47 protein-coding genes (1 of these 47 running past the window's edge) are annotated in these 57,671 nt (G+C 66.2%); 5 read left to right on the top strand and 42 right to left on the bottom strand.

The genetic code is table 11. The features are described 5' to 3' along the window. Together AC3WL8_RS31295 and AC3WL8_RS31290 are read left to right on the top strand one after the other, a co-directional pair. Positions 1-417, top strand: the final stretch of a protein-coding gene (locus AC3WL8_RS31295; protein ID WP_492379569.1) for an alpha/beta hydrolase. 468 nt of this gene lie to the left of the window's left edge; the window shows 417 of its 885 coding nt (coding positions 469-885); the start codon falls outside the window, past its left edge; its stop codon occupies positions 415-417. Positions 418-530: 113 nt separating this feature from the next. Continuing rightward, entirely contained in the window at positions 531-1,034 is a 504-nt protein-coding gene (locus AC3WL8_RS31290) for a YMGG-like glycine zipper-containing protein (RefSeq protein ID WP_013958373.1), read from the top strand. Between the two features lie 24 nt (positions 1,035-1,058). Here AC3WL8_RS31290 and AC3WL8_RS31285 read toward each other — a convergent pair whose 3' ends face one another. The 24 genes from AC3WL8_RS31285 to AC3WL8_RS31170 form a co-directional block, all read right to left on the bottom strand. Continuing rightward, a complete protein-coding gene (locus AC3WL8_RS31285; RefSeq protein ID WP_013958374.1) occupies positions 1,059-2,174 on the bottom strand; it encodes a YbdK family carboxylate-amine ligase in 1,116 nt (371 codons plus the stop codon). Beyond that, positions 2,174-3,400 carry a cation:proton antiporter gene (locus AC3WL8_RS31280; RefSeq protein ID WP_013958375.1) on the bottom strand — a complete coding sequence of 409 codons (1,227 nt, stop codon included), beginning with the start codon at positions 3,398-3,400 and terminating at the stop codon, positions 2,174-2,176. Before AC3WL8_RS31280 ends, AC3WL8_RS31285 begins: the two co-directional genes overlap by 1 nt. Before the next feature lie 166 nt (positions 3,401-3,566). Then, entirely contained in the window at positions 3,567-5,531 is a 1,965-nt protein-coding gene (locus tag AC3WL8_RS31275; protein ID WP_013958376.1) for a tetratricopeptide repeat protein, read from the bottom strand. Positions 5,532-5,696: 165 nt separating this feature from the next. Then, positions 5,697-6,848, bottom strand: a complete 1,152-nt coding sequence (locus tag AC3WL8_RS31270; protein ID WP_013958377.1) for a branched-chain amino acid ABC transporter substrate-binding protein — start codon at positions 6,846-6,848, stop codon at positions 5,697-5,699. A gap of 156 nt (positions 6,849-7,004) precedes the next feature. Continuing rightward, positions 7,005-10,967, bottom strand: a complete 3,963-nt coding sequence (putA, locus tag AC3WL8_RS31265; protein ID WP_153954233.1) for a trifunctional transcriptional regulator/proline dehydrogenase/L-glutamate gamma-semialdehyde dehydrogenase — start codon at positions 10,965-10,967, stop codon at positions 7,005-7,007. A 194-nt stretch (positions 10,968-11,161) separates the two neighbouring features. After that, positions 11,162-13,483, bottom strand: a complete 2,322-nt coding sequence (locus AC3WL8_RS31260; protein ID WP_492379568.1) for a primosomal protein N' — start codon at positions 13,481-13,483, stop codon at positions 11,162-11,164. 524 nt (positions 13,484-14,007) lie between these two features. Beyond that, the gene (gene hemE, locus AC3WL8_RS31255) at positions 14,008-15,099 is read right to left on the bottom strand and encodes a uroporphyrinogen decarboxylase (protein ID WP_492379567.1); all 1,092 of its coding nucleotides are present in this window, start codon (positions 15,097-15,099) and stop codon (positions 14,008-14,010) included. A gap of 52 nt (positions 15,100-15,151) precedes the next feature. Continuing rightward, positions 15,152-16,102 (bottom strand): alpha/beta hydrolase, encoded by a 951-nt coding sequence (locus AC3WL8_RS31250; RefSeq protein ID WP_211980423.1) that lies wholly within the window; start codon positions 16,100-16,102, stop codon positions 15,152-15,154. 50 nt (positions 16,103-16,152) lie between these two features. After that, a complete protein-coding gene (locus AC3WL8_RS31245) occupies positions 16,153-16,593 on the bottom strand; it encodes a CoA-binding protein (protein ID WP_013958382.1) in 441 nt (146 codons plus the stop codon). A 693-nt stretch (positions 16,594-17,286) separates the two neighbouring features. Beyond that, positions 17,287-17,703 (bottom strand): F0F1 ATP synthase subunit epsilon, encoded by a 417-nt coding sequence (locus AC3WL8_RS31240; RefSeq protein ID WP_013958383.1) that lies wholly within the window; start codon positions 17,701-17,703, stop codon positions 17,287-17,289. A gap of 142 nt (positions 17,704-17,845) precedes the next feature. Continuing rightward, positions 17,846-19,249, bottom strand: a complete 1,404-nt coding sequence (atpD, locus tag AC3WL8_RS31235; protein ID WP_211980424.1) for a F0F1 ATP synthase subunit beta — start codon at positions 19,247-19,249, stop codon at positions 17,846-17,848. A 33-nt stretch (positions 19,250-19,282) separates the two neighbouring features. Further along, the gene (gene atpG, locus AC3WL8_RS31230) at positions 19,283-20,158 is read right to left on the bottom strand and encodes a F0F1 ATP synthase subunit gamma (protein WP_211980425.1); all 876 of its coding nucleotides are present in this window, start codon (positions 20,156-20,158) and stop codon (positions 19,283-19,285) included. Positions 20,159-20,232: 74 nt separating this feature from the next. Beyond that, positions 20,233-21,774 (bottom strand): F0F1 ATP synthase subunit alpha, encoded by a 1,542-nt coding sequence (atpA, locus tag AC3WL8_RS31225; RefSeq protein ID WP_013958386.1) that lies wholly within the window; start codon positions 21,772-21,774, stop codon positions 20,233-20,235. A 39-nt stretch (positions 21,775-21,813) separates the two neighbouring features. Further along, the gene (locus tag AC3WL8_RS31220; protein WP_035825604.1) at positions 21,814-22,356 is read right to left on the bottom strand and encodes a F0F1 ATP synthase subunit delta; all 543 of its coding nucleotides are present in this window, start codon (positions 22,354-22,356) and stop codon (positions 21,814-21,816) included. Positions 22,357-22,358: 2 nt separating this feature from the next. Then, positions 22,359-22,829 carry a F0F1 ATP synthase subunit B gene (locus AC3WL8_RS31215; RefSeq protein ID WP_013958388.1) on the bottom strand — a complete coding sequence of 157 codons (471 nt, stop codon included), beginning with the start codon at positions 22,827-22,829 and terminating at the stop codon, positions 22,359-22,361. A 98-nt stretch (positions 22,830-22,927) separates the two neighbouring features. Beyond that, positions 22,928-23,194, bottom strand: a complete 267-nt coding sequence (gene atpE / locus AC3WL8_RS31210; RefSeq protein ID WP_013958389.1) for a F0F1 ATP synthase subunit C — start codon at positions 23,192-23,194, stop codon at positions 22,928-22,930. A 61-nt stretch (positions 23,195-23,255) separates the two neighbouring features. Further along, complete coding sequence (atpB, locus tag AC3WL8_RS31205; protein WP_026201048.1) at positions 23,256-24,122, bottom strand: F0F1 ATP synthase subunit A; 867 nt, start codon at positions 24,120-24,122, stop codon at positions 23,256-23,258. Positions 24,123-24,366: 244 nt separating this feature from the next. Continuing rightward, complete coding sequence (locus tag AC3WL8_RS31200; RefSeq protein WP_492379566.1) at positions 24,367-24,870, bottom strand: ATP synthase subunit I; 504 nt, start codon at positions 24,868-24,870, stop codon at positions 24,367-24,369. A 357-nt stretch (positions 24,871-25,227) separates the two neighbouring features. After that, positions 25,228-26,130 carry a ParB/RepB/Spo0J family partition protein gene (locus tag AC3WL8_RS31195; protein ID WP_492379565.1) on the bottom strand — a complete coding sequence of 301 codons (903 nt, stop codon included), beginning with the start codon at positions 26,128-26,130 and terminating at the stop codon, positions 25,228-25,230. Positions 26,131-26,144: 14 nt separating this feature from the next. Further along, positions 26,145-26,918 (bottom strand): ParA family protein, encoded by a 774-nt coding sequence (locus AC3WL8_RS31190; protein WP_013958393.1) that lies wholly within the window; start codon positions 26,916-26,918, stop codon positions 26,145-26,147. An 84-nt stretch (positions 26,919-27,002) separates the two neighbouring features. Further along, positions 27,003-27,704: a 16S rRNA (guanine(527)-N(7))-methyltransferase RsmG gene (gene rsmG / locus AC3WL8_RS31185; protein ID WP_492379564.1), complete on the bottom strand. Its 702-nt coding sequence runs from the start codon at positions 27,702-27,704 to the stop codon at positions 27,003-27,005. Positions 27,705-27,725: 21 nt separating this feature from the next. After that, positions 27,726-29,684 (bottom strand): tRNA uridine-5-carboxymethylaminomethyl(34) synthesis enzyme MnmG, encoded by a 1,959-nt coding sequence (gene mnmG, locus AC3WL8_RS31180; protein WP_492379563.1) that lies wholly within the window; start codon positions 29,682-29,684, stop codon positions 27,726-27,728. A gap of 211 nt (positions 29,685-29,895) precedes the next feature. Continuing rightward, positions 29,896-30,768 (bottom strand): N-formylglutamate amidohydrolase, encoded by an 873-nt coding sequence (locus AC3WL8_RS31175; protein WP_492379562.1) that lies wholly within the window; start codon positions 30,766-30,768, stop codon positions 29,896-29,898. 3 nt (positions 30,769-30,771) lie between these two features. Next, positions 30,772-31,767 carry a tripartite tricarboxylate transporter substrate binding protein BugE gene (locus tag AC3WL8_RS31170; RefSeq protein ID WP_035825589.1) on the bottom strand — a complete coding sequence of 332 codons (996 nt, stop codon included), beginning with the start codon at positions 31,765-31,767 and terminating at the stop codon, positions 30,772-30,774. A gap of 156 nt (positions 31,768-31,923) precedes the next feature. Here AC3WL8_RS31170 and AC3WL8_RS31165 point away from each other — a divergent pair, with 156 nt between their 5' ends. Next, on the top strand, positions 31,924-32,859 hold the full coding sequence (locus tag AC3WL8_RS31165; RefSeq protein WP_492379561.1) for a LysR substrate-binding domain-containing protein: 936 nt from the start codon (positions 31,924-31,926) through the stop codon (positions 32,857-32,859). A 259-nt stretch (positions 32,860-33,118) separates the two neighbouring features. Here AC3WL8_RS31165 and AC3WL8_RS31160 read toward each other — a convergent pair whose 3' ends face one another. From AC3WL8_RS31160 to AC3WL8_RS31100, 13 genes are all read right to left on the bottom strand, one after another. Beyond that, entirely contained in the window at positions 33,119-33,862 is a 744-nt protein-coding gene (locus AC3WL8_RS31160) for an ABC transporter ATP-binding protein (protein ID WP_211980430.1), read from the bottom strand. A gap of 9 nt (positions 33,863-33,871) precedes the next feature. Continuing rightward, the gene (locus AC3WL8_RS31155) at positions 33,872-35,713 is read right to left on the bottom strand and encodes a branched-chain amino acid ABC transporter ATP-binding protein/permease (protein ID WP_492379560.1); all 1,842 of its coding nucleotides are present in this window, start codon (positions 35,711-35,713) and stop codon (positions 33,872-33,874) included. Between the two features lie 3 nt (positions 35,714-35,716). Next, entirely contained in the window at positions 35,717-36,769 is a 1,053-nt protein-coding gene (locus AC3WL8_RS31150) for a branched-chain amino acid ABC transporter permease (RefSeq protein ID WP_013958401.1), read from the bottom strand. A gap of 547 nt (positions 36,770-37,316) precedes the next feature. Then, positions 37,317-38,468 (bottom strand): ABC transporter substrate-binding protein, encoded by a 1,152-nt coding sequence (locus AC3WL8_RS31145; RefSeq protein ID WP_013958402.1) that lies wholly within the window; start codon positions 38,466-38,468, stop codon positions 37,317-37,319. Positions 38,469-38,754: 286 nt separating this feature from the next. Further along, entirely contained in the window at positions 38,755-39,516 is a 762-nt protein-coding gene (locus AC3WL8_RS31140; protein WP_153954223.1) for a sulfite exporter TauE/SafE family protein, read from the bottom strand. Between the two features lie 70 nt (positions 39,517-39,586). Beyond that, positions 39,587-40,123: a hypothetical protein gene (locus tag AC3WL8_RS31135; RefSeq protein WP_249221213.1), complete on the bottom strand. Its 537-nt coding sequence runs from the start codon at positions 40,121-40,123 to the stop codon at positions 39,587-39,589. A 329-nt stretch (positions 40,124-40,452) separates the two neighbouring features. Beyond that, a complete protein-coding gene (locus AC3WL8_RS31130; RefSeq protein ID WP_013958405.1) occupies positions 40,453-41,508 on the bottom strand; it encodes a branched-chain amino acid ABC transporter permease in 1,056 nt (351 codons plus the stop codon). Continuing rightward, a complete protein-coding gene (locus tag AC3WL8_RS31125; RefSeq protein ID WP_013958406.1) occupies positions 41,508-42,392 on the bottom strand; it encodes a branched-chain amino acid ABC transporter permease in 885 nt (294 codons plus the stop codon). Before AC3WL8_RS31125 ends, AC3WL8_RS31130 begins: the two co-directional genes overlap by 1 nt. A gap of 164 nt (positions 42,393-42,556) precedes the next feature. Next, the gene (locus AC3WL8_RS31120; RefSeq protein ID WP_211980433.1) at positions 42,557-43,765 is read right to left on the bottom strand and encodes an ABC transporter substrate-binding protein; all 1,209 of its coding nucleotides are present in this window, start codon (positions 43,763-43,765) and stop codon (positions 42,557-42,559) included. Positions 43,766-43,839: 74 nt separating this feature from the next. Next, a complete protein-coding gene (locus AC3WL8_RS31115; RefSeq protein ID WP_211980434.1) occupies positions 43,840-44,565 on the bottom strand; it encodes an ABC transporter ATP-binding protein in 726 nt (241 codons plus the stop codon). 20 nt (positions 44,566-44,585) lie between these two features. Further along, complete coding sequence (locus AC3WL8_RS31110; protein WP_013958408.1) at positions 44,586-45,362, bottom strand: ABC transporter ATP-binding protein; 777 nt, start codon at positions 45,360-45,362, stop codon at positions 44,586-44,588. 353 nt (positions 45,363-45,715) lie between these two features. Continuing rightward, positions 45,716-47,383 (bottom strand): GMC family oxidoreductase, encoded by a 1,668-nt coding sequence (locus AC3WL8_RS31105; RefSeq protein WP_211980435.1) that lies wholly within the window; start codon positions 47,381-47,383, stop codon positions 45,716-45,718. Positions 47,384-47,410: 27 nt separating this feature from the next. Beyond that, positions 47,411-48,970 carry a CoA-acylating methylmalonate-semialdehyde dehydrogenase gene (locus AC3WL8_RS31100; protein ID WP_249221214.1) on the bottom strand — a complete coding sequence of 520 codons (1,560 nt, stop codon included), beginning with the start codon at positions 48,968-48,970 and terminating at the stop codon, positions 47,411-47,413. A gap of 230 nt (positions 48,971-49,200) precedes the next feature. Between AC3WL8_RS31100 and AC3WL8_RS31095 the strand changes: the two genes are divergently transcribed. Next, entirely contained in the window at positions 49,201-50,088 is an 888-nt protein-coding gene (locus AC3WL8_RS31095; RefSeq protein ID WP_211980437.1) for a LysR family transcriptional regulator, read from the top strand. On the opposite strand, the gene AC3WL8_RS31090 is transcribed toward AC3WL8_RS31095, so the two are convergent. The 3 genes from AC3WL8_RS31090 to AC3WL8_RS31080 form a co-directional block, all read right to left on the bottom strand. After that, positions 50,085-51,017, bottom strand: coding sequence for an alpha/beta hydrolase (locus tag AC3WL8_RS31090; RefSeq protein ID WP_153956029.1), 933 nt, complete (start codon positions 51,015-51,017; stop codon positions 50,085-50,087). The two genes, AC3WL8_RS31095 and AC3WL8_RS31090, sit on opposite strands and share 4 nt — an antisense overlap. Before the next feature lie 110 nt (positions 51,018-51,127). Beyond that, complete coding sequence (gene cueR, locus AC3WL8_RS31085; protein WP_013958412.1) at positions 51,128-51,547, bottom strand: Cu(I)-responsive transcriptional regulator; 420 nt, start codon at positions 51,545-51,547, stop codon at positions 51,128-51,130. Continuing rightward, positions 51,547-54,021: a heavy metal translocating P-type ATPase gene (locus tag AC3WL8_RS31080; protein WP_305852185.1), complete on the bottom strand. Its 2,475-nt coding sequence runs from the start codon at positions 54,019-54,021 to the stop codon at positions 51,547-51,549. The genes cueR and AC3WL8_RS31080 overlap by 1 nt, the downstream gene beginning before the upstream one ends. A 198-nt stretch (positions 54,022-54,219) precedes the next feature. Here AC3WL8_RS31080 and AC3WL8_RS31075 point away from each other — a divergent pair, with 198 nt between their 5' ends. Further along, positions 54,220-54,420 (top strand): heavy-metal-associated domain-containing protein, encoded by a 201-nt coding sequence (locus AC3WL8_RS31075; RefSeq protein WP_211980438.1) that lies wholly within the window; start codon positions 54,220-54,222, stop codon positions 54,418-54,420. A gap of 71 nt (positions 54,421-54,491) precedes the next feature. On the opposite strand, the gene AC3WL8_RS31070 is transcribed toward AC3WL8_RS31075, so the two are convergent. Both AC3WL8_RS31070 and AC3WL8_RS31065 read right to left on the bottom strand, forming a co-directional pair. Further along, positions 54,492-55,214: an OmpW/AlkL family protein gene (locus tag AC3WL8_RS31070; protein ID WP_013958415.1), complete on the bottom strand. Its 723-nt coding sequence runs from the start codon at positions 55,212-55,214 to the stop codon at positions 54,492-54,494. Positions 55,215-55,484: 270 nt separating this feature from the next. Then, positions 55,485-57,476 (bottom strand): alkyl/aryl-sulfatase, encoded by a 1,992-nt coding sequence (locus tag AC3WL8_RS31065; RefSeq protein ID WP_211980439.1) that lies wholly within the window; start codon positions 57,474-57,476, stop codon positions 55,485-55,487. Positions 57,477-57,671 lie beyond the last annotated feature (195 nt).

Below are 57,671 nucleotides of genomic sequence, written 5' to 3'. Positions count from 1 at the left end.
GGCGAGTCGCTGGGCGCGGGCGTGGCCGCAGCGGCCGCGGCGCGCCAGCGCGAGAGCGTCGCCGGCGTGCTGCTGATCACGCCGTGGGACAAGCTTGCGCATATAGCCTCGCATCACTATCCCTGGCTACCGGCCGGCTGGGTGCTGCGCGACCGCTACGACAGCGCGGCCAGCCTGGAAGGCTTCGGCCGCCCGGTGATGGTCGCGGTCGCGGAACGCGACACCATCGTACCGGCACGCTTCGGCCAGGCGCTCTATGCGTCGCTGGGCGAACCCCGGCGGCTGGCGGTGATCGGCGGCGCCGGGCATAACGACTGGACCGGGCATGTCGACACGGCCTGGTGGCAGGAAGCGGTCGCGTTCCTGCTGTCCCCGCCACCACCACAAACAAATAACATCAGGCCGTCAAAACGCTGATTTGACATACCCCTGCGGGCCGCAAATACTGGCCTTCACAGAACGGCTCGCCACTTGCGCACCGGTCGGTGCATCCAGCGCCGCGTAGCCGACACCCGTGGGGGAAGATCATCATGAAGCAATGCCCGCATCGCAAGCTGTACCGTGGCCTCGGCGTACTGGCGGCGGCCATCGCGCTGACCCCGACGCTGATCCCGGCCCAGGCCATGGCGCAGAACAAGCCTATGGCCTATCCGGCCAAGGGCCAGAGCCAGCAACAGCAGGCCAGCGACGACGGCGCCTGCTACAGCTGGGCCAAGCAGCAGACCGGCGTGGATCCGGCACAGGCCGCCAACGCCCCACCGCCGGCCCAGGCACAGAGCGGCCAGCGGGTACGGGGTGCCGCGGGCGGCGCCGCGGCGGGTGCTGTGGTGGGCGCGATGGCAGGCGATGCCGGCAAGGGTGCGGCGGTCGGCGCTGCAGCGGGTACGGTGGGGGGCGGCGTGGCGCACCGGCAGTCGCGCCGCCAGGCGAACGCGGCCAACCAACAGGCGGCGGCCAATACCAGCCAGGCGATGGGCTCGTACTACCAGGCTTGGGGCGCCTGCATGCAGGGGCGCGGCTACAGCGTCAAATAAGACAGGGGGCAGCCCGGCGCAGGCTCAGGCAGCCCACCGGTCACACGCCTTGCGCACCGTTTCACGCTGGCTGCGCGCATCGGCATCGACCTGGCGCAGCCACTCGGCATCGCCGTCGCGGCGCTCGGCCAGCGCGCGGATATTGGCGAGCGCCTCCAGCGAGCCGAGTGCCTCGGCGTGCGGCACCAGCGCGTCGCAGATCGACAGGATATGGTCGGCGATCGGCATTCGCGTCAGTTCGTTGGGATGCACGTACTCCCCCTCCAGCCCGAAACGGCAGGCCTGGAAGCGGTTGAAGGTGTACACCAGGTAATCGTCTTCCTGCGGCATGAAGGGACGCGACAGCAGCAGGTAGCGCGCCAGCATCTGGATATAGGCGGCGATATCGCAGGCGCGCTGCACCGTCAGCGGCGTGTCCATCACGCGGACTTCGATGGTGCCGAACTCCGGCTTGGGCCGGATATCCCAGTAGAAGTCCTTCATGCTCTCGATCACGCCGGTATTGCGCATTTTCTCGAAATACGCGGTGAAGGCGTCCCACGTCAGCAGGAACGGCGCACGCCCGCTCATCGGGAAGGCCGCGACCGAATTCAGCCGCGCCGAGGCAAAGCCGGTATCCACGCCCTGCACATAGGGCGAGGATGCCGCCAGCGCCACAAAGTGCGGCACATAGCGGCCGATGGCGTGCAGCAGGAACAGCGATTCGTCGGCGCTGGGGCAGCCGATATGCACATGCTGGCCGAACACGGTGAACTGCTTGGCCAGGTAGCCGTACAGCTCGGAGATGTACTGGTAGCGCGGCGAATCCGAGATGGTACGGTCGGCCCACTGCTGGAACGGGTGGGTGCCGCCGCCGGCAATGCCCAGGTTCAGCGAGCGCGAGGCCGCCACCATCAGGTCGCGCATCACGGTCAGTTCTTCCAGCGCCTGCTGGTAGCTGTGGCAGATCCCCGTGCTGATCTCGATCATGGACGGGCTGATCTCCGGCTTGATGTCGCCGGCATGCTCGGCGCCCTTGAGCGCGCGCAGCAGGTCGGGCGCGAATGGCGCCAGGTCATAGTCATGCCGGTTGACGAGCTGCAGTTCCAGCTCCACGCCGAAAGTCAGCGCTTCTGAGTGCTTGAACGGTTCGAGCGACATCAGCGCCCTCCTCCATTGGCCCGGATGTCGACGCGGACTTCGCCTGCGTAGCGCAGCGCCCAGGCCGCGATCACCGGACCGAAAAGTTGTTCGATGGCCAGCGCGCATAGGATGATGGCCGCCAGTGGCTGGCCGGTACCGGGGTAGAGGCGCGCCACGTCATGCATCAGCAGGAATGCCAGGCCCGACATCGGCGCCAGCGCCAGCCCCAGGGCCATGCACTGGCGCAGGCTCAGGCCCGAGAACGAGCCCAGCGACACCACTCCCGCCAGCTTGGCCACATGGCGCAGCACCACCAGCGCGATGGCGTAGACGCCGCCCACGGCCCAGTCCTGTGCCGTCAGCGGCAAGCCCAGCGACACCACCATGACGATGATCAGCAGGCTGCCCGCGCTGCCGAAATGCGGCGGCCATACATGCGGCTGGTTGTCCTGGTGCTTGAACACGACACCGGCCAGCATCAGCGTCAGCGGCATCGACAATTTTAGTACCCGGGTCAGCGCCAGCGTGAACAGAACCAGGCCCACCAGCACCAGGAAGCTGTAGTGATCGTCGGCCGACATGCGGTCATAGATGGCATGGCCCAGCTTGCCCACCACCCATGCCAGCAGGCACGAGCCCACCAGCAGGTACAGCGGATGCAGCAGCGCCGCGCCCAGGTTGCCGTATTCCGAATGCAGCCAGCCGGTGGCGACCTGCACGATGGCGGCGGCGTAGATGCTGTTGAGCGCAGCCATCGCCATCAGGCGCTCAGTGACCTGGCCGTCGGCGCGCAACTCATTCTTGAGCTGCAGCACGATGGTGGGCGAGGTGCTGACCGCGATGCCGCCGGCCAGGATCGCCACGCCGGGCGAGGCGCCAATCCATTGCAGCACCGCCGCCACCAGGCCCCAGGTCAGCAGGCTTTCAAAGGCACTGGTCAGCAGCAGCCAGCGGTTGGCGCGCAGCCAGGTCAGCGAGAGGCGATGCCCGAGTTCGAACAAGGCCAGCGCCAGCGCCATATCGATCAGGATACGGGTCTGGTTGATCATGTTCTCGTCGACGATGCTGCGCCCCAGCATGCCGGCGCAAAGCCCCGCCGCGGCATACCCGACGATGCGCGGGCAGCGCAGCCAGCGCCGGCTCAGCTCACCGGCCAGGCCGGCGCCGACCAGCGCCAGCCCGACCCAGAACAGGCCGCCGGGCGCGAGCGGGAGGCTTGGAAAAAGTTGGCTCAGTCCATTCATGGCGACATGGTAATGTAAGCACTTCATAATCCATGTCAGTGATTGTCCGACACCGCACAAAACACGCGCACAACTTCTGTCATCTGCGCGTAAAAAACGCCATCTACAGATGGCGTTTTTTACATCCTTTACATGGTCAGACCGTTCGCGGGTCCGGAGCGACGTTTCAGACGCCCCAGACTTTCCACATCGGCCGGGTTGCCTTCAGCGCGGCTTCCACCTGTGCATATAAAGTGCGCGTCGAGCCCTGCGCGGCACTGCGGGCACGGGCCTTCTCGAAATACCCCAGCGCGGTTTCACGCTGGTCCAGGCCAAGCGCCGACTGCACGGCACGCAGGTACACCTCGGCATCCCAGTCGTCACGCACGGCGAAGGCGGCGACAAAGTCGGCCAGCGCGGCATCGTGGCGCCGCGCTGCGTTGTGGACCAGTCCGCGCTGCACGCGCGGGCCGGCCTGGTCCAGCGGATCGCCCTCGGTCAGCGCCACGGCCTGCTCGAACAGCGGCAGCGCGCGCTCGGGCTCGCCCACGTCGCGCCAGACCTGGCCGAAGCGGTTGTACAGCCAGGCATCCTCCACCAGCAGCGCGCGGCGCTGCTGGGCCTCGATCTCGGCCAGGGCATCGGTGCGGTCGTGCTCGTCCATGCCGGCCACCTGCGCCTGCAGCAGCGCGGCAAAGTGCGCGCGCGCATGCGCCATCGGGTGCGCGGCCTCGCTGCGGGCTTCCACCGGCAGCGCATCCAGTCGGGCATCCATATGCATCATCGCGGCGCGCGCGGCCTCGGTCGGCTCGGCGCCGCCCATGGCTTTCCAGGCCGCGATCATGCGGCTGAAGGCCCAGGTCACGTCGGCCGGATTGCGCTCCAGCGGGTAGCGGTTGAGCACCTCGCCGGCCAGCTCGGCCACCTTCTGGTGCTGGCCCGCGTCGGCGTGGCAGTCGAGCAGGTCGATCCAGTGGTCGATGAACTCGCTGGCGGCCATGCCCTGCTGGTGCAGCGCGATGCGCTCGTCCACGTGCGCGGCGTCGGCCGGCAGGCTGCGCGACAACAGCCGGCACAGCAGCGAATAGACATGCGGGTCGGCATTGCCGCCGTGCCCCGCGGCATCGCCCTGGCCGGTGGCGAAGTACTGGTCGAAGCGCGCCACGCCGGCACGGCCGGCCTGCACCAGCACCGGCCGCAGCGCGGCCTCGGCGGCCGGCACCTCGTCGATGAACTCGCCCAGCGCCATGGCGGCGCGGTAGTAGCCGGCACCGTCGTCGGACTGGTCAGTCAGCGTGAAGCGCAGCCACGGCTCGCGATCGGCCGGCTGGGTGCTGTCGGCGCGCTGCGCCAGCTGGTGGCGCCAGGCCAGTTCGCGTACCTGGCTCTGCGGGTCGGGTACCTGGCGCAGGTAGACCGCCAGGTCGTCCAGTGCCCCCTGGACGTCGCCCACGCCGTGGCGCAGCGGTGCACGCAGGCGGCGCGCCTCGGGGTGGTCAGGGTGCTCGGCCAGCACACGGGCGGCCTGGTCGGCGGCCACGGTGTCACCGGCGGCGGGATCGAGCTCCAGCAGATGCGGGTTGTCCAGCGCCACGCGGCCCAGGCAGACGCGCATCAGCGGCTCCACCGGCACGCCGGCGGCCTCGGCCCGGGCGATGTAGTCCGTCACCAGCGGTGCGATGTCGTCGGCGCCCAGGTCGGGATTGCGGACCATCAGGTCATGCCAGTAACGCGCCGCGGCGGCCATGTCGCCCATGCGCAGGGCAGCCAGGCCGGCGTGGAAATGCGCGGCCCATTCGCCCGTCAGCAGGCCGCTGCGTTGCGCGGCCTCATGCAGCCACGGGAGCGCCTCGGCATCGCGGCCCAGGCTCATCAGCATGGCGCCGTAGCGGTGCGCGATCACCCCGCGCGAGGCCCAGCGGTGCGGCGGCTGCAGCGGCTGCGTGTCAAGCCGCGCCAGCGCCTCGTCCAGCACCGCCAGCGCGGCGTTGGCGTCACCGTTGTCAAAGTGCAGCCGCGCCCGCAGCGTGACGAAATCAACCACCTCGGGGCGGGCCTGCGACAGCTGGTCGGCAATCTGCAGGGCTTCGGTGAAGCGCCCCTGGTTGGCTAGCCCGATGGCGTGGTCGTAGCTGGCTTCCTGCTCGGACACGTACTGCTCCTATGGATTGAAAAAATGTGCGAGTGCGGGATTATGCGCCAACGGGGGAGATACGGAATTGTTTGGGGGCTTGGCGCCGTGGCGCCATCCCCCCCAAAAGGAAAAACGCCACCCAAAAGGCGGCGTCTCCCATAACCAGCAACAACAGCCAGCAGCTTACTTCCCGCCAACCGTCTCCAGCACCGTCCACTTGCCACCCACCACCTTATAGACAGTGATACCACCATCCTTCAGGTCGCCACGCGCGTCATACGCCAGCATCTTGGTGGTCACGCCCTGCATATTGGTAGCGGCCAGCACCGGCAGGTAACGCACCGGATCGGTCGACCCGGCCTTGACCATGGCGGACATCATCGCGGTGGCGCCGTCATAGGCGTACGGCGAGTAGGTCTGCACCTTCGAGCCGAAGCGCTTCTCGTACTTCTTCTCATACGTGGAGCCGCCAGGCATCTGGTCCAGCGGCAGGCCGGCCAGCGACACCACGGTGCCTTCTGCAGCCGGGCCGGCGAGCTTCAGGAAGTTGTCGGTCTTGGACATTTCGCCCGACACCAGCGGGGCCTTCATGCCCAGTTCCTTGACCTGCTTGGCCATCGGCGCGGACTGGGTCTCGGCGCCACCGTAGAAGATGATGTCCGGGTTGCTGCGCTTGATGTTGGTCAGCACGGCCTTGAAGTCCACCGCCTTGTCGTTGGTGAACTCGCGGCGCACGATCTTGCCGCCGGCGGCCTTGGCGGCCTTCTCGAACTCGTCGGCCAGGCCCTGGCCGTAGGCGGTGCGGTCATCGACGATAGCGATGTTCTTCGCGCCCAGCTTCTTCACCACGAAGGCGCCGATCACCGAACCCTGCTGGGTGTCGGAGGTCATCATGCGGAAGGTGGTCTTGAAGCCCTGCTTGGTGTATTCCGGCGCGGTCGCCATGGCGATCTGCGGGATGCCGGCGCGGTTATAGACCATCGACGCCGGGATGGTGGTGCCCGAGTTGAAGTGGCCGAGCATGCCCTGGATGCCGTTATCCACCAGCTTCTGCGCCACCACCGAACCGGTCTTCGGATCGGCCTGGTCGTCTTCGGAGACCAGCACGAACTTGACTTCCTTGCCGCCGATCTTGGGCTTGGTGGCGTTCATGTCCTCGATCGCGAGGACGATGCCGTTCTGCATGTCCTTGCCGTACTGCGCCTGGCCGCCAGTCATCGGGCCGGCAAAGCCCAGCTTGATTTCCTGGGCCTGCGCGAACGCGGCCGAGGCGGCGGTCAGGCCAGCCAGGGTCAGGGCAACGGTCATTGCCGTCTTGTGGAATGTCGAGTTCATCAGATCTCCTTGGGTCCCAAATGGTGCCGATGTGGTGCCGTTGCCGGCAGTTATATTGGCGCGGCCTGGCAGTGCCGCGTCTTGCTTCCTGTGCGCAACGGGGCGGGATCGCCGCCGCCGCTGCGCGCTTCGACATGACGACGTCCGAGGGTTGCCTCAGCCGATCGTCATCAAACTGGCATTGCCGCCCGCGGCCGCGGTGTTGACCGAGAGCGAGCGCTCGATCAGCAAACGGTCGAGCGCGATATTCGGTTCACCTTGCGCCAGGCCCTGCACGCCGATGATCGGACCGGGGCGCACTGCCACCTGTTCGCACACCGTGCGCAGCTGGTCGGAGTCGCCGTGGTGCAGCACCGCATCGATAGCGATGTCCGCCGCGGTCCAGTCGGCCACCATGCGGACGCGCGATTGTACGCCCTTAGGCAGGCGCGCAAACAGCCCCCGGCTGACAGGGTTTTCCGGCCATACGGCGTCGGCGCCGACGGTCAGCACGGCACCCAGCTGCAGGGCCAGGTCGGCCTCTTGCGTGGCCAGGCACAGCACGCGCTCGCGCGGCAGCAGGGTGTAGGTGTTGCGCTCGCCGGTGGGGCCGGGCAGCGTCACGGTCAGGCCCGAGGGCGATGCCGCGGCCAGGCGCTCGCATGCGGCGGCTACCGCCGGCAGCTCGGCCGCGGCCCAGGCCTGGAAGGCCGCTGCGGCCTCGTCGCGCAGCGTGGCCGCCTCGCCGCCGCCTGCTTCCGACGCGCGCACGCTGCGTACCACCGCATCCTGCGGGCAGACCGACAGCAGGCGGTGCAGGTACAGCGGGCCGCCCGCCTTGGGGCCGGTGCCCGACAGGCCTTCGCCGCCAAAGGGCTGCACGCCCACCACGGCACCGACGATATTGCGGTTGACATACAGGTTGCCCACATGGGCACGGCTGACGATGTGCGAGATGGTCTCGTCGATGCGGGTATGGATGCCCAGCGTCAGGCCGTAGCCGGTGGCATTGATCTGGCTGACCATGGTGTCCAGCGCCGCGCGCGGGAAGCGCACCACGTGCAGCACCGGGCCGAACACCTCGCGCTTGAGTTCCTCGATGCTGTCCAGTTCAATCAGCGTCGGCGGCACGAAGGTGCCGTTGCGGCAGCTGGCGCCCTGCGCGGCGTTGGGGTCGGCCTGGTGGACACGGCGGCCCTTGGCGCGCATGGCGTCGACATGGCGCACGATATTGCCGCGCGCTTCTTCGTCGATCACCGGGCCGACGTCGGTCGACAGCCGGTCCGGGTTGGCCATGTTCAGTTCCTGCATGGCGCCCTTGAGCATTTCCAGCACGCGGTCGGCCACGTCTTCCTGCAGGCACAGCACGCGCAGTGCCGAGCAGCGCTGGCCGGCCGAATCGAAAGCGGAGCTGAGGACATCGCCCACCACCTGTTCAGCCAGCGCCGACGAGTCGACGATCATCGCGTTCTGCCCGCCGGTCTCCGCGATCAGCGGGATCGGGCGGCCGGCGGCGTCCAGGCGGCCGGCGACGTTGCGTTGCAGGATGCGCGCGACTTCGGTCGAGCCGGTGAACATCACACCCTTGACGCGGGCATCGCCCACCAGCGCGGCGCCCACGGTCTCGCCGCGGCCCGGCAGCAGCTGCACCGCGCCGGCCGGCACGCCGGCTTCGCGCAGCAGGCGCACCGCGGCGGCGGCGATCAGCGGGGTCTGCTCAGCGGGCTTGGCCAGCACCGGGTTGCCGGCGGCCAGCGCCGCGGCCACCTGGCCGGTAAAGATCGCCAGCGGGAAATTCCACGGGCTGATGCAGACCACCGGGCCCAACGGGCGGTGGGTCTCATTGTCGAAGCTGCGGCGCACCTCGGCAGCGTAGTAGCGCAGGAAGTCCACGGCTTCGCGCACTTCGGCGATGGCATTGGAGAAGGTCTTGCCGGCCTCACGCATGATGATGCCCATCAGCGACTGCATCTGGGCTTCCATCAGATCGGCGGCGCGTTCCAGCGCGGCCGCGCGCACGTCCGGCGGCGTCGCCTGCCAGATCGGCGCGGCATTGACGGCGGCCTGCAGCGCGGCGTCGACGTCGGCCTGGCTGGCCTCGGTGACATGGCCGACCACGTCGCGGTGGTCCGCCGGGTTCAGCACCGGCGCGGTGATGGCGTCGGCAGCGCGCGGCACCTCGGCGCCCAGCAGCGGCTCGGCCACGGCGCGTTCGCTGGTGCCGGCGAGCAGCGCCGACGACAGCGAGGCCAGCCGGTGCTCATTCGCGAGATCGATGCCGGCCGAGTTGGGACGGCTCTTGCCGTACAGCGTGCGCGGCGACGGGATGCGCGGGTGCGGCAGGCCCAGCACGCCTTCGTCGCGGTGCATCGCCTCGACCACGGCGACCGGGTCGGCCACCAGCTCGTCCAGCGAGATGGTGTCGTCGGCGATGCGGTTCACGAACGAGGTATTGGCGCCGTTCTCCAGCAGGCGGCGCACCAGGTACGCCAGCAGCGTCTCATGCGTGCCGACCGGCGCGTAGATGCGGCACGGGCGGTTGAACTTGCCGTCCGCGGTGGCGCCAACCACCTGGTCGTACAGCGGCTCGCCCATGCCGTGCAGGCACTGGAACTCATACTGGCCGGGGTAGTAGCTATGGCCGGCGATCTGGTAGATGGCCGACAGCGTATGCGCATTGTGCGTGGCGAACTGCGGGTAGATCGCGTCCGGCACCGACAGCAGCTTGCGCGCGCAGGCGATGTACGACACGTCGGTGTAGACCTTGCGCGTGTAGACCGGGTATCCCTCCAGGCCGTCGACCTGGCCGCGCTTGATCTCGCTGTCCCAGTACGCGCCCTTGACCAGGCGGATCATCAGGCGGTGGCGGCTGCGGCGGGCCAGGTCGATCAGGTAGTCGATCACGAACGGGCAGCGCTTCTGGTAGCCCTGCACCACGAAGCCGATGCCGTTCCAGCCGGCCAGCTCGGGCTCGAAGCACAGGCGTTCCAGCAGGTCCAGCGAGATCTCGAGGCGGTCTGCTTCCTCGGCGTCGATATTAATGCCGATGTCGTACTGGCGCGCCAGCAGCGTCAGCGACTTCAGGCGCTCGTACAGCTCGCCCACCACGCGCTCATGCTGCGCGCGGCTGTAGCGCGGGTGCAGCGCCGACAGCTTGATCGAGATGCCCGGGCCTTCATAGATGCCGCGCCCGCGCGAGGCCTGGCCGATGGCGTGGATGGCCTGCTCGTAAGAGGCCAGGTAGCGCTGCGCGTCGGCCTCGGTCATGGCGGCCTCGCCCAGCATGTCGTAGGAGTAGCGGAAGCCTTCGGCCTCGTACTTGCGCGCGTTGGCCAGCGCCTCGGAGATGGTCTCGCCGGTGACGAACTGCTCGCCCATCAGGCGCATGGCCATGTCCACGCCCTTACGGATCAGCGGCTCGCCGCCCTTGCCGATGATGCGCGTGAGCGCCTTGGTCAGGCCCGATTCGGTATGGGTGGCGACCAGCTTGCCGGTCAGCAGCAGGCCCCAGGTGGCGGCGTTGACGAACAGCGACGGGCTCTGGCCCAGGTGCGACTGCCAGTTGGCGCCGCTGATCTTGTCGCGGATCAGCGCGTCGCGGGTGGCCTTGTCGGGAATGCGCAGCAGGGCCTCGGCCAGGCACATCAGCGCCACGCCTTCCTGCGACGACAGCGAGAATTCCTGGATCAGGCCCTGCACCAGGCCCTCGCGACCGGTGCCGACCTTCTGCTCGCGCAGCCGCGTGGCCAGGGTCTTGGCCATCTTGATGGCGGCCTCGGCTTGCTGCAGCGGCAGGCGGGCCTGCTCCAGCAGCACCGGCACGCAATCGGTTTCCGGACGACGATAGGCAGAGGTAATGGCGGCACGCAGCACCGATTGCGGCTGGATGCTTTGGGCGAACTCCAGGAACGGCTGCGGCGCATCGCCATGGACCAGCTCGGCTCCGTCGGCGCCATCCGCGTCGGCGCTACCGGCGGCGCCGGTCTCGTGCGGCAGGTGGCCGCGCTCGATCTGCTCGAGGTAGGTGAAGATGGCCTGCTTGATCAGCCAGTGCGGCGTGCGGTCGATGGATTGGGCAACGCGCTTGAGGCGGTCGCGCGAGGCGTCGTCGAGCTTGACGCCGAGAGTGGTGGTGGCCATGCGGGCAATTCTCCGAAAGACTGGAGCCGCCGCCGGTGCTACCTCGTCCATGCCGGCAGGCACGGGCGCGCGACCGGCCGCAGCCTGTGAGCTGGCGCGATCTTACTCCCGAAAATCACCAAGGTGCAACCTAGTGCAACCCTATCGAAAACCCTAATGCCAAGGTTGCACCTTTTTTTGCCACGCTGGCCGGCTCAGATCCGCAACGGATCGATTTCAAGCTGCCAGCGCACCCCTTTTGCCTCCGTCCCTACATCTGCGAAAGTCTGTACCCACTCAGCCACAAAGCGTTGCAGCACAGGCCGCGAGGTGGCCTCCACCAGCATCTGCGCACGTTCCCGGTTGAAGATGCGCACCATCGACATCGGCACCGGGTCGTGCAGTTGCACCTCGGCCGCCAGCGCGCAGGTATCGGCATGCCGGCGCGCCACTTCCAGGAAATGCAGCGCCCGTTCCAGCTGGCTGTGCTCGGCGGTCACCAGCACCTGGTAGCAGAACGGGGGCAACCCGGCCTGGCGCCGCTCGCGCAACTGGCTGGCCGCGAATCCATCATAGTCGTGGCGCGTCAGCGCCTGCAATGCCGGGGTGTCCGGGTAGCGCGTCTGGATCAGCACCTCGCCCGGCAGGCCGGCCCGCCCTGCCCGCCCGGCCACCTGCATCAGCGAGGCGAACAGGTGCTCGGCGGCGCGGAAGTCGTGGCTGAACATGGCCGCGTCCGGATGGACGATGCCGACCAGGGTCACGCGCTGGAAGTCGTGCCCCTTGGCCACCATCTGCGTGCCCACCAGGATGTCGACTTCGCCGGCATGGACTTCATCGAACATGGCCTGCGCGCTGCCCTTGCGGCGCGTGGAATCTGCGTCGATGCGGGCGATGCGGGCCTGCGGGAAGCGCGCCGCCAATGCCTCTTCGATACGCTGCGTACCGCGCCCCAGCGGCGCGATGTCGACATTGCCGCAGTCCGGGCAGTGATGCGGCACCGGCGCCTCCAGGCCACAGTGGTGGCAGCGCAGGCGCCGCTCTGGGCGGTGCAGCACCAGGTATGCCGAGCAGCGCGGGCAGCCCGACAGCCAGCCGCAGCTGTCGCAGGCAATCACCGGCGCGTAGCCGCGGCGGTTCAGGAACAGCAGGCTCTGCTCGCCGCGCGCCAGGCGCGCGTCGATGGCTTCCAGCAGCGGCACCGACAAGCCTTCGAACAGCGTGCGCTGGCGCTGGCGCTCGTGGTTCAGGTCGACCAGGCGCACCGTCGGCAGGGTCGCTTCGGCCTGGGCGCGCTCGCGCAGCACCAGCTTGCGGTAAGTGCCCTGCCCGGCCCGCCACCAGGTCTCCATCGACGGCGTGGCCGAACCCAGCACCACGGCAATGCCGCGCTGCTTGGCGCGCCACACCGCCAGGTCGCGCGCGGAGTAGCGCAGCCCTTCCTGCTGCTTGTAGGAGGTGTCGTGTTCCTCGTCGACCACGATCAGCGCCAGCGCCGGCAGCGACGCCATCACCGCCATGCGCGTGCCCAGCACGATGCGGGCCTCGCCGCAGTGGGCGGCCAGCCACTGCAGGCTGCGCTCCTGGTCGGCCAGGCCGCTGTGCAGCACCGCCAGCGGCAGGTGCGGGAAGCGCGCCGCGATGCGAGCCTGCAACTGCGGGGTCAGGTTGATTTCGGGCACCAGCATCAGCACCTGGGCCTGGGTGTCGCGTTCGAGCACCGCCTGCATCGCATGCAGGTAGACCTCGGTCTTGCCGCTGCCGGTCACCCCGTGCAGCAGGAACGGCGCAAAGCCTTCGGCCTCGGCAATGGCCTGCACCGCGGCGCGCTGCTCGTCGTGCAGCGGCGGCGCGGCCGATGGCGGCTGGGCGGGGCCTGTCGGCAGCAGGGTGCGCGCGGTGCGGCTGGCGTCGACCCAGCCGGCGGCCTGCCATTCGGCCAGCCGCGCCGGTGCCGCTGCGCACAGCACGCGGGCGTCGGCCAGCGTCAGCGGCTCGGCCGCGGCGGCGCGCTCGGCCAGCGCCTGCGCCAGGGCGCGCACGCTGCGTGCGCGTGGCGGCACGGCAGCCAGCAAGGCCTCTGCATGCCCAGGCAACAGGCGGTATTCGTCGGTGCGGGCACGCTGGGCCAGGCCTGACCAGCTCTCGGCCTCACGCAAGGCCGGCGGCAAGGCCGGCAGCATCACTTCGCCCAGGCGGCGCTGGTAGTAGCGCGCGGCAAAGGCGGCCAGCTCGATCCAGTCGGGCTGCAGCGGCGCCATCCAGTCCAGGCGCCGCGCCACCGGGCGCAGCCGGTCGGCGGGCACATCGGAGTGGTTGGCGTACGCCACCGCCACGCCGACCATGCTGCGGCGGCCGAACGGCACCACCACCAGGTCACCCGGGGCGACCTCGGGCGTGGCGAGATAGTCGAAGCAGTCGTCGGCGGGGGTGTCCAGCGCGACCCGGATGACCGGCTGGGCGGCGGCGGACGGCATCACGGCGCCCTCCGCCGTGCTGCCCTCGATCAGTGGGAGCGCGCCGCTAATTGGCGCCATGCGGCCCTTCCTGGTGCACCGCCTTTGCGCAACCTTTGTGCAACGGGCGGCAGGCGTAATGAGGGTGTAAATCTAGTGTGCGGCGCAACATCAACTTAAAGTAAAACTTCAAATGTGGCCCTAAGTCGATGATAGATGACTGGTTTTCCACTTATTCCACCGCCCCTGTGGATAACTTTGTTGAAAAGTCGCACTGGCTGACCGGAAAGCCCCGAGAAACAAGGGATCCACCGGCATCGGGCCTTCCTTTGCAATTCTTCCAAAGCCTTAAAAATCAAAGGCTTGCAAACATCCCCCGGATAGGTTAGGGAATAACCCTGTCCCGCACTGCGGCAAACCTATCGGTGTGCATAAGTCAAGTGCCGCCAATCAAGGCCGAGCACCTTTTTGGCGAATGCTGGCGAAAAAGTTAACTTGACAGGGTCCGGCGGCGCGGCTCCCGCAGCACTGGGTACGCTGGCGCGCCGGCGCGCTGCAGCGCGGGGCGCCGCAGCAGCAGCCAGGCCGACCGCATACTGTCACCGTCACTTCTGCTCAGCGCGCAGCTTGCGGCTGTGGCGATGCACTTCATCCACCAGCACCGAGACGTTCTCCGGCGGCGTGAACTGCGAAATGCCGTGGCCCAGGTTGAATACGTGACCATCACTGCCCCCGGCGGCGGCATAGCTGTCCAACACGCCGCGCACCTGCTCGCGGATCGCGGCCTCGGGGGCGAACAGCACGGTCGGGTCGATATTGCCCTGCAGCGCCACGCGCCCGCCGGTGCGCCGGCGCGCTTCGGCCAGGTTGACGGTCCAGTCCAGCCCGATCGCGTCGGCGCCGGTGTCAGCCAGCGCCTCGAGCCACAGGCCGCCGCCCTTGGTAAAGACGATCGCGGGCACCTGCTGCCCATCGTGTTCGCGCTTCAGGCCGGCCAGCACCCGGCGCATATAGGCCAGCGAGAACGCCTGGTACATGCCATCGGCGAGCGCCCCGCCCCAGGTGTCGAAAATCATCACGGCCTGTGCGCCGGCTTCGATCTGGGCATTCAGGTATGCCGTCACCGCCTGGGCGTTGATCTCGAGAATGCGGTGCATCAGGTCCGGGCGGCCGTACATCATCGCCTTGACCGTGCGGAAGTCGTCCGAGCCGCCACCTTCAACCATGTAGCACGCCAGCGTCCAGGGGCTGCCGGAAAAGCCGATCAGCGGCACGCGCTGGCGGCCGTCCTGGACCAGTGCGCGGCGGATCTCGCTCACCGCGTCAAAGACGTACTGCAGCGACGCCATGTCCGGCACCGCCAGTTTCAGCACGTCGGCTTCGGTGCGCAGCGGATGCGCAAAGCGCGGGCCCTCGCCCTGCGCGAACGACAGGCCCAGGCCCATCGCGTCGGGCACGGTCAGGATGTCGGAAAAGAGAATCGCCGCGTCCAGGGGATAGCGGTCCAGCGGCTGCAGTGTCACTTCCGTGGCGTAGGCCGGGTTCTTGGCCAGCCCGAGAAAGCTGCCGGCGCGGGCCCGCGTGGCGTTGTACTCGGGCAGGTAGCGGCCCGCCTGGCGCATCAGCCATAGCGGCGTGTATTCGGTCGGCTGGCGGCGCAGCGCGCGCAGGAAGGTATCGTTCTGCAGTGCGGTCATGGTCATCCTCGTAAGACCGCCATTCTAAGGGATGGCTGCGGGCGGATGCCGCTCAGACGTCGTCGATCATCCCGGCGAAGGCCGCTGCGGCACGCCGCATCCATTCGCGCGCGCGTTCGGCATCGGGCTGCAGCCGCGCGAAACCGTGGGTCATGCCGCCGGCCTCGATGGTAATCACCGGGGCGTCGTGGCGCACCAGGAAGTCGGCATAGGCCAAGCCGTCGTCGCGCAGCACATCATGCGCGGCCACCATCAGCACGGTGGCAGGCGGGCGCACCGGCGGCGCGGCCATCAGGTGCACACGGGGGTCGGGATGGGCGGCGCCCTGCGCCAGGGCCTCGGCGCCGATGAACTGGGCCCAGAACCAGGCCATCTCGTCACGCGTCAGGCCAGGACCGTCGGCAAAGGCGCGGTAGCTTTCGGTGCTGAGCACCGGCGCCGTCACGGGATAGATCAGCAGCTGCGCATCGACCCGCGCCGCGCCGCCGCTGTTGAGTTGCTGCGCTGCCTGCGCCGCCAGGTGGCCGCCGGCGCTGTCACCCGCCACGGCCAGGAAGTCGGTCGCCAGCCCGAGTGCCTGGCGTTGAGCGGTGAACCACTGCACGGCCTCGGCAGCATCGTCGCAGGGAGCAGGGAACGCGTGCTCGGGGGCGAGGCGGTAGTCGACGCTGGCCACCGCGCAGCCCGTGTCGGCCGCCAGCAAGGCGGCAACCGTATGGTGCGTCTGCGCCGAGCCGATCACCCAGCCGCCACCGTGGAAGTAGACCACCAGCCGCGGCGCGGTCTTGCCGGCCGGGCGGAACAGCCTGGCGCCCAGCGTGCGGCCAGCGAGCGCAAGCTCCAGGTCCTGCACCGTGATGCCTGGCGGATCCGGCAACAGCGACGCCGCCGCGATCTCGGCGAAACGGGCCCGCTGCGCGGGAATGTCGGCCGGCGCGGGCGCATTGGCGTAACGCTCCGCCAGGCGGCGGTAATAGGCAAGCAGTTGCGGATCGATGGCCATGGTTGGCGGCTGAAGGGAAAGCGGAAAGTAGAAGCGGTGCCTGACGGGAATCAGTCCAGCCCGAGCTGGTGCGTCAGCTCGACCTTGCTGCAGCAATCCTGCACCGCCAGCAGGCCGGCATCGGAAGCGCGGCGCACTGCCTGGTCGTTGACGATGCCCAACTGCAGCCAGACACCCTGTGCGCCAACGGCGATGGCCTCATCGACCACGCCGGGCGTTTCCTCGGCACGGCGGAAGATGTCGACCCACGCGATGGGGCTGCCTGCTGCCGCGGCAGCGTCGGCGGCTTCGCGCAGCGTGGCGTGGCAGGTCTCGCCCAAAATGCGTTCGCCGGCATGACGCGGATTGACCGGCACGATCCGGAAGCCGTGGTCCTGCAGGAATTCCGCTACCTCATGGCTGGGACGCTCCGGGCGGTCGGACAGGCCGACCACGGCCACGGTCTTCATCGCCAGCATGGCTTGTATGGCTTGCTGCATCTCAGGGCGCATCGCGTCTCCGGGTGGACAAGGGCGGGCCCGCGGACATGCAAAAACAACGCGAAGGCCTCAGGCGTCCTGAATCGTAACCGGAATTGTCACGCAGAGATTGGTGGGGGAGCGAACACGTAAATCGCGTCATTAAAGATAATGCAACGACACCTTTCTGCGGTTAACGTGACGTGAACGCGTGAAAATATGCCGAACACGCCAGATCCTGGCACCTCGGGCTTTCAACTTCTTGCAAAACGATACATTTTGTTACTGCCATGCCGGGGAGTTTCCCCCACAATGCATTGACACACCCGCTGTCCGCGGCGTGTGCCGCCCCAGTGAATAAGGCTGTTCAGACTTAAAGGGGTGTGGTGAAGAAAGCCTTTTTGAAGCAGTAACCGATTTTCCGATCCAGCAGATCGCCGCTGGACCGGAGCACCAGGTAGACCGTTGCAGCGCGTGGCCTTTGCGGCCTCTGGTCGGATATTGGATATCCGTTGCGCCTTGATTGTCGGCCTGGACCGAACCCGTTCCTTCGAATTGACCCCTCGAAGGGATTTTCCCGTCCGCGCGGAGCCTCCCCGGCCCGCGCGCTTTTTTTTGTCCAGGCAGGACAAAAGCATATCGCCACGCCCAAAAAAAAGGCAGCCATCGGCTGCCTTTTTTCATTGTCGCGCCAGAAAAACAACAGCGCGACAACCGACTAATTGCTTACTTCTTACGACGCAGGCGGGCGATGGCAGCCAGTTGGGCAGCCGCCACGGCGAGCTCACTCTGAGCGCGCGCCAGATCCAGATCGCTGCTCTGGTTCTGCATCAGCTCTTCGGCAGCACGCTTGGCTTCCCGCGCCTTGGCTTCGTCCAGGTCGCCACCGCGGATAGCGGTGTCGGCCAGCACGGTGACGTGCTTGGGCTGGACTTCGAGAATGCCGCCGGCAACGAACACGAACTCTTCGCTGCCGTCTTCCTTCTCGATCCGCACCGCACCCGGCTGGATGCGCGTGATCAGCGGCGTGTGACCCGGCAGAATGCCCAGTTCACCCGACTCGCCCGGCAGCGCCACGAACTTCGCCTGGCCGGAGAAGATCGACGTTTCCGCGCTGACGACGTCTACAAGAATGGTTGCCATATCAGATCCTTTCTCCTGAAAGCTTTGGCTTCCCGTTTCCGGGAAGCAAGTATTTCGCCTTCGTGCCAGGCGCGGCCGCCGCAGACAGTAGATTAACTACGGCAAGGCAGCCGCAACGACGCATGAAGGCGAAAGACGCCGCTTACTGGAGCTTCTTGGCCTTTTCGAAGGCTTCGTCGATCGAGCCGACCATGTAGAACGCCTGCTCGGGCAGGTGATCGCACTCGCCATCCACCAGCATCTTGAAACCACGGATGGTTTCCTTCAGCGGCACGTACTTGCCCGGCGAACCCGTGAACACTTCGGCCACGTGGAACGGCTGCGACAGGAAACGCTGGATCTTACGAGCGCGGTTCACGGCCATCTTGTCTTCCGGCGACAGTTCGTCCATGCCCAGAATCGCGATGATGTCGCGCAGTTCCTTGTAGCGCTGCAGGGTCTGCTGTACGGCGCGCGCAACGTTGTAGTGCTCCTGGCCAACCACTTGCGGGTCCATCTGACGCGAGGTCGAGTCGAGCGGGTCCACTGCGGGGTAGATACCGAGAGCGGCAATGTCACGCGACAGCACCAGGGTCGAGTCCAGGTGCAGGAAGGTGGTAGCCGGCGACGGGTCGGTCAAGTCATCCGCAGGCACGTAGACGGCCTGGATCGACGTAATCGAGCCAGTCTTGGTCGACGTAATACGCTCCTGCAGCTTGCCCATTTCTTCAGCCAGCGTCGGCTGGTAGCCCACGGCGGAAGGCATACGGCCCAGCAGTGCCGACACTTCGGTACCAGCCAGCGTGTAGCGGTAGATGTTGTCGACGAAGAACAGGATGTCACGGCCCTCGTCGCGGAACTTCTCGGCCATGGTCAGGCCGGAAAGTGCCACGCGCAGACGGTTGCCCGGCGGCTCGTTCATCTGGCCGAACACCATGGCCACCTTGTCGAGCACGTTCGAGTCCTTCATTTCGTGGTAGAAGTCGTTCCCTTCACGGGTACGCTCGCCCACGCCGGCGAACACCGACAGACCGCTGTGCTGCTTGGCGATGTTGTTGATGAGCTCCATCATGTTGACGGTCTTGCCCACGCCTGCGCCACCAAACAGACCCACCTTGCCGCCCTTGGCGAACGGGCAAATCAGGTCGATCACCTTGATGCCGGTTTCGAGCAGGTCGGTGGAAGGCGACAGTTCGTCGAACTTCGGCGCCTTCTGATGAATCGCGCGCCGCTCGTCGGAAGCGATCGGGCCAGCTTCGTCGATGGGGCGACCCAGGACATCCATAATGCGGCCCAGCGTGCCTTGACCCACCGGCACCGAGATCGGCGCGCCGGTGCTCTTCACCGGCATGCCGCGGCGCAGGCCGTCCGACGAACCGAGGGCAATGGTACGGACCACGCCGTCACCCAGCTGCTGCTGGACTTCGAACGTCAGGCCCTTTTCGGCGAACGACGTTTCGCCGCTGTCTTCCAGCACCAGCGCGTCGTACACCCTCGGCATCGCGTCGCGTGGGAACTCGATGTCCACCACGGCGCCGATGCACTGCACAATATTTCCGATACTCATTTCGTATCTCCGATAGCTTGAATTCTTAACGCTTCAGACCGCTGCCGCACCGCTGACGATCTCTGACAATTCCTTGGTGATCGCTGCCTGCCGGGTCTTGTTGTAGTCCAGCTGCAGTTCGCCGATCACGTTCTTGGCATTGTCGGATGCCGCCTTCATAGCCACCATGCGCGCCGACTGTTCGGACGCCATGTTCTCGGCCACGGCCTGGTACACCAGCGCCTCGACGTAGCGAACCAGCAGCTCTTCCACCACGGTCTGCGCGTCAGGCTCGTAGATGTAGTCCCACGAGTAGGCGCGCTTCTCTTCTTCCGTCTGCAACAGCTTGTCGGCGGCGAGCGGCAGCAGTTGCTCAACCATCGGTTCCTGCTTCATCGTGTTGATGAACTTGGTGTACGCGATGTACACCGCATCGACTTCACCATTGGTGAATGCATCGAGCTGGACCTTGATCGCGCCGATCAGCTTTTCCAGGTGCGGGGTGTCGCCGAGCTGCACCACATTCGAGGCCACCTTGGCGCCGATGCGGCTCAGGAACTGCATGCCCTTGCTGCCGATGGCAGTGGCTTGCACAGCCACGCCGCGACCCTGCAGGCTCTTCAGCTCGTTGGTCACCGCACGCAGCACGTTCGTGTTCAGACCGCCGCACAGCCCCTTGTCGGTCGTGACCACGATCATGCCGACGCGCTTGACTTCGCGCTCCTGCATGAACGGGTGCTTGAACTCGGGGTTGGCCGAAGCCAGGTGCGCCGCGATGTTACGCACTTTCTCGGCATAGGGACGGGCATTGCGCATCCGTTCCTGCGCCTTGCGCATCTTGGATGCGGCGACCATCTCCATCGCCTTGGTGATCTTGCGCGTGTTCTGCACGCTCTTAATCTTGGTTCGAATCTCTTTCGTTCCGGCCATACTTTCCTCTCCGTCCGAACCAGCGCCGCGCCGGCGTTAGCCAGGCGCGGCGGCGGTATCGGAGAATTGCGCGGTTAGAACGCGGCGGACTTCTTGAAATCCTCGATCGCGGCACGCAGGGCGGGTTCATCTTCCTTCGAGAGCTGCTTGGTCTCTTCGATACGGTTGATGAGGTCGGCGTACTTGGTCTTCAGATGGTCGTGCAGGCCCTTCTCGAACGGCAGAATGTCCTTCACTTCCACGTTGTCGAGGAAGCCGTTGTTGGCGGCGAACAGCGACGCGGCCAGCTGCCACACCTGCTGCGGCTGGTATTGCGGCTGCTTCAGCAGCTCGGTCACGCGGCGGCCGCGCTCCAGCTGCTTGCGGGTGGCATCGTCCAGGTCCGAAGCGAACTGCGCGAAAGCAGCCAGTTCACGGTACTGGGCGAGGTCGGTACGGATACCACCGGCCAGGTTCTTCACCACCTTGGTCTGGGCAGCACCACCCACGCGCGACACCGAAATACCGGCATTGATGGCGGGACGGACACCGGCGTTGAACAGGTCGGTTTCCAGGAAGATCTGGCCGTCGGTAATCGAAATCACGTTGGTCGGCACGAACGCGGACACGTCGCCGGCCTGCGTTTCGATCACCGGCAGCGCGGTCAGCGAACCGGTCTTGCCCTTGACGGCGCCGTTGGTGAACTTCTCGACGTACTCGGCGTTCACGCGCGCGGCACGCTCCAGCAGGCGCGAGTGCAGGTAGAACACGTCGCCCGGGTACGCTTCACGGCCCGGCGGGCGGCGCAGCAGCAGCGACACCTGGCGATAGGCCCAGGCTTGCTTGGTCAGGTCGTCATAGACGATCAGCGCGTCTTCGCCGCGGTCGCGGAAGTACTCGCCCATGGTGCAGCCGGCGTAGGCAGCCAGGTACTGCATGGCGGCCGAGTCCGAAGCGGCGGCGGCCACGACGACGGTGTATTCCATCGCGCCGTGCTCTTCCAGCTTGCGCACCACGTTGGCGATCGTCGAAGCCTTCTGGCCAATGGCGACGTACACGCAGTACATGCCCTTGCCCTTCTGGTTGATGATCGCGTCGACAGCCACGGCGGTCTTGCCGGTCTGGCGGTCGCCAATGATCAGCTCACGCTGGCCACGGCCGATCGGCACCATCGAGTCGATCGACTTCAGGCCGGTCTGCACCGGCTGGCTCACCGACTGACGCGCGATCACGCCCGGGGCGACCTTCTCGATCACGTCCGTTTCCTTGGCGTTGATCGGGCCCTTGCCGTCGATCGGCTGGCCCAGCGTGTTGACCACGCGGCCCAGCAGTTCCTTGCCCACCGGCACTTCCAGAATGCGGCCGGTGCACTTGACCGTGTCGCCTTCGGAAATGTGTTCGTAGTCACCCAGCACCACGGCGCCGACCGAGTCGCGCTCGAGGTTCAGCGCGAGGCCGAAGGTGTTGCCGGGGAATTCCAGCATCTCGCCCTGCATCACGCCGGACAGGCCGTGCACGCGGCAGATGCCATCGGTCACGGAAATCACCGTGCCGGTGTTGCGCACTTCAGCTTCAGCGCCAAGGCCCGAGATGCGGGTCTTGATCAGCTCGCTGATTTCTGAGGGGTTCAGTTGCATCACAATGCTCCTAATTCTTCAATCCGTCGGCCGGTGCGGTCAGGCGGTCAGCGTGGCTTGCATGGCAGCCAGGCGCGTACGCACGGAGGTGTCGAGCACTTCGTCGCCGACCTTGACGCTCACGCCGCCGATCAGGGACGGGTCCACCGCCACCTTCGCGTACAGCTTGCGGCCGAACTTGCGTTCGAGTGCAGCGACCAGGTCGTTCAACTGCGAACCTTCCAGCGGGAATGCGCTGGTGATCTCGACATCCGACGACCCTTCGCGGGCGTTCTTGAGCACATGGAACTGCTCGGCGATTTCCGGCATCACCGTCAGGCGGCCGTTATCCACCAGCAGCTTGACGAAGCGGCGAGCCTCGTCATTCAGCGGGGACTTCAGCACCGACAGGAACAGTTCGGCCAGCTTCTCGCCGGGAACGTTCGGATCGCCGGCTACCGCCTTCATGTCGGGATTGGCAGCAACCTGCCCCATCTCCGACACCAGCTCGGACCATGCACCCAGATTGCCTGCGCTCGATTCGCTGGCGACGCGGAACAGCGCCTCAGCGTAGGGACGGGCAATGGTTGCGGTTTCAGCCATGATTAGAGCTCAGCCTTGAGTTGATTGAGCAGGTCGGTGTGGACCTGCGCGTTCACTTCACGCTTGAGGATCTGCTCGGCACCCTTGACGGCCAGCACGGCAACCTGGTCACGCAGTTCTTCGCGTGCACGGGTAACCTGCTGGTCTGCTTCGGCCTTGGCCTGGGCAATGATGCGTGCGGCTTCTGCCTGGGCGTTTTGCTTGATCTCGTCCGCCGTCAGCTGGGCGCGCTTCTCGGCGTCAGCGACGCGTTGTGCACCCTCGGTGCGGGCTTCGGCCATAGCCTGGTCCACACGCTTGTTGGCGAGTTCGAGCTCGGCCTTGCCCTTCTCGGCAGCGGCGAGGCCATCGGCGATCTTCTTTGCGCGTTCGTCGAGCGCCTTCACCAGCGGCGGCCAAATGAATTTGGCAACAACCCACCACAGGATGAAGAACACGACCATCTGCGCAAAAAACGTTGCGTTCAGATTCATGGTGTGTTCCTTTCGGTAATCAAACTACAGATAAATGCGCAAGGGCGGCCAGGCTAGTGGCCCGCGCCGCCCGTCAGCATCATGCAGACCGAAAAGAATTACTTGATGACAGCCAGCAGCGGGTTGGCGAAGGCGAACAGCATTGCAACACCCACGCCGATCAGGAATGCAGCGTCGATCAGGCCAGCCAGCAGGAACATCTTGGTTTGCAGCGGGTTCATCAGCTCAGGCTGACGTGCGCAGGCTTCGATGTACTTGCCACCCATCAGGGCGATACCCAGGCAGGCGCCGATAGCGCCCAGGCCGATGATGATGCCGATACCGATGGCGGTCAGACCCTGGATGTTGGCGAGAAATGCTTGCATGATGACTCCTTTAATTTAGAGAGACTTAGAACCAAAAAACCAAAAAACCAAAAACCGGAAATCAGTGGTGATCGTGAGCCTGGCCGATATACACCAGCGTCAGCATCATGAAAATGAAGGCCTGGAGCAGGACGATCAGAATGTGGAAGATCGCCCATACCGTGCCGGCCACCACGTGGCCGACAAAGCCCAGCGCGGACAGGTCGGCGCTGAACGTCCAGATGGAACCCAGCAGCGCGATCAGCAGGAACACGAGTTCGCCGGCGTACATGTTGCCGAACAACCGCATGCCGAGCGAAACGGCCTTGGCCAGGAATTCAATCAGGTTCAGGACCAGGTTGAACGGGGCCAGGTACCACTTGGCGCCGAACGGGGCCGAGAACAGTTCGTGCATGAAGCCGCCCGTACCCTTGATCTTGAAGCTGTAGTAGATCATCAGGACCAGCACCGAGCACGACATGCCCAGCGTGCCGTTCAGGTCGGCCGTGGCCACTGCGCGGTGGTGGGGAAGGTGAATGTGGAAGACGCCGAGCAGGCTGTTCAGGCCGGTGACCCAGTCGACCGGAATCAGGTCGATCGCGTTCATCATGGTGATCCAGCAGAACACCATCAGCGCCAGCGGCGCAATCCACGAACGGTCGCCGTGGATGATGCCCTTGGCCTGGTCGTCGACCATCTCGACGATCATCTCGACGAAGGCCTGGAAGCGGCCCGGCACGCCGGCGGTGACGCGGCGCGCGGCGACATACAGGAACAGCACGGCGATGGCGCCGCACAGCACGGACCAGAACACCGTGTCGTAGTTGAGCACGGAGAAATCGACCACCGACGCTTGCTTGCCGCCGACCGAGTTCAAGTTCTGCAAGTGTTCGGCGATATAGCCGGAGGGTGTCAGCGCGTGTTCGGCGCCTTGGGTAGCATCAGACATGTCGATACGAACGGTATATTGCGAAATCTTCAGGCCGCGCGCCGCCACTGTCTGGCAAACGCCCGGTACGCGTCTTGCATTGCCTTCGGCGGATTCGCCGGTCACCGCGATGCAAGCGGGGTCCAACCTTGGCCGTGTCCGGTGTCACTGCGATGAAACCCGCGGTGAAACCGTCACGGAAAACTCTTGATATTCCGTTTCGGTGCCCCACCTCCGGGTGAAGCACCGTTTTCGAGCGGCTGGCCTAGCGCATCGCCAGGGCCACCACCCAATATGTCTTTAGCGCCAGCAGGAACGTGACCAGCATCGGCACCCAGCGCAGATCCCGGTACAGCACCACGACCAGCACCAGCAGTGCCACGGTGCCGAAGACCTTGATCGCCTCACCCAGCACCAGCCCGCCGACCGACGCCCGGTCGCGCGCCAGCCACAGGCGCAAGGCAAAGAATCCGCTCGGCACGAAGCACACCATGCCGCCGAACAGCGCCGACCACCCATACGGCCCCGCCTCTTTCGCGAACAGCGCCCAGCACAGTGCCGACAGCAGGGAAACCACCACCTGCGCCAGGACAACCTTGCCCGGGGTCATGCGCGAAGGGCGCAACGCACGCTCGCCAAACAGCGTCACCGCCTCGGCATGCGACAGCGGATCGACAGCCTCTTCCTCACGTTCTGCGCCTTCTTTCCAGTCGCCCCAGTCATCTTCCTGACGGGACCCGGCGCCTCGCTGCTGACGGTCTTGAACCACTACCTGCCTGCCTCATTCCAGGCCGGAACTTTTCGGCCCGACCAGAATTCAAACCGCACGATTTTAAGGGGAACTACTGATTCGCGTCAATCCGCTTACATTTACCTTGCAGTGCGTTGTGCACAACGGTTGCCATCACGATGGCATGATGGCCGCGCAAAAATTGCGCAGCAATGATGTTTGACGTAATTGGATTGCGCAGCGAACCCTGCGCATGATGAGGGATTACCGGGCACGCCGTACGTATACCTGCCCTTGGAACGACCACTGCAGCGTACACGCAACAGTCATCGCCGCAATGTCCGTTAATCGCACCGAATTGCGCACGCGAAGTTACGTGCGCCTTCGCATCTTGCCTCAGGCAACCTTCTGCTTTTCAGTGGATTCGCGCAGGCGCACGAGCACGCCTTCCAGCGCGTCGTTGTCGCTGAAGTGGATGGTGAGCTGGCCCTTGCCGCGCGCGCCCAGCTTGATCTGTACCGCCAGGCCCAGCGCATCGGACAATTCTTCTTCCAGCCGTGCCACGTCGCGCACGTTGTTGGCGCCCTTCTGCTTGAGCGACTTCAGGTCGAACGGCTTGAGCGTGGACGCCACCAGCTTCTCGGTCTCGCGCACCGACAGCCGCTTGTTCACGATCTGGTTGGCCAGCGTGATCTGGTTGGCGCCGTCCACCGCCAGCAGCGCGCGCGCGTGGCCCATGTCGAGGTCGCCCGCCATCAGCATGGTCTGCACCGGCGCGGCCAGGTTCAGCAGGCGCAGCAGGTTCGACACCGCGCTGCGCGAACGGCCGACCGACTCGGCCGCCTGCTCATGCGTGAAACTGAACTCGCGGATCAGGCGCATGATGCCCTGCGCTTCTTCCAGCGGGTTCAGGTCTTCGCGCTGGATGTTCTCGATCAGCGCCATCGCGGCCGCGGCTTCATCGGCCACGTCCTTCACCAGCACCGGCACCTTGTCCAGGCCGGCGAGCTTGGACGCGCGGAAGCGCCGCTCGCCCGCGATGATTTCATAGCGGTCCGGCTCGGCCACGCGGCGCACCAGGATCGGCTGCATCAGGCCCTGCGCGCGGATGCTGGCGGCCAGCTCCTGCAGCGCGCCTTCATCCATGCGCGTGCGCGGCTGGTACTTGCCCGGCTGCAGCTGGCTCAGGCGCAGCACCGTGGGTGCACCCTCCTGCTTCACCGATTCAACGACTTCGGCCGGCCCGCCCAGCAACGCTTCGAGGCCGCGGCCCAGGCCCTTTTTCTTTGCAGTGCTCATGCTTGCCCTCTCCTTCAGCCCAGCTGCCTGACGCGCGCGATCATCTCGGCGCCGAAATCCAGGTACGCTTTTGCGCCCTTCGATGACGGATCGAACGCCACGCCCGGCATGCCATAGGACGGCGCCTCGGCCAGGCGCACATTGCGCGGAATCAGGGTCTTGAAGACCTTTTCACCGAAGTGCGATTCCAGCTGCGCCGACACCTGCTGCTGCAGCGTGACGCGCGGATCGAACATGACGCGCAGCAGGCCAATCACCTGCAGGTCGCGGTTCAGGTTGGCGTGCACCTGCTTGATGGTGTTGACCAGGTCCGACAGCCCTTCCAGCGCGAAGTACTCGCACTGCATCGGCACGATCACGCCGTGCGCGGCGCACAGGCCGTTCAGCGTCAGCAGCGACAGCGACGGCGGGCAGTCGATCAGCACGAAGTCATATTCGTCATTGACCTCTTCGATAGCCTGCCTGAGGCGGCGCTCGCGCTGGTCCAGCTCGACCAGCTCCACTTCCGCGCCGGCCAGTTCGCGGTTGGCGGGCAGCACGTCGTACCTGCCGGTCTCGGAACGCTGGCGCGCCTGCTTGATGCTGGCCAGGCCCACCAGCACCTGGTACACGCTGTGCTCCAGCGCCTGTTTGTCGATGCCCGAACCCATCGAGGCATTGCCCTGCGGGTCCAGGTCGACCAGCAGCACGCGCTGGTCCTGCGCGGCCAGGCCGGCGGCGAGGTTCACCGTGGTGGTGGTCTTGCCTACCCCGCCCTTCTGGTTTGCGATCACGAATACCTTGGCCATAAGCTACTGAGGCTCCTGCTTCAATTCATCCGGCCAGCGCGGGGCTGGCAGTTCGTGGCGCTGCACGCAGCGCCACGGCGTACGTCATGCGTTGGCGCTTGCGCGCCGCGACAGCACCACCAGGTGGCGCTCGGCATCCAGCCCGGGCACAGTGATGCGGGACACCGCATCGACCTGCCATTGCGCCATCAGCCCGGCAGCTTCCATGCGGTCCAGCTCGGCCTGTGGATAAACACCCTTCATGGCGATCAGCTTGCCGTGCGGTGCGAGGAGCTGGCCCGACAGGTTCACGAAGTCAGTCAGCTCGGCAAACGCGCGCGAGGTGATCACGGCAAAGCCATCGTCATCGTCCAGCTTCTCTACCGGCCCCCAATGCGCCGCGGCATTGGAAAGCCCGAGTTGCGCACGGCACTGGGTCAGGAAGGCGGTCTTCTTCTGCACGATGTCCACCATCAGCACCGACACGTCGGGACAGGCGATGGCCAGCGGCAGGCCGGGCATGCCGCCGCCCGAGCCCACGTCCAATACCCTGCCCCGCGCCGGCGTGCCTACCTCTGCGGCGCGTGCGGCTTCGGCCAGTGCCGGCACGGCGGCAAGCGAGTCCAGCATGTGATGCGTAAGCATCTCATCGGGGTGGCGGATTGCGGTCAGGTTGTAGACGCCGTTCCACTTGCGCAGCAGCGCCAGGTAGGCAAACAAGGTGTCGATCTGGGCCGGCGCCAGTGTCAGCCCGATCTCGGCCAGGCCGGCTTCAAGGCGACGACGCTGCGAGGCGTCGTCGGTCATGGTGTGTCGCGGACCGGGCACTCAGGCGGCCTCTTCGGAGTTGCCGGAAGGTGCGCTCGACTCAGCGCGCATGCGCCCCAGCCCCTTCTTCTTCAGGTGCACCAGCAGCAGCGAGATCGCGGCCGGCGTCACGCCGGAAATGCGCGAGGCCTGGCCCAGCGTTTCCGGACGATGCTGGTTCAGCTTCTGACTGACCTCGAAGCCCAGGCCACGCACTTCGGTGTAGTCCAGCCCTTCCGGCAGGCGGGTCGACTCATTGGCTTCCAGCTTGTCGACCTCGGCCGCCTGGCGGGCGATATAGCCGTGGTACTTGATGCCGATCTCGATCTGCTCGCGGATCTGCTCCGCCAGCATCGGCTCGGCGTCCAGCGGCGTTTCCGGGGCATGGCGGCCGCCCTGCAGCGCCATCAGTGCTTCATAGCGGACTTCGGGCCGGCGCAGCAGGTCGGCCAGGCTGTACTCGCGCTCGATCGGCTTGCCCAGCAGCGGCATGGCATCTTCGGCCGGCAGCATGGCCGGGTTGACCCATGTGCTCTTCAGGCGCTCTGTTTCACGTGAAACAGCGTCGCGCTTGCGGTTGAAGGCATCCCAGCGCGCATCGTCGACCACGCCCAGTTCACGGCCGACCTCAGTCAGGCGCATATCGGCATTGTCTTCTCGCAGGCTCAGGCGGAATTCCGCGCGGCTGGTGAACATGCGATACGGCTCGGTCACACCGCGGGTAATCAGGTCGTCGACCAGCACGCCCAGGTAGGCCTGATCACGGCGCGGCGTCCACGCATCGCGTTCGCGCACATAGCAGCCAGCGTTGATGCCGGCCAGCAGGCCCTGCGCGGCGGCTTCTTCATAGCCGGTGGTGCCATTGATCTGCCCCGCAAAGAACAGGCCGCGGATCGCCTTGCTCTCCAGCGATGCCTTCAGCCCGCGCGGATCGAAGTAGTCATACTCGATCGCATAGCCGGGGCGCAGGATATGCGCGTTCTCCATGCCGCGGATCGAGTGCACCAGTTCCAGCTGCACGTCGAACGGCAGGCTGGTCGAAATCCCGTTGGGGTAGAACTCGTTGGTGGTCAGGCCTTCGGGTTCCAGGAAGATCTGGTGGCTTTCCTTGCTGGCAAAGCGATGGATCTTGTCCTCGATGCTCGGGCAGTAGCGCGGCCCTACCCCTTCGATCACGCCGGTGTACATCGGCGAGCGGTCCAGCCCGCCACGGATGATGTCGTGGGTACGGCTGTTGGTATGGGTGATCCAGCATGGCAGCTGTTGCGGGTGCTGCTCCGGACGGCCCAGAAAGGAGAACACCGGTACCGGATCCAGGTCGCCAGGCTGCTCTTCCATCACCGAGAAATCGATGGTGCGGCCGTCAATACGCGGCGGCGTGCCTGTCTTCAGGCGGCCTTGCGGCAGCTTCAGGTCCTTCAGGCGCGCCGACAGCGACACCGCTGCCGGGTCGCCGGCGCGGCCGCCGGTGTAGTTGTCCAGCCCGACGTGGATCTTGCCGTCCAGGAAGGTGCCGGCGGTCAGCACCACCGCGCGGGCGCGGAAGGCGATGCCGACCTGCGTCATAGCGCCGACTACGCGGTCGCCCTCCACCATCAGGTCGTCCACGGCCTGCTGGAACAGCATCAGGTTCGGCTGGTTCTCCAGCCTCGTACGGATCGCCTTGCGGTACAGCACGCGGTCCGCCTGGGCGCGCGTGGCGCGTACCGCCGGGCCCTTGCTGGAGTTGAGGATGCGGAACTGGATGCCGGACTCGTCCGTGGCTGCGGCCATGGCACCGCCCATGGCGTCCACTTCCTTGACCAGGTGCCCCTTGCCGATGCCCCCGATGGACGGGTTGCAGCTCATCTGGCCCAGCGTCTCGATGTTGTGAGTCAGCAGCAGCGTCTGGCAGCCCATACGGGCCGCGGCGAGTGCAGCTTCAGTGCCGGCATGGCCACCGCCGACGACGATGACATCGAATTCTTTTGGGTAAAGCATGGGACACCTCCTCCGGGAGGCTGGCGGGAAAATACGGGAATGCGAAATTATAGCGGCAATCGACAAGCCGCTTTCCGACGGTAACCATGTTTCACGTGAAACATGGCGTTGGCGATACCCGGCGAGTCGCTTGAAAGCGACGTTATGTTCCACGTGAAACAAAAAGGCCGGGCACATGGCCCGGCCGGATGTTTCACGTGGAACAAGCGCCTCAGAGTTGCGCGCGGATGTAGCCCGCAACCTGCTCGGTCAGCTTGCCAAGATCGCGCTGCAAGGTGGTGAACCCGGCATTGCGCTCGCGTGTCACCTCGTCCATATACAGCGGCCGCCGAATCTCAATCTGCAGGCTATTGCGCCGCTCGGCCGGCCGGCCGATCTGTGCGATCAGCTGCACGCCCTTGTATGGGTCGTTGCGCGCCACCGTGTAGCCCATGCCGCGCAGTTCCCGTTCGACCAGGTCGACCAGCCCCGGCTCGCAGGTGGTGCCGTCCCGGTCGCCCAGCACAAAGTCCGCCAGCGGGTGTGGGCTGTCGATCTTGAGCCGCTCGTAGGCGTTATTGGGCATGGAGTGCAGGTTCAGGTGCCAGAGCGCGCCAAAGCGCTGGTAGGCGCTCTCCACGGCCTCGGCCAACGCTGCATGGTACGGCCGGTAGTAGCCGTCGATACGGCCCTGCACTTCCGCTACGGACAGGCGCCGGTCATAGATCGGCGTGCTGGCATCGATCCGGCTCCAGATCAGGCCGTAGCCCAGTTGCGTCTTCGGCCCTGGGGCCAGCGCTGTCGACCAGGCGCCGTCGAGCTGGGCCGGATCGATATCGTCGGCCATCCGGTTCGGGTCGATATAGACGCGCGGGAAAGTCGCCGCCAGCAGCGTACCGCCTGCTGCGGGCACGGCCTCCCACAGAACGTCGACGTGTGTGTCCTCGCCCCCGCGCAGGCGCGCGGCAGGGATCGCCGCGCCGAAGTCGGCCGGGTAGGCGGTGCCGCTGTGCGGCGAGTCGCACACCAGCGGTAGTACCTCCCCTTCCGGCAGGCGCACAATGACCGGCGGCAGCGCGGCGGCCAGGTGATTCGCTTCAGCCATGCGTCAGTCCAGTTGGATGTTGGCGGCCTTGGCAACGCGGGCATAGCGCGCCATGGCCTGCTGGATCTGGGCCTTGAACTGCTCCGGCGTGGTCGGCACCAATGTGCCGCCGGACTCTTCCACCTTGCGCTTGAATTCAGGGTTCTGCATGGCCTTGTGGATGGCCTGGTTCAGCCTTGCCACGATGGCGGGCGGCGTGCCCGCGGGCGCGACGATGCCGAACCAACCGCCGTCGCCCATCTCCTTGTAGCCCAGTTCCGCATAGGTGGGCACGTTTGGCAACTGCGGCGAGCGCGTGGCGCCAAGCACCGCCAGCGCGCGCAGGCGGCCCGACTTCACGTGAGGCAGCGCGGAAGCCAGGTTGTCCGAGATGGCATTGACCTGCCCCGCCACCGCATCATTGAGCCCAAGGCCGGCGCCCTTGTACGGCACATGCAGCAGCTCGATCTTCGCCAGCATCTGGAAGTTCTCAAGGTTTACGTGGCCGAGGGTCCCTGTGCCCGGCGAGGCAACCGAATACTTGCCCGGATTGGCCTTGGCCAGCGCGATGAACTCCTGCATGGTTTTCGCCGGCACGCTCGGGTGCACCGTGAATACGCTTGGCATCGACACCACGTTGGTGACCGGGGCAAAGTCCTTGATCGGGTCGTACTTGAGCTTCGGGTATACAGCGGGGTTAGAGCCGTGCGTGCTGACCGTGGCCATGCCGATGGTGTAGCCATCCGGCGCGGCGTTGGCCACCTGCTCCATGCCCACCGAGCCGCCGGCGCCACCCTTGTTCTCGACCACGATCGTCTGGCCCAGCTCGCGGCCGGCAAACTCGGCCACCAGGCGCGCCGACAGGTCAGTGGAGCCGCCTGCCGCAAACGGCACGATCAGGCGGATCGGGCGCGTCGGGTAGTTGCCTTGCGCGAAGGCGCTGCCGGCAAAGGCCAGCGTGGCCGCGGCAGCGGTGCCGGACAGCAGCAGCTGGCGGCGGGATATCCGGGCTCGGATCATGGGGTTTCTCCTGTTGGTTATGTGCATGAACCGGGCGAGTGTCAGCCGTTTACCGGCTGTGCACAAACGACTATATTGCACGTTTGCATTACCAAAGATCATTCTTGCGGCGTCCGCTCCGGAAGTTAACTTCCCCCCGGCCCCGCCCTCCCCGCCATGCGGCTGCATTCCCCATCGATGTCCGAACTGCACGCCTTTGCCGCCGCGGCACGGCTGGGCAGCTTCACGCGCGCAGCCGACGAGCTGTGCGTGACGCAAGGTGCTGTCAGCCGCGCCATTGCACGGCTGGAAGCGCACTTCGCCCAGCCGCTGCTGCAACGCAATGCGCACCGCCTGATGCTGACCGATGCCGGCCAGCAATTGCTCGATGCCGTGGCCGAGCCGTTGGCCGCGATCGAGCACGCCAGCGCCGCCTTGCGCGCCGGCGACCGCCGGCACCACCTGACACTATCGATCGTGCCCACGCTGGCCAGCGTCTGGCTGGTGCCGCGCCTGCCGGACTTCCACCGCCGCCATCCGGAAATCCGGCTGGACTTCGTCCCGTACCAGCGCGACGAGGACCTCTCCGGCCCGTCACCGGACGCCGCCATCCTGGCCGGTGAAGCCAGCAAGTGGCCGAGCCTGCAGGTCGACTACGTGGTGGGACGTGAAATGGTGCCGGTCTGCCATCCGGATCGCGCGCGGGCACGGCGCGAGGCCGGCCGCTGGCAGTCTCCCGCGGAGTTGCTGGACGAGCCCCTGCTCTACCACACCACCGCGCCGGCGAACTGGCAAAACTGGCTGCAGGCCGCCGGCATACCCAACGCTGCGCCAAGGTTATCCACAGCGTTCGACCAGGTCTCGATCCTGATCCAGGCGGTGCGCGCCGACATGGGCGTCGCCGTGCTGCAGCGGTGCCTGGTACGCGACGAAATTGCCGCCGGACGCGTAACGGCGCCGTTTGACCTGCCAATTTCGCTGCAACGGGGCTATTTCCTGTGTGCGCCGAAGGAACGGCGCGATCATCCGGCGCTGACCTGCTTCCGGGATTGGCTGCTGGAGACCGCAGCGAAAGATACAGGCAGCGGCGCCAATACTTTATTCACCAGATGACTTGCAGAACAAAAATTCTGCAAAATTGCATTCATCCCACAGATAAAATTCCGCAAATTATTATCCGTATGGATGTTATTCCGTAAATTGGATTGGCAAAAATCATTCCAATGGATATTGGCGTACCTACATCAGCGCACCGGTGCCGACACCCGTCCGAAGCGCCTCGGAATTGGGTTATCCCCAAAGTTATTCACACCACCAATAGAAAAGGGCCTGCATCCGCAGGCCCTCATTCCTCTGGCGAAAACCGAGCGGATCAAGCCGCCTTTTTTGCCAATCCAAGGTATGTTTCGATCACCTTCGGATTCGCCGCCAACTCGTCGGCCGGCCCTTCCATCGCCATATCGCCGGTCTCGATCACATAGCCGTAGTCCGCCACCTGCAGCGCGGCGCGTGCGTTCTGCTCGATCAGCAGCGTGGCCACACCGGTCTGGCGCAGGTTGCTGATGATGTGGAAGATCTCCTTCACGATCAGCGGTGCCAGGCCAAGGCTGGGCTCGTCCAGCATCAGCAACTGCGGCTTTGCCATCAGCGCGCGGCCCACCGCAAGCATCTGGCGCTCACCACCGGAGAGCGTGCCGGCGTCCTGGCGTGCGCGCTCGCGCAGGCGCGGGAACTGGTCGTAGACCACGTCCATCTGGTCCAGGTAGTTCTTCTCGCCGGCGCGCTTGCGGCGGAAGGCCCCCAGCTGCAGGTTGTCCTCCACCGTCATCGACGCGAACAGCTCGCGCTTCTCCGGGACCAGGCACATGCCGCGCGCAACGCGCCCCTCCACCGGAATGCCGGCCATGTCGTGGCCGAGGTAGCTCACCGAACCGTTCGACGACCCCGTCACCGGCAGCGCACCCATGATCGCATTGAGCATGGTCGACTTACCGGCGCCATTGGGGCCGATCACCGTGACGATCTTGCCGGCCTCCACCTTCAGGTTGGCGCCGTGCACCGCTTCCACCTTGCCATAGCGGACGTGGAGGTCCTTCACTTCGAGAATCAGGCTCATGTCCGGTCCTTACTCCACGCCACCCAGATAGGCTTCCAGCACCGCGGGGTTCTTCTGCACTTCCTCAGGCACGCCCTCGGCAATGCGCGTGCCGAATTCCATCACCACCAGCCGGTCGGTCAGGTTCATCACGAAGTCCATGTCGTGCTCGACCAGCAGCACGCTCATGCCCTCGCCCTTGAGCTTGCGCAGCAGCTCGGCCAGCGCCTGCTTCTCCTTGTAGCGCAGACCCGCTGCCGGCTCGTCCAGCAACAGCAGCGCCGGGTCGCAGCACAGTGCACGCGCGATTTCAAGAATCCGCTGCTGGCCCAGCGCGAGGCTGCCGGCTTCCATATACATGCAATCGGCCAGCCCCACGCGTTCAAGCTGGCGCTTCGCTTCGAACAGCAGCTTCTCTTCCTCGGCCTTGTTCATGCGCAGGATCGCGGCCGAGACGCCGCCCTGTGCGCGGAAATCGCCGCGCAGGTGCGCGCCGATGGCCACGTTCTCCAGCACCGTCATGGTCGGCAGCAGGTGCACGTGCTGGAAAGTGCGGCCGATGCCGCGCTTGACGATCTCGCGCGACGGCAGGCCCGATATCACTTCACCACGGTAACGCACCTCCCCGCGCGTGACCGGCAGCACGCCCGTCACCAGGTTGAAGGTGGTGGACTTGCCGGCACCATTGGGACCGATCAGCCCGATGATCTCGCCCGCGCGCACCTGGAAGCTGACATCGTTCACCGCTACCAGCCCGCCGAACTCCTTGCGCGCAGCGCGCACATCCAGGATCAGTTCGCCGGCGTCGGGCTTCTGGCGCACGGCCAGGGCCTCGGCCTGCGCCGGCGCCAGTACCGGCGGACCCGAAGGAACCAGACGCCGCAGGAACGGCCAGATGCCATCGCGCGCGTATTGCAGCAGCAATACCAGCAGCACGCCGAAGACGATGATCTCGAAGTTGCCGTTGGCACCGAGCAACTTGGGCAGCACGCCCTGCAGCACATCCTTCAGGATGGTCAGGATGCCCGCGCCCAGCACCGCGCCCCACACATGGCCCACGCCGCCGACCACGGCCATGAACAGGTACTCGATGCCGTAGTTCAGGCCAAACGGCGTCGGGTTCACCGCGCGCTGCAGGTGCGCGTACAGGAAGCCCGACACGCACGCCAGCACTGCCGCCACCACGAAGATCACCACCTTCATCCACGCGGTGTTCACACCCATGGCCTCGGCCATCACGCCTCCGCCCTTGAGCGCGCGGATGGCGCGGCCCGGGCGCGAGTTCAGCAGGTTCTGCATCGCCAGCACGGCCAGCAGCACCACCGCCCAGATCAGGTAGAACATCGAGCGGCCCGACTGCAGTTCGATGCCGAAGAACGACAGCACCGGGATCCCGTTCAGGCCGTCATACTTGCCCAGGAACTCCAGGTTGCCGAACAGGAAGAACAGCGACAGGCCCCAGGCAATGGTCGCCAGCGGCAGGTAGTGGCCAGACATGCGCATCGTGATCAGCCCGATCACATAGGCCGATGCCATCGTGATCACCAGCCCCACCAGCAGCCCGAACCACGGCGACAGCCCGAACTGCGTGGTCAGGTACGCAGTGCTGTATGCGCCCAGCCCCACGAACGCCGCCTGCCCGAACGAGGTCATGCCGCCCACCCCGGTCAGCAGCACCAGCCCGATCGCGACGATGCTGTACAGGCCGATGTAATTGCCCAGCGTGATCCAGAACTCCGGCGTCGGCAGCGCCGGCAGCAACACCAGCACCACAATGAAAGCCAGCACCAGGACCCGGTTGCGGTTCAGCCGCGCACGGCTGCCTGCCTCGGCACTGGTCACCGCCGCCTGCTTGTCGGTCAGCATGGTCATGGCTTATTCCTCCTCCTCGACATGCTTGCTCGTCAGCGAGCGCCACAGCAGCACCGGAATGATCAGTGTGAAGACGATGACCTCCTTGAACGCGCTGGCCCAGAAGGACGAATAGGATTCGAGCAGCCCCACCAGCAGCGCACCCAGCGCCGCCACGGGGTAGCTCACCAGCCCGCCGACGATGGCGCCGACAAAGCCCTTCAGGCCCACCAGGAAGCCCGACTCGTAGTACACGGTGGTCAGCGGCGCGATCAGGATGCCGCACAGCGCACCCATCGCCGCGGCCAGCGTGAACGACAGCCGCCCCGCCTGCGTGGTGCCGATGCCGACCAGGCGCGCACCCAGCCGGTTCACCGCGGTCGCGCGCAGCGCCTTGCCCTGCAGCGTGCGCTCGAAATAGAAGTACAGCGCGCCGATCAGCAGCGCCGACACGCCCACGATCCACAGGCTCTGGCCCGAGATGCTGAGCGCCCCCACGTCGAAGCGCGCGTCCGAGAACGCATTGGTGCGCGAGCCCTCCGCGCCGAACATCACCAGGCCCAGCCCCACCAGCGCAAAGTGCACGCCGACCGAGACGATCAGCAGCACCAGCGTGCTGGCTTCGGCCAGCGGCTGGTAGGCGAGCCGGTACAACATCGGCCCCAGCGGGATGATGATCAGCAGCGTCAGCGCGATCTGCGCCAGCATCGGCAGCGGCTGCGCGCCATACTGCTGCGCCAGCCAGTGCACCGCGAGCGGGAATACCAGGTACTTGCCGGCCAGCACCGCCAGCCGCTGGCCCAGCGTGCGGCGCAACTCAGCGCTGCGCAGCACCGCGACGGTTTCATAGACGAAGGTCAGCGCCCCCATCGCCAGCAGCAGCCAGCTGGTCTGCGGCGCGTGCCCGGCCTGCATCGCCGCCAGCGTCAGCGCACCGTAGGCAACAAACTCCCCTTGCGGGATGAAGATGACCCGGGTCACCGAGAACACCAGCACCAGGGCCAGCGCCAGCAGCGCGTAGATCGCGCCCGAGGTGATGCCGTCCTGGGCCAGGATGGCAGCGATTGATAAGTCCATTGTCTCCCCGTCTTTTGGAAATACCTGCCTGCATCATATGGGGGCCGACAGGGTGCTATGCGCTTTGGGATTTACGCAATAGTAAACGGATTGTCCATTGTGGAAGTACAGGACAAGCCCTAACGAGAGGCGTGTGGCGGGCGTGGGCTGTCCAGCGATATCGCATCAACGCCTTCGGCTGCGCTCCGCGCAAGCGCCCAATGCCGTCACCGCATTTTGGGCCTACGTAGCAGCCGTAGGCGTCCCCGCGATGCCGTTAGCAGCAGGCGGCCTACACCCTGCATGGGGATCGTTCAATAGTGGGTTAACGCAGGCACTGCGCCACACTCACATGGCGCAGCAGGGTCGAACGGGCAACCACGCCCCAACGGCAAGCACCACCGTGCGAACGACCAACGCCCTGGAATTGATTGAGCCGCATAGGCGACGCGTTTTTTGGTCACTTTCTGTCGCTCGGACAAAAAGTGACTCACCGGCTACGCCGCGAAACAGCAGCGCTTGCCACGAGCGACACCCAACCGCATCGCACCACGCCGCCCCCCAACCGTCACTTAGTCAGCAACTTCCACTTCCCATCAACAATCTGCACCATCACCCGCGCCCGCTGATCGAAGCCAAGGTGGTCGGTAGCACTCATGTTCATGATCCCATGCGACACCGGCAGATTCTTGGTCTGCTCCATCGCCTCCCGCAACGCCTTACGGAATTCCTTGCTACCCGGCTGACCCTTCTTCAGCGCCTCGGGAATGGCATGCTGCAAAATCAGCCCCGCATCCCAGGCATGACCGCCGAAGGTCGAGACCTGGCCGCCGAAGGCCTTCTCATAAGCAGTCTTGTAGGACATGGCCGGTTTCTTCACCGGATTGCTGTCCGGCAATTGCTCAGCCACCAGCAGCGGTCCAGCCGGCAGGAAGGTGCCTTCGCAATCCTTGCCGCACACACGCAGGAAGTCGGCATTGGCCACGCCATGGGTCTGGTAGATCTTGCCCTTGTAGCCACGCTCCTTGAGCGTCTTGGCCGGCAGCGCCGCGGGCGTACCCGAGCCTGCGATCAGCACGGCGTCGGCGTTGGCGCTCATCATCTTCAGCACTTGGCCGGTGACCGAGGTATCGGTACGGGCAAAGCGCTCGTTGGCGACCACCTTGATCTTGCGCAGCTCCGCCACCTTGGCAAATTCCTGCGCCCAGCTGTCGCCATAGGCGTCCGCGAAGCCGATGAAGGCCACCGTCTTCACGTTGTTGTTGGTCATGTGCTCGGCAATGGCGGTCGCCATGTGCGAGTCATTCTGCGGCGTCTTGAAAACCCAGGCGCGCTTGGCGTCCATCGGCTCGATGATGCGGGCCGAGGCGGCCATGGTGATCATCGGCGTCTCGTTCTCGGCCACCACGTCAACCATCGCCAGCGAGTTTGGCGTCACGGTGGAACCCACCACCACGTCGACCTTGTCTTCGCTGATCAGCTTGCGGGTGTTCTTGACCGCGGTGGTGGTGTCGGAGGCATCGTCCAGCACGATGTACTCGATCTTCTTGCCCGCGATTTCCTTGGGCATCAGCGTGAAGGTGTTCTTCTCCGGAATACCCAGCGATGCCGCCGGACCCGTCGCCGACACCGTCACCCCGACCTTGACCTGTGCCTGGGCTGCACCGGCAACCAGGCTCGCCGCAGCGATTGCCAGCAGGCTGGCGCGCTTGAAATCCATCTTGTCTCCTTCGGTTCCTGAAACGGAAAGGCATCCGTCCGGCGTCCACCGGCGGATGCCCGTTCTTGGATCGACCCCTCGGGTCAACGCAGGCACATCGCCGGCACCTGCGCTACAGCCAGGAACGACGCGAGGCCGCTCCCCAATTTCCCCGTCCGCACCACTCCCCCGGATAGGCGCGCTCCGGCTATTCACCGACCGCTCGGTCGGGAATGCGGATCGAGTCTAGCACAGCGACCTAGTGCGAAAAGGGAGGATTAACCCGCATCGCGCGCGCCGCCTGCCGTCAGCGCAGGAACGCGTCCCAGGCGGTCTTCAGGATCAGCGCACTCACCACCACGATAAACACCTTGCGCACGAAGGCGCTGCCGTGGCGCAGGGCCAGCTTGCTGCCCACCTGGCTGCCGGCGATGTTGGCCACTGCCATCACCAGGCCCAGTTGCCACCAGATATGGCCCTTGCTGGCCAGCAACAGCAGCGCCGCCAGGTTGGTGGCAAGGTTGACCACCTTGGTCGAGGCCGCCGCGTGCAGGAAGTCATAGCCGAACACCCGCACGAACGCGATCATCAGGAAGCTGCCGGTGCCCGGGCCAAACACGCCGTCATAGAAGCCGATGGCAGCCCCAGCCAGCAGCGCCGCGACGCGCTCGCGCGACCCCGACAACGTCGGCGCATGTTCCGTGCCCAGGTCCCTCTTGGCCACGGTGTAGACCAGCAACACCACCAGCACGAACGGCAGCGCCTTGCGCAGCGGCTCCGCCGGGATCCTGGTCAGCGCCCAGGCACCGGCCATCGAGAAGATAAGGGCCGCCACCACCGCGGGCGCGGTCGCGCCCCAGTAGATGCGCACGCTGCGGCCGTAGCGCAGCGCCGCGTTGGCGGTGCCCGCGATCGAGCCCATCTTGTTGGTGCCCAGCAGCGTGGCCGGCGCGATATTGGGATAGGCCGAGAACATTGCCGGGATCTGTACCAGGCCGCCGCCGCCGGCGACCGCGTCGATCAGGCCGGCGAGAAAGGCGGCAACCGCCAGGAATGCGAATTCCGTCATTGCAGGAAGCAGGGGAAGCGAAAAGGGAAAGATCGGAGGAGATCGGTGCGGGCAGCCGGGCGGCGCCGGTTCAGCCCAGCACCTTGGCCGCCGGCACCAAACTGCGGTGCCACATGCCGTTGCCATGCGGCCTGAAGCCCGGCGGCGCGCCGCCATGCCCTGCCACCAGCCCCGGCGCCAGCAGCGCGTGGCGGATACCGTGGGCGCGGCCCCAGTCGGCCAGCGTGGCGCAGCAGGCCTCAAGGCAGGCACGGCGGGACCCGCCGTCCAGCCCGGGCCGTACCCACCATTCGATGCCGCAGGCGGCCAGCCCGGCAAGCTCCAGGCTCGGGAGCAGCGCCACCGGCAGGCACGCCAGCAGATTATGTGGAGCTTGCGCCTCGCCCACCAGCAGGCAGATGCCGCGACCGGACTGGGCCAGCAGGTCGTCCAGCATCAGCCGGCGCGCGCGGGCGGCGGGCACCGGCAGTGGCTGCACCGTATCCAGCCAGGCCTCCAGCATGGCTGCGTCGGCACCCAGCCCGAGGCGTACCAAGCCCTGCGGCGCGGGTGCGTCAGGACGATCCGGAACGGCTGGGGAGTCAGGGGAATCAGGGATGGCAGGCATGGCGGGCAGCGAGAGCGCCCGCATTGTCGCATGTGGAGGATAGCCAGGTGACGCCGATGTGGCCTGGATGCCCCATGATGGGGCGAAAGCGCCATAGCAGGCGTTGGGAAGCGCAAATGAAAAAAGCGTTGCCGAGGATCACCCGGCAACGCCCTTTATTTATAACGCTGCTACCCGACACCGGGTGCGCGCCTGTCGTCTCCTCGCTTCCGCCTCCATTTAACCTGCGAAAACCGTATATGGAATGTAACGAAGCGGTGCATCGAGGACAAGCTAGAAAAAACCCTAGCCCCAGAATCGGGCATGTCGACCCGCGGTCACTCCTGCATTTATTCCCGCTTGCCCGAGTGGCCCCCGAAGCGCGCCAGCAGTTCGCCCATGATGCCACGGCGGAAAGTCAGCACGCAGATCACGAAGATCACACCGGTCACCATTGTCACCGACTCGCCCAGCGTGCCGAACCAGGAGATGCCGGTGACCGACGCCAGGAAGTTGCCGATATCGCCCAGCTTGTTCTCCAGCGCGACCACCACGAAGGCACCGACAATCGGGCCCGACAATGTGCCCAGGCCGCCGACCAGCGTCATCAGGATGACCGAGCCCGACATCGACCAGTGCACGTCGGTCAGCGTCTCGAAGCCCAGCACCAGCGCCTTGATCGAGCCGGCCAGCCCCGACAGCGCCGCCGACAGCACGAAGGCGGTCAGCTTGAAGCGGTCGACGTCATAGCCCAGCGAGATCGCGCGCGGCTCGTTCTCCTTGATCGCCTTCAGGATCTGCCCGAACGGCGAATGCACCGTGCGCACGATCAGCGCAAAGGCGGCCACAATGATCGCCAGCGCGACGTAGTACAGCGTCAGGTCGTCCGACAGCGGCAGCAGCCCGAACAGCTTGCCGCGCGGGATGCCCTGCAGGCCGTCCTCGCCGCCGGTGAACGGCGCCTGCAGGCAGATAAAGAACAGCATCTGCGCCAGCGCCAGCGTGATCATCGAGAAGTAGATGCCCTGCCGGCGGATGGCCAGCGAGCCCACCACGTAGCCGATCAGCGCGCCCGCACCGGTGCCCAGGATCAGGCCGATTTCCGGGGTCACGCCCCAGACCTTCATGGCATGGCCGGCGGCATAGCCAGCGCCGCCGAAAAAGGCCGCATGGCCGAACGACAGTAGTCCGGTATAGCCGATCAGCAGGTTGAAGGCGCACGCAAACAGCGCAAAGCACAGCACCTTGAGCACGAACACCGGATACGCACCGGCCAGCGGCGCGGCCACCAGTGCCAGCAGCAGCAATCCATACAACAGTTTCTTCTGCACGCCTTGTCCCTTTCCTGCGTTGCCAGCGTTGGCCGCCACCGTGGATGGCGTCGATGATGTGGAGGGTGTGCTCATCACTTCTCCTTCCCGAACAGCCCGGCCGGGCGCAGCAGCAGCACGATCACCATGATGAAGAACACCACGGTCGACGACGCTTCCGGATAGAACACCTTGGTCAGCCCCTCGACCACGCCCAGCCCCAGGCCGGTCAGGATCGAACCCATGATCGAACCCATGCCGCCGATCACCACCACCGCGAACACAATGATGATCAGGTTCTGCCCCATCAGCGGCGAGATCTGGATCACCGGCGCCGCCAGCACGCCCGCGAACGCGGCCAGCGCGACGCCGAAGCCGTAGGTCAGCGTCACCATCAGCGGCACGTTGACGCCGAAGGCCTCGACCATCTTGGGGTTCTCGGTGCCGGCGCGCAGGTAGGCGCCCAGCTTGGTCTTCTCGATCACGTACCAGGTGGCGAAGCACACCACCAGCGACGCCACCACGACCCACGCGCGGTAGTTGGGCAGAATCATGAAGCCCAGGTCGGTCGCGCCCTGCAGCGCGTCCGGCGTCGAGTACGGCAGCCCGGAGACGCCGTAGATCGAGCGGAAGATGCCCTCGACCACCAGCGTGATGCCCAGCGTCAGCAGCAGGCCGTAGATATGGTCGAGCTTGTAGATCCAGCGCAGCATGGTCTTCTCGATCACCACGCCCAGCGCGGCGACGACCAGCGGCGACAGCAGCAGCATGATCCAGTAGTTCAGCCCGGCGTACTCCATGCCCATCCAGGCCAGCACCGCGCCCAGCATGAAGAGCGCGCCGTGCGCGAAATTGATGACGTTGAGCAGGCCGAAGATAACCGCCAGGCCCAGGCTCAGCATCGCATAGAAGGCGCCGTTGACCAGCCCCAGCAAAAGCTGGGAAAGCATGGCCGGCAAGGGGATTCCGAAGATGTCCATCGCGGAGTGCCGTTGATACCGCCGTTGTATGGCGGGGATTGCTGCGGTTGGTGCCAGGTAATGCGAACGCTGCGGCGAACACCGTTGGCGAACACCGCAGCAAGGAACCGCGTCCGATGCCGGCGGCACGCAGGTGGCGCGTCGCCGGCAGATCTCACATCAGCTTATTTCTTCAGCATTGCGCACTTCGACTCGGCCACCGTGGTGAAGGCCTGGTCGCCCGGGATGGTCGCGACCACCTTCAGGTAGTCCCACGGCTTCTTCGACTCTGCTGCGGACTTCACCTGCATCAGGTACATGTCGTGGATGCCACGGCCGTCCTGGCGGATATAGCCCTTGGTGTAGAAGTCGTTGATCTTCATCTTCTTGAGTTCAGCCATGACCTTGTCCGGGTCGTCGGTCTTGGCTGCTTCCACCGCCTTCAGGTAAGTGCTGGCCGCCGAGTAGTCCGCCGCCTGCAGGCTGCTCGGCATCTTCTTCATCTTGCCAAAGAAGCGGTTGGCGAACTTGCGGGTGTCGTCGTTCATGTCCCAGTACCAGCTGTCTGTCATCAGCAGGCCTTCGGTGTTCTTTAGCCCGAGGCTGTGCACATCGTTGATGAACATCAGCAGGCCGGCGATCTTCATCGACTTGGTAATGCCGAATTCCTTGGCCGCCTTGATCGCGTTGATGGTGTCGCCGCCGGCGTTGGCCAGGCCCAGGATCTGCGCCTTGGACGACTGCGCCTGCAGCAGGAACGACGAGAAGTCCGAAGCCGACAGCGGATGGCGCACCTGGCCCGCCACCGTGCCGCCATTGGCCTTGACCACGGCCGCGGTGTCGCTTTCCAGCGAATGGCCGAAGGCGTAGTCGGCGGTCAGGAAGAACCACGACTTGCCGCCCTGCTTGACCACCGCGCTGCCGGTGCCCTTGGCCAGCGCCACCGTGTCATAAGCGTAGTGCACCGTGTACGGCGAGCACTCTTCGTTGGTCAGGCGCGCCGTGCCGGCGCCGATGTTGATGTAGACGCGCTTCTTCTCCGAGGCCACCTTGTTCATGGCCAGCGCGGTGCCGGAGTTGGTGCCGCCCAGCAGCATGTCCAGGCCCTGCTGGTCCATCCATTCGCGCGCCTTCGAAGCGGCGATGTCGGCCTTGTTCTGGTGGTCGGCCGAGACGATTTCGATGGGCTTGCCCAGCACCTTGCCGCCACGATCCTCGACCGCCATCTTGATGGCTTCCAGGCCGCCGGGGCCGTCGATGTCGGCGTACAGGCCCGACATGTCGGTGATATAGCCGATCTTCACGGTGTCACCGGACACCTGGGCAATGGCGCTGAAGGAAACCGCACCCATGGCAATGGCCGCCATCGCGGCCGCGAGCCGAGTCTTTTTCATCTCTATGTCTCCTGATTTGCGGCGGCGTGCGCGCCACCCGTTCCTGCCAAACATCAACCCATGATCCGTGCGGATCAGACCCCGAGCAGTTCGTGCAGCACCGGCATCTTGGCCTGCAGCTCATTGGCCGCGAAGCGCTCGACGATGCTGCCGTGCTCCATCACGTAGAAGCGGTCCGCCAGCGGCGCGGCGAAGCGGAAGTTCTGCTCCACCATCACCACCGTGTACCCCTTCTGCTTGAGCATCAGGATCATGCGCGCAAGCGCCTGCACGATCACCGGTGCCAATCCTTCCGAGATTTCATCGAGCAGCAGCAGGTTGGCGCCGGTGCGCAGGATGCGCCCGACCGCCAGCATCTGCTGCTCGCCGCCGGAAAGACGCGTGCCCTGGCTCTGGCGGCGCTCCTTCAGGTTCGGGAACATCTCGTAGATATCGGTCTCGCTCATGCCCTTGCTGGTGTCGGCGCCCTTCAGCACCGGCGGCAGCATCAGGTTCTCTTCGCATGAGAGGCTGGAGAAGATCGCCCGTTCTTCGGGGCAATAGCCAATGCCGTAGTGCGCAATCTTGTGCGTGGGCAGGCTGATGGTCTCGTGGCCATTGACCTTGATCGAGCCCTTGCGCGCGCCGGTCAGTCCCATGATCGCGCGCAGCGTGGTGGTGCGGCCAGCGCCGTTGCGGCCCAGCAGCGTAACCACTTCGCCGCGGTTCACGGTCAGGTCCACGCCGTGCAGGATGTGCGATTCGCCGTACCAGGCGTGCAGGTCCTTGATCTCGAGCGCGGGTGTGTTGGATGTCGTCATGTGTCGTTCCCCCGGCCGTCTCAGTGCGCGCCCTGCAGTTCCGCGTCGACGGTGCCCATGTAGGCCTCCATCACGCGCGGATCCTTCGAAACTTCCGCATACGGGCCTTCGGCCAGGATCGCGCCACGCTGCAGCACGGTGATCTTATCGGCGATCGACGAGACCACGCTCATGTTGTGCTCCACCATCAGGATGGTGCGGCCCGCCGAAACCTTCTTGATCAGCTGCGTGACGCGGTCCACGTCTTCGTGGCCCATGCCCTGTGTGGGTTCGTCGAGCAGCATCAGCTCGGGCTCCATCGCCAGCGTGGTGGCAATCTCCAGCGCGCGCTTGCGGCCGTACGGCAGATTCACCGTCAGCGTCTGCGCGAACTCGGTCAGGCCGACCTGTTCTAGCAGCTCCATGGCGCGGTCATTGAGCACGTCCAGCGAGCGCTCGCTGCGCCAGAACTGGTACGCCGTGCCGAGCTGCCGCTGCAGCCCGATGCGCACGTTCTCCATCACCGTCAGGTGCGGAAATACCGCCGAGATCTGGAACGAACGGATCACGCCGCGCCGCGCGATCTGCGCGGGCTTTTCACGGGTGATGTCGATGCCGTTGAAAAGGATGGTGCCGGTGGTCGGCTCCAGGAACTTGGTGAGCAGGTTGAAGCAAGTCGTCTTGCCGGCGCCGTTGGGGCCGATCAAGGCATGGATCGACCCGCGGCGTACCCGCAGGTTGACGTCGCTCACCGCCGTGAACCCCTTGAACTCCTTGGTGAGGTTCCGCGTTTCCAGGATGGTTTCCTGCTGGTTCATGTCTCCTGCCCGCCCTCTTGCTGAACTGCCGGGGTGATGCCCGGCACTGACAATGGTCCGAACCGGCCTTGTAGGCCCTTGCTGCCGCTTGTTCCGTCAGGCTGGCCATGGTTGCGGCCCGGCCTGCGGCTTTCTGTTTTGGTGCGGGGCGGCTCCCGCGCAGGTTGCGGCGATGGCTTCGATGTGCTGCCGACGCACCCTGTGAGGCGTCTATTGTGTGCGCCTGTTGCATCGCAAAACATCGGGGTTTGCACTATGAAACATGAACCAAGTGTCAGTTTTTTTGCGATCGCACATGAGCAGGATGGGCCACTTGATTACGGCCCCGCCCGCGACCAAGTGGCGCGCTCATGTCAGGCGCCTGCAGCGGCTGCCGCCGGCGCTGGTTGCACCAATACTTCCGCCGCGGCCAGGCCCTGCCGGCGGTCTTCGCGGATCAGGTCGCTGGCGCGCTCGGCGATCATGATGGTCGGCGAATTGGTGTTGCCCGACGTGATCAGCGGCATCACCGAGGCATCGACCACGCGCAGGCCGTCGATGCCCAGCACGCGCAGGCGATGGTCGACCACGGCCATCGGGTCGTCGGCGCGGCCCATCTTGCAGGTGCCCACCGGATGGAAGATGGTGGTGCCGATATTGCCGGCCGCTTCGGCCAGCTGTTCGTCGGTCTGGAATGCCGGACCCGGCAGCCATTCCTCGGGCTGGTACGGCGCCAGCGCCGGCGACGCCACGATACGGCGCGTGAGCCGGATGGAGTCGGCCGCGACTTTCCGATCCTCGTCGGTCGCCAGGTAATTGGGCGCGATCACCGGCGCCTGGCGGAAATCCGCGCTGCCGATATGCACGCTGCCGCGCGAGGTCGGCCGCAGGTTGCAGGCACTCGCGGTAAAGGCATTGAACGCATGCAGCGGGTCGCCGAACTTGTCCAGCGACAAGGGCTGCACGTGGTACTCCACGTTCGGCCGCGCCTGCGCCGGGTCAGAGCGCGCAAAGGCGCCCAGCTGCGACGGCGCCATGCTCATCGGACCGCTCTGGTTGAAAGCGTACTGCACGCCGATGCAGAACTTGCCCCACAGGCTCGCGGCGCGCGTGTTGAGCGTGCGCACGCCGCTGACCTTCACCACGGAGCGCAGCTGCAGGTGGTCCTGCAGGTTCTCGCCCACGCCGGGCAGCGCATGGCGCACCGGGATACCCAGCGCCTGCAGGCGCTCGGCCTGGCCGATGCCCGACAGTTCCAGCAGCTGCGGCGTATTGACCGCGCCCGCGGCCAGGATCACTTCCTGCCTGCCCACCGCAGTCTGCGGCCGGCCGCCGCCGATATAGTTCACGCCAGTGCAGCGGCGCCCGTCGAAGGTCAGCCCGCTCACCTGCGCCCCGGTGACGATGGTCAGGTTGGGACGCTCCGACGCACGCCGCAGGAAGGCCTTGGCCGTGTTCCAGCGGATGCCACGGCGCTGGTTCACTTCGAAATAGCCCACGCCGAAGTTGTCGCCGCGGTTGAAATCCTCTGTGCGCGGAATCCCCGCCTCTTCGGCGGCATCGGCAAAGCGCTCCAGGATGTCCCAGCGCAGGCGCTGGCCTTCCACGCGCCATTCGCCGCCGGCGCCATGGAATTCGCTCGGGCCGCGGTGGTGGTCCTCGCTGCGCTTGAACAGCGGCAGCACATTGTCCCAGCGCCAGCCATCGTCGCCGGTCAGCCGCGCCCACGCGTCATAATCCTCGCGCTGGCCGCGCATATAGATCATGCCGTTGATCGACGAGCAACCGCCCAGCACGCGCCCGCGCGGATAGCCCAGCGAGCGGCCGTTCAGCCCGGCCTCGGCCTCGGTGCGATAGAGCCAGTCGGTGCGCGGGTTGCCGATGCAGTACAGGTAGCCCACCGGGATATGGATCCAGTGGTAGTCGTCCTTGCCGCCGGCCTCCAGCAGCAACACGTTGACGTCCGCATCCTGCGTCAGGCGGTTCGCCAGGACACAGCCGGCTGAACCGGCCCCCACGATGATGTAGTCGAATGTCTCCATCGCTGTTCTTGTCATCATCGTCGCGGCCTATTTCGCCACCGGCATGGTGAACTCAGCGCCCTTGGCAATCGAATCCGGCCAGCGCTGCATCACGCTCTTGTAGCGCGTGTAGAAACGCACGCCCTCTTCGCCATAGGCGTGATGGTCGCCAAACAGCGATCGCTTCCAGCCACCGAATGAATGCCATGCCATCGGCACCGGAATCGGCACGTTGATGCCGACCATGCCGATCTGGATCTGCCGCGCAAACGCGCGCGCGATGCCGCCGTCGCTGGTGTAGCACGATACGCCGTTGCCGAATTCATGCGCATTGATCAGCGCCACGGCTTCGGCAAAGTCATGCACGCGCACCACCGACAACACCGGACCGAAGATCTCTTCCTTGTAGATCGTCATATCCGGCTTGACGTTGTCGAACAGCGTGCCGCCGACATAGAAGCCGTTCTCATGGCCGGGTACGGTATGACCGCGGCCATCGGTCACCAGCGTCGCACCCTCTTCCACGCCCTTGGCGATATAGCCCTCCACCTTGGCCTTGTGCGCAGCGGTTACCAGCGGACCCATTTCGGCGTCGGACTCCATGCCGTTGCGGATCTTCAGCGAGCTGGCGCGTTCGGCGAGACGCGGCACGAGCTTGTCGGCGACGTCGCCCACCGCTACAGCTACCGAGATCGCCATGCAGCGCTCGCCGGCAGAACCATACGCGGCACCGATCAGCGCATCGACCGCCTGGTCGAGATCGGCATCCGGCATCACCACCAGGTGGTTCTTGGCGCCGCCCAAGGCCTGCACGCGCTTGCCGTGCTTGGTCCCTTCCGTATAGATGTACTCGGCGATCGGCGTCGAGCCGACGAACGACAGCGCCTGGACGTCCGGATGCGCGAGCAGCGCGTCCACGGCTTCCTTGTCGCCCTGCACGACATTGAACACGCCATCGGGCAATCCCGCCTGGCGCAGCAGATCGGCAATCAGCAGGCTCGGCGACGGATCGCGCTCCGACGGCTTCAGCACGAAGGTATTGCCGCAGGCGATTGCCACCGGGAACATCCACATCGGCACCATCACCGGGAAGTTGAACGGCGTGATGCCGGCCACCACGCCCAGCGGCTGGCGCAGGTTCCAGTTGTCGATGCCGCCGCCGATGTTGTCGGTGAAATCGGTCTTGAGCAGGTTGGGGATGCCGCAGGCGAATTCCACCACCTCGATGCCGCGCGTGACTTCGCCCCTGGCGTCCGAGAACACCTTGCCGTGCTCGCGCGTGATCAGCGCCGCCAGGTCGTCGTGGTGCTGGTCGAGCAGTTCCTTGAACTTGAACAGGATGCGCGCGCGGCGCAGCGGCGGCGTGTCGGCCCAGGCCGGGAATGCGGCCTGGGCGGCAGCGACGGCATCGGCCACGTCCTGCGCGGTGCCAAGCGCCACGCGTGCTGCGACTTCGCCGGTGGCGGGGTTATAGATATCGGCCAGACGCTGCGATGCGCCGCGTGTCTGCCGGCCTGCGATGCTATGGCCGATGATGGTCTGCACCGCGCTGGCTTCTGCAAGGATGTCTTCCACTTCCGCTCCTGAATGCTGGGTCGCTGACGGCATGCGGCTTGCCCGATCTTTGCGTCTGGTGAAGACACTGGCGCGAACATCCGCCAGCATCGCACTGGCATCGCTGCCGCGCGGCACAAGGCGTGCCGGGCCGTATTGAGCGCAAGCTTGGTGCAGTTGCGCGGCCCCGTCCAATGATTTATCGTCAATCGCAATATAAGCTCCGCAAAATATTGCGCCGCACCACGCCACGCTCCGGCGCCACCTTTCGCCCCGACACCGCCTTGGACCTCCACCACCTGCGCGCCTTCGTTGCCGTCGCGCGCGAGGGCAACCTGACCCGCGCCGCGCAGCGGCTGCACCTGACGCAGCCCGCAGTGAGCCTGCAGTTGAAGGCGCTGCAATCGGCGTGGCGCATCCGGCTGTTCGAGCGCACTGCCGCGGGCCTGACGCTGACCGCCGACGGCGCCGCATTGCTGCCGCTGGCCGAGCGCATCCTCGATGGCGTAGGCGACCTGCAGCACACCGTCAGCGCGATGCATCACACCGTGCGCGGCCGGCTGGCGATCGGCACCATCCTCGATCCGGAATTCACGCGGCTGGGCCCGATGCTGCGCACGCTGGTGGAACGCCATCCGCAGATCGGCACCGAACTGCGCCACGGCATGTCGGGCTGGGTGCTGCAACAGGTACGCAGCGGCGCGCTCGACGTGGGCTTCTACCTGGGCCAGCCGCCCGACGCCGGCTTCCATGCGCTGACGCTGACGCCCTTCTCTTACTATGTGGTGGCGCCCAAGGGCTGGAAAGAGCGCACCGCGCTGCGCTCATGGGCGCAGCTGGCAACGCTGCCATGGATCTGGACGCCACCGGAATCGGCGCACAACCGGCTCTTGTCGGCGCGCTTTGCGCAGGCCGGCGTCGATCCGGCCAGCGTGCCCAAGGTGGCGCATGTCGACCAGGAGGCGTCGATGCTTGACCTGGTGCGCTCCGGCGTGGGGCTGTCACTGGTGCGCGACGCGATCGCGCTGCGCGAATCGCATGCGCACGGGCTGGTGATCGTGGAAGGGGTCTCGGTGCAGACCGAGCTGACGCTGGTATGCCTGGCCACGCGCCGCGACGACCCGGTGGTCGCGGCAGTGTTCGGCGTGGCCGAGTCGGTGTTCCGGACCTAGCTTCCGTGCTGCTGCAGGTGGCGCTGCAGCCAGCCGGTCAGCGCCGCGAACACTTCGCCGCGCAGCGGCTGCGCTTCATTGAAGATCTCGTGGTAGCCATGCTCGAACCAGACCTGTTCGCGCAACGCCGGCGGCGCGTTGTCGAAGAAGCGGCGGCTGCCGGCCGGGTCCACCACGCGGTCGGCGCCGCCGACCAGCATCAGCGTGGGGGCCTCCAGCAGCGCGGCATCGGCCTGGGCCTGCGCCATGCCGCGGATAAAGCTCTCCAGTACGCTGGCGGTGATGGTCGTCTGCACCAGCGGATCCGAGCGGTAGGCGGCCACCACGGCGGGGTCGTGCGACAAGAGCCGCGCATCGATCGGATTGGGCACGCGCAGCCGCGGTGCCAGCGCCAGCAGCACGCGGTGCAGCGCCAGCATCGGTCCCGACAGCCGCAGCGCCAGCGCGGGCGAGGACAGCACCAGCGCGCGTACCGGGCGCACGCGCGCGGTGGCAAAGCGTGCCGCAATCAGCCCGCCCATGCTGTGGCCAAGCAGGATCGGCAACTCGTGCCAGCCAGGCACCGCGGCATCGTAGATCTCGGCGAGGTCGTCCAGGTAGGCATCCTGATGGTCCGCCACCATGCGCGCGCCGCCGCTGGCACCATGGCCGCGCAGGTCGTGCGCACGCACGCGCAGGCCCAGCCCGCACAGCACATCGGCCACATGCTGGTAGCGTCCGGCATGCTCGGCAAGCCCATGCACCAGCAGCACCGAGCCGAGCGGCTCGGCAAAGCGCGCCGGATCGGGCTGCCAGGTGCGCAGCAGCAGCTCGGTGCCGTCGCGCATGCGCTGGCGGCTCTGCACCGGCGCATGCGTGCCGGCGGGGGTATCGGCAGGCATGCCGGCAACACCGGCAATAGCAGGATCGTCCGTCATCGGTTGTTCCATTCGCGCAAGTCTCCTCCCGGCACGGAGCGCCAGCAAAGCGCTTGCGCCGGCTGTCATTATTCTTTGTATTGCTGCCTGCTGCCTGCTTTGCCTTGCACTGTCTGTCCCGCTCAACTGTGGCAGGCAAGCCTGCCCTGCGCTTCCGGCTGCGCCATATCGGCCAGGATCGGGCAATCCGGCCGGTCATCGCCGCTGCAGTGCTGCGCCAGCTCGCGCAGCGTGTCGCGCATGGCGGCCAGTTCGGCGATGCGCAGCTCCAGGTCGGCCACATGCCGCAGCGTCAGTGCCTTGACGTCGGCGCTGGCGCGGCCGCGGTCATGCCATAGCGACAGCAGGTTGCGGATCTCGTCGAGCGAGAATCCCAGATTACGGGCGCGCCGCACGAAGCGCAAGGTATGCACCGCGCGTTCGTCATAGCGGCGGTAGCCGCCCTCGGTGCGCGGCGGTGCCGCCACCAGCCCGATCGATTCATAGTGCCGGATCATCTTGGCCGACACGCCCGACGCCTGCGCCGCTTCGCCGATATTCATCACTCGCCTCCCTGTGCCGTGGCGGCCCCGGCCTGCGGACGCCAGCGGCGCAGCAGCAGCGCATTGCTGACCACGCTGACACTGGAGAACGCCATCGCCGCACCCGCCACCACCGGGTTCAGCAACCCGGCCGCGGCCAGCGGAATGCCCACCACGTTGTAGAAAAAAGCCCAGAACAGGTTCTGCCGGATCTTGCGCACGGTGCGGTGCGAGACCGCCAGCGCATCGGCCACCAGCGCCGGGTCGCCGCGCATCAGCGTGATGCCGGCGGCGTGCATGGCCACGTCGGTGCCGGTCGACATGGCAATGCCCACGTCCGCCGCCGCCAGCGCCGGCGCATCGTTGATGCCGTCGCCCACCATCGCCACCACCGCGCCATCGCGCCCCAGGGCCTGCACGCGGGCAGCCTTGTCTTCGGGCAGCACCTCAGCCTGCACATCGTCCAGCCCCAGCGCCTGCGCCACGCGCGCCGCCGCGCCGGCGTTGTCGCCGGTCAGCATCACGGTGCGCACGCCGGCCGCGCGCAGCCGTGCGATCGCCGCCGGCGCGCCCGGCTTGATGGCATCGCCGAACGCGACCAGCCCGGCCACGCGCGGCGGCGTGGTCTCGACCAGCCACGACACGGTGCGGCCGTCCGCGCGCAACTGGTCCGCCAGCGTTGCCAGCGTGCCTGCCGCTGCGCCCAGCATTTCACGCAGGCGCTCGCTGCCCAGCTGCAGCGCATGGCCGTCCACCACGCCGGCAATGCCGCGGCCCGGCAGGGCCTGCACCTCGGTGGCCTGCGGCACGGCAATGCCGCGCGCCTGCGCGGCGGCCAGCACGGCGCGGGCCAGCGGATGCTCGCTGCCTGCCTGCAGCGCGGCCAGCCGTGCCAGCAGTGCGCTAGCATCGGCATCGGCGGGATCGGCCGCATGCAGCGCCACCACTTCCGGCTTGCCGACCGTGAGCGTGCCGGTCTTGTCGAATGCCACCACGCTGACGCGGTGCGCCACCTCCAGCGCCTCGGCGTCCTTGATCAGGATGCCGGCGCGTGCGCCGGCGCCGGTACCGGCCATGATCGCCGTGGGCGTGGCCAGGCCCAGCGCGCACGGGCAGGCGATCACCAGCACCGCCACGGCGTTGAGCAATGCGGTTTCCCAGTCGCCGGCAAAGAGGCCCCAGCCCAGCACCGTCACCAGTGCAATGCCCAGCACCACCGGCACGAACACCGCGCTGACCTGGTCGACCATGCGCTGGATCGGCGCCTTGGCCGCCTGTGCGTGCTCGACCATGCGGATGATGCGTGCCAGCACGGTCTCGGCGCCTACCGCCTCGGTGCGCGCAACCAGCAGCCCTTCGAAATTGATGGCACCGCCGGTGATGCGGTCGCCGGGCTTCTTCGGCACCGGCACGCTTTCACCGGTCAGCATCGATTCGTCCGCGTGGCTGCTGCCTTCGATCACGTCGGCGTCCACCGGGATGCGCTCGCCGGGGCGCACTACCACCTCATCGCCCACGCGCACTGCCGCCAGCGGCACGCTCTGCTCCACGCCGCCGCGGCGCACGCGGGCGGTATCGGGACGCAGCGCCGCGAGCGCGCGGATGGCATCGGCGGTCTGGCGCTTGGCGCGTGTCTCCAGCCACTTGCCCAGGCGCACCAGGGTGATCACCACTGCCGCGCTTTCGAAGTACAGGTGCGGCATGGCGTCGGCCGGCGTGCGCCACATCAGCCACAGCGACAGCCCATAGGCCGCCGTCGTGCCCAGCGCCACCAGCAGGTCCATATTGCCGGCGCCGGCGCGCACCGCCTTCCAGCCAGCCTTGTAAAAGCGCCAGCCGAACACGAACTGCACCGGGGTGGCCAGCAGCCACTGCACCCATGCCGGCAGCATCCAGTGCACGCCAAACCATTCCAGCACCATGGGCGCCACCAGCGGCAGCGACAGCGCCGCCGAGAACGCCACCGGCCAGGGGCCGTCCCAGAAGGCAGTGCCCTGCCCGGCCTGCGGCGCCTGCGATGCGGCATCGGCCACCGGCGTCGCGCCATAGCCGGCGCGCGCTACCGCGGCCACCAGCGCCGCGGCATCCACCGCGCCGCGCAGCAGGGTGACGCTGGCGCGCTCGGTTGCCAGGTTGACTTGTGCGTCCATCACGCCCGGCACGGCGCGCAGCGCCTTTTCGACCCGGGTCACGCACGAGGCGCAGGTCATGTCGGCAATATTCAGTTCGATGGTGTCCTGCGGCACCGTGTAGCCGGCATCGGCCACGGCACGGGCGGCGGCCGGCAGCACCACGCCCGAGTCGGCGCGCAGCGTCGCGGCTTCCGTGGCCAGGTTGACGGCCACGTCGCGCACGCCCGGCACACGCGCCAATGCGTTCTCCACGCGGCGCACGCACGAGGCGCAGGTCATGCCGTCGACCGGCAGCCGCCATTCGGGCATTTCGTCGGCCGGCCGGACAGGTTGTGAAGCGAGCACAGCGCTGGAATTTGGCATGGTTCTGAGTCATCCACAGTGTCGATGTCAGCATCATGGACCTTACCATCATTGGAAGGTCAAGGACGAATGCGCAGGGTGTTACCGTCACATTGGCGCCAACAAATTCCTCTTGCGCTTCCCACCATGGGAAGGTTCAAACTATGTCTTGTCGCGGCACCCTGCCGCCTTTTCCATCCTGTCCAGGAGAGTCCCATCATGATCCAGTTCCAGGTCGAAGGCATGTCATGCAACCACTGCGTCGGCGCCATCACGCGTGCCGTGCAGGCGATCGACCCGGCCGCGCGTGTCAGCGCGGATGTGCCCGCCCAGGCCGTGCGCGTCGAGAGCGGTGCCGACGCCGAGGCCCTGCGCGATGCCATCGAAGAGGCTGGCTATCCGGTCAAGTCGGTGGCATAAGCTGGCCACTGCAGCCGCGCCAATAAGAAAGGGCACCCCCGGGTGCCCTTTCTGCTGTCAGTGTGCCGCGCTCAGAAGCGGTAGCCCACGTTCAGGAACGTCACCACCGGATCGATCTTGATCTTGGTGTGCGACTGGATCGTCACCGGCCCCGCCTGGGTGGTGAAGGACGCGCGGGTCGACAGCGGCACGTACGATACCGACAGGCCGACAAACCAGTTGTCGTTGATGGCGTAGTTGGCGCCAATGTTGAACACCGGGTTCCACGACGCCTTGGCGCTGGCGGTCATGCGCGCACCCGGCGCGAACTCGCGGTTCACGAAGTTCTGGTTGCTGATGGTCTCGTCGGTGAACCACGTGTAGTTCACGCCGATGCCGACATAGGGACGGAACTTGGTCTTGGCATCGAAGAAGTGGTACTTGACCAGCACCGCCGGGCTCCACTGCTTGACCGAACCGAGCTTGCCATACTGCGCATAGTTGCCGGTGCCCTTGACGTCGTGCTTGGGCGGAATGCCCGCGATGATTTCGCCGGAGATGTTGTCGGTGAAGTAGTGCGAGAAGGCCAGTCCCAGCGTGTCGGCGGACTCGATCTCCGCGCCGGTGTTCGGCCGGGTCATGCCGACCGGGCGGCCGTTGATGCTGTCGACGGTCAGCGGGTCGGCGGAGCTGTTCGGCATCACGCGGAACCAGCCCAGGCTGACGATATTGCTGCCGGCCGATTGCGCGTGTGCGGCTCCGGCCAGCGCCATGACAGCGCCTGCCGCCAGCATCTTCTTATAGGTGAATTTCATAGTCCTCTTACTCCTCATTCGGTTACTGCCGTGTGCATTATCCGGCCAGCCGGCGCACGACTGTTTCACCGATGACACTGATTCGTAGAGGACGCCCCCTAAAGGGAGGGTTAACCACTAAAAAATCCCGACGGAAATGGCTCACAAGCCGTTTGCCGCAGCATCGGCGCAACGGTTTATGTTCACGCGCCGGAAGAAACCCTCGAATAAGCGAGGTTTTATGGGGCTGGCGCGCAACAGAAGCTGCCTGCCAGCCCCATCCCGATGCCGTCAGGGCGTCACAATGCTGAAGTTCGGCTCGGACTTGTCCATCAGCACCGTCCACGCCGCCAGCGCCTGCGGGTCGCCGTCCACGCGGGCGCGGCCCGCCTGAGTCTCGGTCTGCAGCGTGGTCTGGCCGGCCAGCACCCCCATCAGCACGGCGCGCGGCATGGTCAGCGTGGCCTGCGGGGACGCGTGCTGCGCGTCGGGCTTGTAGCGGAACACGCCGTTCTCCACCGTCAGCGCAAAGCGCTTGCCGGTGTCCGGCTGTACCCAGTTCAGCGCCAGCGTCTTGCCCGCAGCGCGGTCGCCGTTCAGGCTGATCGCCAGGAAATCCAGGAACATGGTGTCGGTCATGGCGCGCAGCACGTCCGGGCTGCCGGCGCGGCGGCCGGCCGGGGGCGGGCCACTGCGCAGTTCGGCGGCACCGGTCAGGTAGGCATTGCGCCAGGTCGAGGATTCGGCCTGGTAGCCGAGTTGCTCCAGCGCGTCGGCTTCCAGCTGGCGGGCAGCCTGGTTGGACGGATCGGCAAAGACCACGTGCTTGACCACCTCGGCCACCCAGCGGTATTCGCCACGCGCGTACGCCGCGCGCGCCTGCTCCAGCACGCGGGGCGCGCCGCCCATGAATTCGACGTAGCGCTTGCCAGCCTCTTCCGGCGGCAGCGGGTTCAGGTTGGCAGGGTTGGCGTCATACCAGCCGAGGTAGCGCTGGTACACCGCCTTGGCGTTGTGGCTGACGGTGCCGTAGTAGTCACGCAGATGCCATTCGGCCGCCAGCGACGGTGGCAGCTTCACGCGTTCGGCGATCTCGGCCGGCACGTAGCCCATGTTGGCCAGCCGCAGCGACTGGTCGTGGATGTACTTGTAGCCGTCGCGCTGCTTGCCCAGGTAGGTGACGATGTCCTGGCGGCCCCAGGTAGGCCAGTGGTGCTGGGCGAACAGGACCTCGGCGCGGCCGCCGAAGCGGTCGATGGTCTCGTCCAGCGCGCGCCACCACTGGTTGGCGTCGCGCACCTGGGCGCCGCGGATGGTGTACAGGTTGTGCAGGTTGTGGGTGGCGTCCTCGGCGGCGCACAGTGCCTTCCACTGCGGGAAGTACATCAGCATCTCGGCCGGGGCCTCGGTGCCCGGCGCCATCAGGAATTCGATCTGCACGCCGTCGATGGTGCGCGTGTCACCGGTCTTGTGGATCAGGTCCGTCGGCGGGATCAGCGTCACCGTGCCGTGCGCCACCCCCTTGCCCAGCCCCGCATCCACCTGCCCGGTGGCCGAGCGCGGCAGGTTGAAGCCATACATGTACTGCGCGCGGCGGCTCATGGCGTTGCCGGCGAAGACGTTCTCGCTGACAGCCTCTTCCATGAAGCCTTCCGGGGCCACCACCTTGACCCGCCCGGCCTTGACGTCGTCTTCGCTGACGACACCCTTGACCCCGCCGAAGTGGTCGCCGTGGCTGTGCGTATAGATCACCGCGACCACGGGCTTCCTGGGCCGGTGCTTGAAGTACAGGTCGAGCCCGGCGCGAGAGGTCTCCATCGCGGTCAGCGGATCGATCACGATCAGGCCGGTATCGCCCTCGATGATCGTCATGTTGGCAATATCGAAGCCACGGATCTGGTAGATCCGATCCGTCACCTGGAACAGCCCGTTGTGCATGTTCAGCTGCGCCTGGCGCCACAGGCTGGGGTTCACGGTGGCCGGCGCCCGGTCTTGCTTGAGGAAGCCGTACGGATCCAGCGCCCACACCACATTGCCTTTGGCGTCGCGGATCTCGGTGTTGTCCAGCGTGCCGATAAAACCACGGCGCGCGGCCTCGAAGTCACGCCGGTCCTGGAACGGCAGTTGCTGCAGCACGGCCGCATTGGCACGCGCGGTAGCATCGGTGGCGGGATTGCCCGCGGTGGCCGGGGCAGGTGCGGCGCCGGCGGTGCCGGCAAAGCTCATGGCGGCTGCAGCCAGCGCGGCGGCGGCGGCTGCGGCAATGGCAGTCGGGTACGACATCCTGGTCTCCTGGAAATCCTGGGCCGGATGTCCGTATCCGGCCTGCAATGCTTCTGTAATTGTGCTGAACGTTCAGTACAATACTGGAGTTTGCTGGCAGACCCCGGCCGCTTTGACATCCTCCCCGTCCTCAGCCTTCGGCTGCCGCCTTACGGCGGAAAGGACGAGGATTCCTACGGCGCTACGTGATGCTCT

The sequence above is a fragment of the Cupriavidus sp. FW305-F7 genome (genome assembly GCF_058782875.1).
Note: the sequence above shows the minus strand (reverse complement) of the source record. Positions and strands in the feature narration are given on the sequence as shown.

What these genes read in the sequence shown, in the direction of transcription:
- AC3WL8_RS31075 (WP_211980438.1), top strand. Translation starts at nt 54,220, where the DNA reads ATGATCCAGTTCCAGGTCGAAGGCATGTCATGCAACCACTGCGTCGGC.
- AC3WL8_RS31070 (WP_013958415.1), bottom strand. Translation starts at nt 55,214, where the DNA reads ATGAAATTCACCTATAAGAAGATGCTGGCGGCAGGCGCTGTCATGGCG.
- cueR (WP_013958412.1), bottom strand. Translation starts at nt 51,547, where the DNA reads ATGAATATCGGCGAAGCGGCGCAGGCGTCGGGCGTGTCGGCCAAGATG.
- hemE (WP_492379567.1), bottom strand. Translation starts at nt 15,099, where the DNA reads ATGACCGCACTGCAGAACGATACCTTCCTGCGCGCGCTGCGCCGCCAG.
- AC3WL8_RS31190 (WP_013958393.1), bottom strand. Translation starts at nt 26,918, where the DNA reads ATGGCCAAGGTATTCGTGATCGCAAACCAGAAGGGCGGGGTAGGCAAG.
- AC3WL8_RS31260 (WP_492379568.1), bottom strand. Translation starts at nt 13,483, where the DNA reads ATGGCGCCAATTAGCGGCGCGCTCCCACTGATCGAGGGCAGCACGGCG.
- atpG (WP_211980425.1), bottom strand. Translation starts at nt 20,158, where the DNA reads ATGGCCGGAACGAAAGAGATTCGAACCAAGATTAAGAGCGTGCAGAAC.
- AC3WL8_RS31115 (WP_211980434.1), bottom strand. Translation starts at nt 44,565, where the DNA reads ATGACGACATCCAACACACCCGCGCTCGAGATCAAGGACCTGCACGCC.
- AC3WL8_RS31280 (WP_013958375.1), bottom strand. Translation starts at nt 3,400, where the DNA reads ATGAATGGACTGAGCCAACTTTTTCCAAGCCTCCCGCTCGCGCCCGGC.
- AC3WL8_RS31100 (WP_249221214.1), bottom strand. Translation starts at nt 48,970, where the DNA reads ATGCCGTCAGCGACCCAGCATTCAGGAGCGGAAGTGGAAGACATCCTT.
- AC3WL8_RS31090 (WP_153956029.1), bottom strand. Translation starts at nt 51,017, where the DNA reads ATGGAACAACCGATGACGGACGATCCTGCTATTGCCGGTGTTGCCGGC.
- rsmG (WP_492379564.1), bottom strand. Translation starts at nt 27,704, where the DNA reads ATGACCGACGACGCCTCGCAGCGTCGTCGCCTTGAAGCCGGCCTGGCC.
- AC3WL8_RS31130 (WP_013958405.1), bottom strand. Translation starts at nt 41,508, where the DNA reads ATGAGCACACCCTCCACATCATCGACGCCATCCACGGTGGCGGCCAAC.
- AC3WL8_RS31110 (WP_013958408.1), bottom strand. Translation starts at nt 45,362, where the DNA reads ATGAACCAGCAGGAAACCATCCTGGAAACGCGGAACCTCACCAAGGAG.
- AC3WL8_RS31245 (WP_013958382.1), bottom strand. Translation starts at nt 16,593, where the DNA reads ATGCGCCCTGAGATGCAGCAAGCCATACAAGCCATGCTGGCGATGAAG.
- AC3WL8_RS31195 (WP_492379565.1), bottom strand. Translation starts at nt 26,130, where the DNA reads ATGAGCACTGCAAAGAAAAAGGGCCTGGGCCGCGGCCTCGAAGCGTTG.
- AC3WL8_RS31170 (WP_035825589.1), bottom strand. Translation starts at nt 31,767, where the DNA reads ATGATCCGAGCCCGGATATCCCGCCGCCAGCTGCTGCTGTCCGGCACC.
- AC3WL8_RS31290 (WP_013958373.1), top strand. Translation starts at nt 531, where the DNA reads ATGAAGCAATGCCCGCATCGCAAGCTGTACCGTGGCCTCGGCGTACTG.
- AC3WL8_RS31135 (WP_249221213.1), bottom strand. Translation starts at nt 40,123, where the DNA reads ATGCCTGCCATCCCTGATTCCCCTGACTCCCCAGCCGTTCCGGATCGT.
- AC3WL8_RS31250 (WP_211980423.1), bottom strand. Translation starts at nt 16,102, where the DNA reads ATGGCCATCGATCCGCAACTGCTTGCCTATTACCGCCGCCTGGCGGAG.
- mnmG (WP_492379563.1), bottom strand. Translation starts at nt 29,684, where the DNA reads ATGCTTTACCCAAAAGAATTCGATGTCATCGTCGTCGGCGGTGGCCAT.
- AC3WL8_RS31150 (WP_013958401.1), bottom strand. Translation starts at nt 36,769, where the DNA reads ATGGACTTATCAATCGCTGCCATCCTGGCCCAGGACGGCATCACCTCG.
- AC3WL8_RS31220 (WP_035825604.1), bottom strand. Translation starts at nt 22,356, where the DNA reads ATGGCTGAAACCGCAACCATTGCCCGTCCCTACGCTGAGGCGCTGTTC.
- AC3WL8_RS31285 (WP_013958374.1), bottom strand. Translation starts at nt 2,174, where the DNA reads ATGTCGCTCGAACCGTTCAAGCACTCAGAAGCGCTGACTTTCGGCGTG.
- AC3WL8_RS31175 (WP_492379562.1), bottom strand. Translation starts at nt 30,768, where the DNA reads ATGGCTGAAGCGAATCACCTGGCCGCCGCGCTGCCGCCGGTCATTGTG.
- AC3WL8_RS31155 (WP_492379560.1), bottom strand. Translation starts at nt 35,713, where the DNA reads ATGACCATGCTGACCGACAAGCAGGCGGCGGTGACCAGTGCCGAGGCA.
- AC3WL8_RS31065 (WP_211980439.1), bottom strand. Translation starts at nt 57,476, where the DNA reads ATGTCGTACCCGACTGCCATTGCCGCAGCCGCCGCCGCCGCGCTGGCT.
- atpA (WP_013958386.1), bottom strand. Translation starts at nt 21,774, where the DNA reads ATGCAACTGAACCCCTCAGAAATCAGCGAGCTGATCAAGACCCGCATC.
- AC3WL8_RS31160 (WP_211980430.1), bottom strand. Translation starts at nt 33,862, where the DNA reads ATGAGCCTGATTCTCGAAGTGAAGGACCTCCACGTCCGCTATGGCAAG.
- AC3WL8_RS31240 (WP_013958383.1), bottom strand. Translation starts at nt 17,703, where the DNA reads ATGGCAACCATTCTTGTAGACGTCGTCAGCGCGGAAACGTCGATCTTC.
- atpD (WP_211980424.1), bottom strand. Translation starts at nt 19,249, where the DNA reads ATGAGTATCGGAAATATTGTGCAGTGCATCGGCGCCGTGGTGGACATC.
- AC3WL8_RS31145 (WP_013958402.1), bottom strand. Translation starts at nt 38,468, where the DNA reads ATGGATTTCAAGCGCGCCAGCCTGCTGGCAATCGCTGCGGCGAGCCTG.
- AC3WL8_RS31120 (WP_211980433.1), bottom strand. Translation starts at nt 43,765, where the DNA reads ATGAAAAAGACTCGGCTCGCGGCCGCGATGGCGGCCATTGCCATGGGT.
- AC3WL8_RS31215 (WP_013958388.1), bottom strand. Translation starts at nt 22,829, where the DNA reads ATGAATCTGAACGCAACGTTTTTTGCGCAGATGGTCGTGTTCTTCATC.
- atpB (WP_026201048.1), bottom strand. Translation starts at nt 24,122, where the DNA reads ATGTCTGATGCTACCCAAGGCGCCGAACACGCGCTGACACCCTCCGGC.
- putA (WP_153954233.1), bottom strand. Translation starts at nt 10,967, where the DNA reads ATGGCCACCACCACTCTCGGCGTCAAGCTCGACGACGCCTCGCGCGAC.
- AC3WL8_RS31270 (WP_013958377.1), bottom strand. Translation starts at nt 6,848, where the DNA reads ATGAACTCGACATTCCACAAGACGGCAATGACCGTTGCCCTGACCCTG.
- atpE (WP_013958389.1), bottom strand. Translation starts at nt 23,194, where the DNA reads ATGCAAGCATTTCTCGCCAACATCCAGGGTCTGACCGCCATCGGTATC.
- AC3WL8_RS31140 (WP_153954223.1), bottom strand. Translation starts at nt 39,516, where the DNA reads ATGACGGAATTCGCATTCCTGGCGGTTGCCGCCTTTCTCGCCGGCCTG.
- AC3WL8_RS31080 (WP_305852185.1), bottom strand. Translation starts at nt 54,021, where the DNA reads ATGCCAAATTCCAGCGCTGTGCTCGCTTCACAACCTGTCCGGCCGGCC.
- AC3WL8_RS31165 (WP_492379561.1), top strand. Translation starts at nt 31,924, where the DNA reads ATGCGGCTGCATTCCCCATCGATGTCCGAACTGCACGCCTTTGCCGCC.
- AC3WL8_RS31105 (WP_211980435.1), bottom strand. Translation starts at nt 47,383, where the DNA reads ATGGAGACATTCGACTACATCATCGTGGGGGCCGGTTCAGCCGGCTGT.
- AC3WL8_RS31125 (WP_013958406.1), bottom strand. Translation starts at nt 42,392, where the DNA reads ATGGACATCTTCGGAATCCCCTTGCCGGCCATGCTTTCCCAGCTTTTG.